Origin of the sequence: Mycobacterium colombiense (assembly GCF_001953985.1) — a bacterium.
GTDB lineage: Bacteria > Actinomycetota > Actinomycetes > Mycobacteriales > Mycobacteriaceae > Mycobacterium > Mycobacterium colombiense_B.
The window spans coordinates 171,249-216,850 of record NZ_MBEI01000049.1 but is presented as its reverse complement, the minus strand read 5'-3'; the positions used below and the strand labels follow the sequence as shown (position 1 = coordinate 216,850).

The following is a 45,602-nucleotide window of genomic DNA, read 5'->3' as shown; positions in this document are numbered from 1 at the left end:
GGGACCGACCGGCGAGCGCGCCGACTGGTGGTGGTATACACCCTTCCAACCCCAACCACCACCGACAAACAACTAGCGCCCCTACGGGCAACGCATCGCATCTCAAACACATTGGGGTACAAAGTAATTAGTTCACCCTACCCGCTAGCCCTGCGTCGCGGAAATCGGGGTCGACAGCCCAACCCGCACCGCCGCCACTGACCGTTGGAGGCCGTCCGCCCCCTCAGCCCGCAGGCCCCAGCATCTTCTTCCAGCCCTCGTCGCCGATATTGGCCGAATTCTCAACCGAATACACCACACCGTCGGGCCCCACGACCATGCCGCTGCGCACGTCGTAGAGCGCTGTGGGCGGCGCGCTGGGGGTGTACGTGCACGGGTTCGGCTGCTGCCCATTGCACAACACGGTGCCCGATCCCGGCCGCTGCAGCGGATCGCTGATCGGCGGTGGTGTGCCGGGCAGCTGGTTGGCGGGCAACGGATTGAGGCCGTTGTTGACCGACGGTGCCGGGATCACCAGGCCCGGCTTCACGGGCTGGTCACACCGCGCGCTCGGTGCGGGGCAGGTCAATATCTGATCGGGGTCGCCGTACCAGGGGTTGGTGCCGGCGGGCACGTAGGGTTCGGTGCTGCGGCACTCCCGCGGCGTCGCCGCCCGCTTGCCCGGTGCATCCACGCACGGGTAATTGCGGGCTCCGCGAACGACATTCGTCGCATCCATCGGGATCTTGCAGTAGGTGCCGGCCGGCAGCGGCGCGGTGCTGGTATCCGCCGGCGCGCGCCACTGCGACGCCGGCAGGAAACCGGTAAGGCACGGTGGTGGCTGGTTGAGCGATATGGCGCCGACACCGAGCCCGGCCTGGCCCGGCGATTGCGCGGTCACCGACTGGGCGATCGCCCCCGACTGCGGCAGGAACACCAGCGCCTGCTCGACGCCGTTGTGATAGCGCTTGAGCATGTCGATCACGACCTCGAGATTGGCCAGCGTCTGCGGCAACGATTCCCGCACCCCGCCGAAGGTGGCGTTCACCTGCGCGGCCGTCGGCGCCGCGTTGGCCAGAATGCTGCGCACCAAGCGATCTTGCTGCGCCGTCTGCGCGGCCAAGGTGTTCAGGTTGGCGGCCCAACGCCCAATCGTGTCAGCGGAATCCGCCTGACTGTCGATGATGGGCGCCGAACGTCCGATGATGTCGTCGACGTCGCCGATGCTGCCCCGGAAGTCGTGCGCGATCGCCTGGGTGGCATCCACCAGGCGCCGAAGCGACGGCCCCAGCCCGCCGACGGCCTGCGACGCCTCGTAGAGCAGCGACGCGACCTTGTCTTTGGGCAGCACCACCAATCCACGGTTGGCGGCATCCAGTGCGGGACCGATCTGGCTGGGCACCGTGCTCTTGCGGATCGTCTGGCCATCCCCCAGGTACGGACCGCCGTTGGCGGTCGATACCAGGTCGACGTACTGCTCGCCCACCGCGGATACCGAATGCACATTGGCCGCCGCGTCGGCCGGTATCTGATAGGCGTCCTCGATACTCATCGTCGCGCGGGCGCCGCGCTCGGTCGGTTCGACACCGGTGACCTTGCCGATCGTGATTCCCCGATAGGTGACATTGGCCGTTCGATACAGGCCCCCGGACTGCGGCAGCTCGGCATAGAGGGTGTAACGACCGACGCCGACCAGGCTCGGTATCCGCAGGTAGTACCAGCCAAGTACCACCACCGCGGCCACCGCGACGGCCGTCAGCAGCACCAGCTGGGTTTTGATCATGCGGGGCAACATCTTTCATTCACCCCTTTCCACCAGCGGCCCGCCGGGGGCGTCGTTCGGGTTCGGCGTGTAGCGGACATCCGGGATCATGGTGTTCGGATCCCGTCCCCACGACTGCTCGAGCGCGCGCAATGCGCCCGAAAGTCCGGTACCGGTGAGCATCGTGTTGTCGATCATGGACAGTGTCAGGTCGAGCGCGGCGGAGACGTTGACGTAGTCACCGCGGATCACCTGGTTGACGTCGTCGATGTTGAACGGCGCGGTGAAACCCAATTTCAGCGCGCCGGCCACGAACGGGGAGGCCGGGACGAGTTGGCCCAACGGTCGTTGCAGCGAGAGCAGGCTCCGGTAGAGGTTGAGCCGGGTATCGGCCAGCGCCCGGTTGGCGGCGCTGCTGAACCGGCCCAGGGATTCGGTGGCGTCGGCGAACAGTTCACGGGTATCGGCGAAATGCTGGATCAGCGGCGGGATTTCGGTCAGGACCCGGTCCAGCGTGTCCCTGCGGTTTGCGAAGATGGTCAGGAGTTCGTTGCTCGAATCGATCGCACCGGTGAGGTCATCGCGTTGGCGGCTCAATTCGGTGATGAAAGTGTCCAGCCGCCCGAGGAATTCGCGGATCTGCTCGGCGTGACCGTCGAGGATGTTGACGACCTCGGTCTGGATCGCGTCGAGGTTCGCGATGCCGCCGCCATTGAGGATCACCGCGACGCTGGCCAGCGTCCGCTCGACGGTGGGATAGGCCGAGGAATCCCTCAGGGGGATCGTGTCGCCACTCTTCAGGCGTTGCGCGGACGGGTTTTTCGGCGCGGCCAGCTCGATGTGCTGGGTGCCCAGCAGGCTGGTCTGGCCGATCTTCGCGGTCGCATTCACCGGGAGCTGCACGCCGGGATCGAGATCCAGCCGCAGCGTCGCGATCCAGTTCTTCAGGGTGATGGCGCGCACCGTGCCGACCCATACGTCGGCGACCCTGACGCGGCTGTTGGTGTTCAACGCCAGCGTGTCCGGCATCTGCACGTAGATCGTCATGTGATCGGCACCGGTGCCGTGGCCGACCGGCAGCGGCACGTCGGCGATGCCCCGCCAATTGCAGGACGTCAACATCGCCGCGGTCAGCAGGACCACCAATGCGCGGCGGGCGGCCCCGATCGTCCGGCGCGTCACTGGCCCGGTCCCGGCCGTGCGGGCTGCGAAAACCACGGCGGGGCCGCCGGATTCGACTCATCGTAGGCGTTCGGCGGTCCGGCAGAGGTGGTCCCCGGCGGGGGTGGTGCGGCGTCTTGGCCGCCCATCAGCTCGGTCAGCGATTCGGGCGTGAGCATGTCGGCGGTGAACGGCTGGACCTGCGTGCCCTGCATCCCGGGCGCGACCACCCACCCCGGCTCGTGGTTGCCATGCGAGAAGGGCGTGTCGCGCGAAAAGATCCCCGGGACGGTGGTGTCTTTGTATCCGGGCGGCGGTTGCAGCCGCGCTTCGGAATACGCCACTTCCTTGGGCAGGGTGGCGGCGGAGTTGAACAGGTTCAGGCTGGCCGGTGGGTAGTTGAACTTGATGGCGTCGAGCACCGGGGCCAGATACTGCGCGCACAGTTCGGCCGAATCCTGATAGCCCAGCCGGCTACCGGCCTGGATGGCGCTGCACAGGAAGTGGATGGGGTTGGCGAAGTTGGGAAACACGAACAAGCCCACCAGTGAGCTGTGTGCGGGCTGGTAGAGGTTGTTGAAGTTGCCGGCAAACGTGGGCAGCACGTGTAGGGCGGTTTCCAGGCCATTCCGCGGCTCGGGTTGCAGGATCGTGGTGGTCACGTCGCCGAGGTTGTCGACATCATGGGTCAGGGCGGACCCGTTGTCGTTGAGGAACTTTCGGGCCGCATCGAGTACGTCGTCGAGGTGGGTGATGGTGTCAGCCACCTGGTGATCGGATTTGGTGAACCAGTCGGTGAACTGGGCCAGGTTGTCGTTGAGCGCGACGAACTGTTGCTTGTGCTGATAGAGCGCGGTGACGAACTCGGCCAGGCTCTTGGTGATGGCGACGAAGTCCCCTCGGCCCTCGTTGAGCGCGGTCAGTGCCTGCGACAAGCTGTTCAGGGTGTCGTTGACCTGCTTGCCCTTGCCGGCCAGGTTGTCGGCGGCCGATTCGATGACGTCGCCGAACGGCCCCGCCGGCTGCCGGGGTGTCGGGCCGAGCTGCCGCAGGATCCCGTTGATGGAGTCGCGCAGCTGATCCCACTCGACGGGCACCTGGGTGCGCTCGATCGGGATGACGTCGCCGTCGTGCAGGACCGGGCCGCCGGTATACGGCGGTGACAACTGGATGGTGCGCGAGGCCACCAGGCTGGGGTTGAGGACCGACGCGGTGGCCTTTGCGGGCACCCGGTATTTGTTGTTGTAGTGCAACGTGACTCGCATCTTGTCCCCAGCCGGCTCGATCTTGTCGATCGAACCGACCCGCACTCCCATGATCTGAACCCTGTCGCCCGGGTAGAGCGCGAGGGTCTCGGAGAAGTACGCGACGACGGTGGTCGTGGTGAGTTTTCGGTAGATCTGAACTCCGGCGGCGGCCGCGATGAAGACGAAGACCGCCGCCAGCGCCGCGACCACCAACACGCGGGCCGACACCTTGGGCAAGCGCAGGTTGTGGATGTCGAAGATGGTGCTCATCGGTCGCTACCCCCTCGGTCCTGTCGGGCCGGCCGGCCGCAGGTTCTCGGTACGTGCGCCCGGTGGGGCGTGCGCCGGGAGCGGCACCGGGGTGCCGGGAACGTCAGGCGGGGCCTCACCCGGGCGACCCGCGCTCGGGACGCCGGGGGTCGGCGGCGGCCCGTCGGGGTTGGGCTGCGACGCCTCGACGTCGAGCGGGGCTGGGAAACCGCCGGACACCGGGCCGAAGGGGCCTTGATCGGAAAGCGCGCACGGCAATGGATTTCCGGGCCGCGGCGGGGCGTCGGCGGCCGAGGTGTACGAACACGGCGATCCCGGCGGGACGGCCGGCCCAGGGTGGTCCGGGGTGCCCTCCAGCACCGGCGGCGCGGGCGGTGGTGCGCCATTGGGCAGCCGGGTGCCGTTGGGGTCGGGCCAGCGGAACGCCGGCAGTCCGGCGCTGCGCCAGAAGTTCTCCGGGTCGATGCCCCGCTTCTTGAATGCCGCGTCGACCCACGGCTGAAGGACTTGGTAGGGAAGCAGATTCGCCACGATCGCCTTGAAGAACGGTCCGGACGCGACCGCTTCGGTCAGGGATGCGGTGTACCTGCTGACCAGCACCAGCACATCGGAAAGCTCCTTCTTGCGCTTGACCAGCTCGTCGCTGACCGTGCCCAATTCCTGTAGCACATGGTGCGCGTTGGGGTTCTCCTTGATGAATCCGGACACCTGCGTCGACACCGCCGACACGTTGCTCAGCAGAATGCTCAGCGCCTGGCTGCGCTGCCGGAACGCGGTCAGCAGGGTGTTGGCGTTGACCAGGAGGCCGTCGACCTGTGGGCTTCGGTCGCCGAGCACCCGGGTGATCTTGTCGGCGTTCGTCAGCAGTTGCTTGATCTGGTCGTCGCGATGACCGATGGTGCCGGAGAATTTCGCCACGCCGTCGAGGGCGGCCTTCAGGTGCGGCGCGGTCTGGTCGAACGTTTCCGACAACACGTTCAGCGACCGTTTGACCACGTCGATGTTCCAGTCCGTCGCCGCCTTCGTGACATCGACGAACGCGTCGTAGATCTGGTAGGGCGTGGTGGTCTGGGCCGACGGAATTATCCCGTTGGGCCGCAATCGATCCGAGCCGCGCGGCTGGATCGCCATGTTTTTGCGGCCGAGGAAGGTATCGGTGCGGATCGCGGCACGGCTCTGCGTCCCGATCGTCTTGCCGGGCATCGAGAAGCCGACCAGGACCCGGTCGCCGCGGATCACCAGCGAGCTCACCAATCCCACGTTCACCCCGGCGATTTCCACCTTGTCGCCGACGTTGATGCCCCCGGTGTCGCCGAATTGCGCGTAGTAGGTCGGCGTGGCGAACAGCATCGGCACGCTGGTGAAGCTCTGTCCCACACCGATAATGAGCAGCGTCACCAGCGTGCCCATCAGGCCGACGCGGGTGCGGTTGAACTCCGTCAGCGTTCTCATTGCGGCGTGCACCTCCCGGTCGGCTGTCCGAAAAGCTTGATCGTGCGCACCGGACCGCCGGGCTGTAATCCATTGACTTTGATCGAGATGTCACACAGGTAGAAGTTGTAGAAGTCGCCGTAGATGCCGCCGGCCCGGCCGATGACGCGGAACGCGCCCGGCAGCTTCTCCAGCACGTTGTCCAGGGTCGGCAGGTCGTTGATGAGTGACTGCTGGATGGCCTCGAGGTGTCCGAGGGTGCCGTGTAGTGCTGGCCGGTCCTCGCTCAGCAGACCCGCGAACGTTCCGGCCGCGTCGCTGATGTGCGCCGCCGCCGCGGCCAGCGGATCGGCCCGGTTCTTCAAGCCGGTGATCAGCAGCTCCAGCTTGTCGACCGTTCGGTCGAACTCCTTCTCGTGCTTGACGGTCGTGGCCAGCACGGTGTTCAGGTTGTTGATCACCTCGCCGATCGCCTTGTCGCGGTCGGCCAGCGCCGCGGTCAGGGACGCGGTCTGGTCGAGGATGTCGCTGATGGTGGCGCCCTGTCCCTGAAACACCGTGATGATCGACTGGGCGATGCTGTTCACCTTGTTGGGGTCCAATGCCTTGAACAGCGGCCGGAATCCGCCGATCAGCGCGTCGAGGTCCAGCGCCGGCTGGGTGCGCTCGACGGGGATCTCGCCACCCGCTGGCAGCAGTCGGCCGCTCGCGCCGTGCTTGAGCTCCAGGTAGCGGTCACCGATCAGGTTGAGGTAGCGGATCGACGCGGTCGTGGCCTGGTCCAGCGGCAGCGTCCGGTCCACGTTGAACTCCACCAACACCCGTGTGTCCCCGTCGGTCAACGTCACCTTGGAGACCTTGCCCACCTCGACGCCGGACGCGCGCACGAACTGCCCGGGCCGCAGCCCGCTCGCGTCGGTGAACACCGCGGAGTACCCGGTGGTGCGATCGAACCGCACCTGACCGAACACGACGATGATCATCACGGTGAACAACGCCAGCACGGCCCAGACGACGCCGAGTTTGACTGCGGTACTGGTGATCTTCATGGGTTGATCGTGTTCTCCCCGTACTGGCGACCCCAGACGAATTCGGTGGCCAGCGGCTGGCCGACTTCGAGGTGGTTGTAGGGCGCCAGGCTGGCGCCGGTGTCCATCACCAGATACGGCGCGGGCCACAGATCCCGGGTGATCTTCTGCCAGCAGCCCGGCCGTCCGCCGGGGCCGCCGTGCGCGTTCACCCGCGGCAGATTGTCCGGGTAGACATAGGGATTGGGCGCACCGATGATCGATCCGGCCGCCGCCAATGAATAGCCGTTGCCGCCGGCCGCTTTCGCGACCTCCGGGGCGGCGTCGTGGAAATTGCGGATCATGCAGAACAATTCGGGGCTGTAGGTGTCGAGCAGGTCGGCGGTGGGCACCAGGTCAGCGGCCCCCCGCGCCAGATACGGCCCGCCGTTGGCGAAGATGTCTTCGCCGTTATGGCCCACGCCCACCGCCGCCAGCAGCGCGGCGTCCAGGTCGCCCTGTTGGCGGGTCAGGGTCCGCGCGGTGGTCACCGCGTTGCTCAGGAACTCCCACAGGTCGGGCGAGGCCTTGGTGTATACCCGGGCCAGGTCCGTCAGGCGCCGCAGGTCGTATCGGATCTGCGGCATTCGCGGATTCAACTGCGCCAGAATCTCATTGCCGTTGATGATGGAGTCGCCGAATTTGCCGCCCAGCCCGTCCAGCGCCTGCGCCAGCGCGGACAACGTCGCGTTGAGCTCGATCGGACTTACTTTCTCGGCTATCGAGGTGACCGTCTCGAACAGCGTGTTGAATTCGGTGGTCACCGACCGCGCGTCGATCACATCCTGTGGCGAGATCCGCTGCCGCGACGCGTTTTCCGGCGCCATCAACGACACGTACTTGTTGCCGAACAGCGTGGCCGCCTCGATGTTGGCCGTCACGTTCGCCGGTATCAACCTGATGTAGCGCGGATCGACATCCAACATCAGCTCGGCCGCCGGGGCGCCGTCCCGTTCGATCTCCGAGATGGCGGCCACCCGGCCGATCTCGACCCCGTTGTAGGTAACCTTGGATCCCGGATCCATCACCAGGCCCGCCCGGGTGGCGACCATCGTCAGCTCGGTCTTGGGTGTGAAGTCCCCGCGAAACTGCAGGTACACCAGCGTCAAAACCAGTCCGCAGACCAACAGCAGGATGACGCCCTCGACGTACACCCACGCGCGTCGCCCCATCCGCGGCACCGGCGTCGTCATGGCCGTTACACCGTCAGGTTGAAGTTCGGGTCGACGCCGTAGAGCGCCAACTGCGCGAGCAGGACCACGACCACCACCGACACCAGTGAGAATCGCATCGATCGACCAACCGCCTGGCCGACGCCGACCGGGCCGCCGCTGGCGGTATAGCCGTAGTAGCAATGGGTGATCATCACCACCACCGCGATGATGACGACCTCCAGCACCGACCAGCCGACGTCCTCGGGGCGCAGAAAGGTGCGGAAGTAGTGCTCGTAGGTGCCGTTCGACTGGCCGTAGAACACCGTCGTGACGACCTGGCCCGACGTGAAAGCCATGTCGAGGGCCAGGGCGTACAGCGGCACGATCACCCCGAGGCCACCCAGGATCCGGGTGGAGACCAGAAACGAAATCGATTTGATGCCCATGACTTCCAGCGCGTCGATCTCCTCGCTGATCCGCATGGCACCCAGCTGGGCGGTTGCGCCGGCACCGACCGTCGCGGCCAGCGTGACCCCGGCGACGATCGGCGCGGCGATGCGTGTGTTGGCCAGCGCGGCGAAGAATCCGGTGAACGCCTCGACGCCGATGTTGCCCAGCGACGCGAAGCCCTGGATGGCGATCAGCGATCCGCCGGACAGCGTCACGAACCCGATGATCGCGACGGTGCCGCCGACGACGGCCATCGCGCCGGTGCCCATGCCGATCTCGGCGACGAGCCGCAACGTCTCCCGTCGGTAATGGCGCAGCGCCCACCCGATCTGCCCGACGCTGATCCGGGCGAATCTCGCGAAAATGCCGATCCGCCAGAGCCTTCGGGCGGTACCGCCGCCATAGCGGTTGAGGTTGACGGCCATTCGCGGGTGGCGGGCGCGCAGTACTGCTCCGGTCGCCATGTCAGCGGCCCGTCCCGAACCGCACGCCGATTGTGGTCAGCACCACGTTGACGGCGAACAGCGCGATCACGCACAGCACCAGCGTCTCGTTGACGGCGGTCCCGACGCCCTTGGGGCCGCCCTTCGTGGTCAGCCCGCGGTAGCAGCCGACCAGCCCGGCGATCGTTCCGAAGACGGCCGACTTGACCACCGAGATGACCACCTCGGGCAGGCCGGTGATCAAGGTGAGGGTGCCTACGTAGGCGCCCGCCGAAATGTGTTGGATGAAAACACCGAACACGAATCCGCCGACCAGGCCGATGGTGATCACCGCGCCGTTGAGCAGGGTGGCGACGATCGTCGCGGCGACGACGCGGGGCACCACCAGCCGGTGGATCGGGTCGATGCCGAGCACCTCCAGAGCATCGATCTCCTCGCGGATGGTGCGCGCGCCCAGGTCGGCGCAGATGGCCGTGGATCCGGCGCCGGCGATCACCAGCACGGTGGTCAGCGGGCCCAGCTGCGTCACCGCGCCCAAAGCCGCACCGGCGCCGGAAATGTCGGCGGCGCCGAACTCCGCCAGCAGGATGTTGAGCGTGAAGATGATCAGCACGGTGAGCGGAATCGCGACCGCGAGGGTGGGCAGCAGCGAGACGCTGGTGATGAACCAGCCCTGCTCGATTGTCTCGCGCCACTGAAAGGGCCGCCGGAACAGCGCCTTGCCGGTCAGCGCGCAGGTCCGGAAGAAGCCGCCGACCGCTTCGATCCCGGGCTGGAGCTGGCCGCGGAGATACGTGGCGATCACGGTGTGGGTGCTCATCGCCGCGTCTCCCGCCGTTCGAGCGCGGCGATCATCGTGGAGTTGGCGAGTTCGAGGACGTCCCGGGCTGATTTGCCCGCTTCGGCCGCATCTCCGGCGCAGATCGCCTCGGCCAGCTTCCGGTACGCGTCCGTGCGGTTGGCCTCTGCATTCATCCCGGCGGCCAGGGCGCTCAGCGCCCGCTCATACGCCGCGCGGAAAGGGTTGTACATCAACCGGAATACGATCGAGCCGGAGCTGTCGACCATGTGGTCCCAGAATGCGAGAGTGTCACGATGCCACTCGGCCGGGCTCTGCGACGCCTCCATTCGGCGCAGCGAATCTTGGAGCAGCGCAGCCAGTTCGGGGCCGTGTTGTTCGGCCGCCAATTCCGCGACCTTCGGGCCGATGCGCAGCCTGGTCTCGAGGATGCTGCGGAAAACGCTCGCGTCGAGTTCGCCCTGTCGAAACAACAACTGGGGCAGCAGATCAAGGCCGGCGTGCTGGCGGAAATCCCGCACGGTCGTGACGCCGCCCTGGCGCACCTCGACCAGGCTGGCCGCCGAAAGCCGCTTGAGCGCCTCGCGTACGGCGGGGCGGGACACCCCGAAGACCTCCGCCAGCCTGCGCTCGCTGGGCAGCGGCGAGCCGGGCTGCATCTCGCCGCTGAGCACGTCGGTCGCGATTTGATCGAAAACCGCTTCGGGCACCGATCGGCGAATTACCGGCTGCAGCGCCATGCGGCCAGTGTGGCTGGCCAACGGCCAGTCAGGTGGTCAGACCACCGGCGTGTCGCAAATCTTTCCGAGTCTTTGCGGGGCGGCTAATTCGCCGAGCGTTGCGCCGCCACAAACAGATTCCCGGGCACGTAGTCCCGGACCTCCTCGGGCGCCGCGCGCCCGTAGCCGGCCATCAGCTCGTCGGCCGGCGTCACCGTCACGTCCCAGCCGTGCCGACCGAACCATTCGCCGACATCCTCGCGTTCCTCGAAATACCAGAGCTCGTCGGTCCGGGGCAGCTCGCGGTCCGGATCCACGCCGGCCATCAGGCCGCGGATCCGGTCCATCCGCTCACGGCGCTTGGCGCGGAACTGCGGGTCGAGGAACGTCGGGCCCAGCGCCTCCACGGCGACCCGGCTGCCGGGAACGGTCAGCCCCTGAATGCGGTCGAACAGCAGGTCCTGTGCGGCGGCGGGCAGATAGGGCATCAGCCCCTCGGCCGACCAGACGCTGGGCGCGGAGGCGTCAAAACCCGCCTGCCGCAACGCGGCCGGCCAATCCTGGCGCAGGTCCACCGGCACCGCGACCCGGTTGCAGGCGGGTTGCGCCCCGTGCTCGGCCAACGTGGCGGCCTTGAAATCCAGCACCCGGGTCTGGTCGAGCTCGTAGACCGTGATGCCCGCCGGCCAGGGCAACCGCCAGGACCGCGCGTCCAGGCCGGCCGCCAAGATCACCGCCTGGCGGATGCCCGCACCGGCGGCGTCGAGGAAGAACTTGTCGAAAAACGCTGTGCGCGAAGCCATGTAGCCGACCATCGACTGCATCTGCAGCGGCAACGTCGGTTCGGCCTCGACGACCTCGTCCGGCAGCTGGCCCCCGGAGTGCCAATTCCACACGCCGTCGCCCGCGGCGTCGAGGAACACCTGAGCGAATGGGTCTGTGATCAACGGGTTTTCGTTGCGGGTCTCCGCCGCGCGGGCCGAAGCGACCCCCAGCGCGGTGGCCCCCACGCTTTCGGTGATCTCCCAGCTGTCGTTGTCGGTCCTCGCCATCCTCAGTCCCTTCCGTTGCGCTGCGCCGCCACGAACCGCGTCTGCGGCGTGGCGTGGTCGATGTCTTGTGGTGGTCTGCGGTCGTAGCCGGCCATCAGCTCCGGCGCCGGGGTGACCGTCACGTCCCAGCCGTGCCGGGCCAGCCAGTCCCCCACGTCTTCGCGTTCCTCGAAGTACCAGAGGTCTTGCACGTCGGGAATGTCGCGGTCGGGCTCCAGTTCGGCCATCAGGTCGCGCACCCGCTGCATGGTCTGGCGCTGCCGGTCGCGGGCGCCCTCGTCGAGGAAGTCGGGGCCGGGCGCCTCCACGGCGATGCGGCTGCCCGGCGCGCCGAGAGCCTGTACCCGCTCGAACAACAGCTCCTGGGCGGCCGCCGGCAGAAACGGCAACAGCCCCTCGGCCGACCACACGCTGGGCGCTTCGGCGTCAAATCCGGCCCGCTGCAAAGCGAACGGCCAGTCGTGGCGCAGGTCGACCGGAACGCTGACCAGCTCGCAGGTTGGCTGGGCGCCCTTGTCGCGCAGCGTCGAGGCTTTGAAGTCCAGCACCCGGGGCTGGTCCAACTCGTAGACCGTGGTGCCGTCCGGCCAGGGCAGCCGCCACGCCCGCGAGTCCAGCCCCGCCGCCAGGATCACCACCTGCCGCACGCCCGCGCCGGTGGCGTCGAGGAAGAACTGGTCGAAGAAGGCCGTCCGCGCGGCCATGTAGTCGACCATGCCCTGCATCCGCGGCTTGAGGTCCGGATCGATCTCAGCGATCTGTGCGGGCAGATTGGGGGCCGCGAACCAGTCCCACATGCCTTCCCCGGCGGCCTGCAGGAACACCCGCGCGAACGGGTCGCTGATCAGCGGGTTCTCGCTTTCGGTTTCCGCGGCCCGGGCCGCCGCCACGCCGAGCGCCGTCGCCCCCACGCTCTCGGTGATCTCCCAGCTGTCGTTGTCCGTCCTGGCCACGCCGGTGCCTCCCAAATTCGCTAGCACGCCTACGTACCCGACCCTACGCGCGGCGCATGAGTGGGAGCTGTCAACGGACCGCGTATTTGAGTTAACTTGTCGGCGGACCACTTAGCAGGCCGAAAGCACGGTGTCAGCGCCGAATCCGAAGGATCGTTAGTACATGCGAGTTGAAGGGCGCGACATCGTCGTTTCCGGCAACTTGCTGCACCCGCTGACCCGGCGGACCAACGACATCCTGCGGCTGATGCTGGCCTTGCTGTTCTTGGCGGTGGTGATCACGGGTTCGGTGATCACCCGCCCGCAATGGATTGCGCTGGAGAAATCCGTTTCGCAGATCGTCGGCGTCTTGTCACCGACGCAATCCGACGTGGTGTACCTCGTGTACGGATTTGCGATCGTGGCTTTGCCATTCGTGATCCTCATCGGCCTGATCGTCGCCGGGCAGTGGAAACTGCTGGGCGCCTACGCCGCCGCGGGGTTCAGTGCGATCCTCTTGTTGTCGATCAGCGCCAGCGGCATCGCGTCACCACGATGGCACTTCGACGTTCACGATCGGCTCAGCACGGTTCCGGCGCAATTCCTCGATGACCCTCGGTGGATCGGGATGCTGGCGGCGGTGCTGACGGTCTCGGGCCCGTGGCTGCCCGCGCGCTGGCGGCGCTGGTGGTGGGCGCTGCTGCTGGCCTTCGTCCCCATCCATCTGGTGGTCAGTGCCATCGTCCCGGCGCGCTCGTTGGTGGGCCTGGCGGTGGGGTGGGTCGTCGGCGCGCTGGTGGTGCTCGTAGTCGGCACCCCCGCGCTCGAGGTGCCGCTGGAGGCCACGGTGCGTGCGCTGGCCAAAGGCGGCTTCGCCGTCTCGCGGCTCACCGTGGTCCGGCCCGCCGGACGCGGCCCCCTGATCCTGTCGGCCGACGGCGAACATCTCGGGGAGACGGCGTTGATCGAGCTGTACAGCCCCCACCAACGCAGCGGCGGCGCGCTGCGCCAGCTGTGGGGAAAGCTGCGGCTGCGCGACGCCGAGACCGCACCCCTGGTGACCTCCATGCGCCGGGCCGTGGAGCACCGCGCGTTGATGGCGATCGCCATCGGTGAGGCGGGCCTGGCCAATACGGCGACGGTCGCCGTCGCCCCGCTGAACCGGGGCTGGATGCTCTACTCGCACCGGCCCCCTGCCGGGACGCCCATCGACGAATGCGCGACGACGACCCCCGTTGGGCGGCTGTGGGAATCGCTGCGAGTCCTCAACGACCGCCAGATCGCCCACGGTGACCTGCGCAGCCACCACATCACCGTGGAGGACGACACCGTGATGTTCGGTGGGTTCGGCAACGCCGAATACGGGGCGACCGACGCCCAGCTTCAAGCCGACATCGCCCAGCTGCTGGTGACCGCCTCCGCCCTCTACGAGCCGAAGTCCGCGGTGAGCGCGGCGATCGACGTGTTCGGCAAGGACACCATTCTGAGCGCATCCCGCCGGCTCACGAAAGTCGCTGTGCCGCGATCCATTCGGCGGTCGGTACCCGACGCCGGTGCCGTCATCTCCGGCGCTCGGGCCGAGGTCAAGCGCCAGACCGGCGCCGATCAGATCAAGCCGCAGACCATCACCAGGTTCACCCGCAGCCAGATCGTCCAGCTGGTGCTCTTCGGCGCACTGGTCTATGTGGCGTACCCCTTCATCAGCACGGCACCGACGTTCTTCTCCCAGCTGAAAACCGCGAACTGGTGGTGGGCGCTGCTGGGCCTGCTGGTGTCGGCGCTGACCTACGTCGGTGCGGCCGCCGCGTTGTGGGCGTGTGCCGACGGCATGGTGAACTTCTGGACGCTGTCAATCGCCCAGGTGGCCAACACTTTTGCCGCGACCACCACCCCCGCGGGCGTCGGCGGGCTGGCGCTGAGTACCCGGTTCTTGCAGAAGAGCGGCCTGTCGGCGATGCGGGCGACCGCGGCGGTGGCACTGCAGCAGTCGGTACAGGTGATCGCGCATCTGGCGTTGCTGGTGTTGTTCAGCGCCGCGGCCGGCGCCTCGATGAACCTGCGGCATTTCGTCCCGAGCGCGACGCTGCTGTACCTGATCGCGGGGGTCGCGCTGGGCATCGTCGGCGCGTTCCTGTTCGTGCCCACGCTGCGCAAGTGGCTGGCGACCGAGGTGCGCCCGAAGCTGAACGAGGTGGTGACCGATCTGGTCAAGCTGGCCCGCGAACCGCGACGCCTGGCCCTGATCCTGCTGGGGTGTGCGGGCACCACCCTCGGCGCGGCGCTGGCGTTGTGGGCCAGCATCGAGGCCTTCGGTGGTGGAACGACTTTCGTCGCCGTCACGGTGGTCACCATGGTCGGCGGCACGCTGGCGTCCGCGGCGCCCACGCCCGGCGGTGTCGGGGCGGTCGAGGCGGCGCTGATCGGTGGCCTGGCCGCGTTCGGCGTGCCGGCGGCCGTCGGCGTGCCGTCGGTCCTGCTGTACCGGATGCTGACCTGCTGGCTACCGGTGTTCGTCGGGTGGCCGGTGATGCGGTGGCTGACCACCAACGAGATGGTCTGAGGGCCTAGTTCTCGGATTCGTTCTGCGCGACCACGAAAACCGTTGAGGTGCGCACGCTTTGGCCGACCGCAGTGGTCAAAGACACCAGGTAATAGTCCTCGGGCACCGACTGCGCGACGGTGATCGGGACGGTGACGCTGGCCGATCCGTCGGCGGCGAGTCGACCCGACGCCGGCTTCACACCGATCCCGACGTCCGACGAGACGCCCGTGATGGCGTAGCCGTCGGGGCCGTCGGTCATGCGTTGCGCGTCGAGGGTGACGGTGCCCGTGTGCCCGGGCGCGATCGTGACGACGGGTTGATCGACATTGACGGCGACCGCCGAACTGCCCGCCCCGAACGACGGCGGCGCATCCGCTTCGGCGGTGCCCCAACGCTTGTCGGGATAGGCGGCCAGCGAGAAGGCCAGCGTGCCGCCGGTGCGGATGATCGACTGGGGCAGCGAGGTGCGGTCGGTGGCCTGGCCGTCGACCTTCAGGCCGCTGATGTATTTGAGGTGGTGCGGTCCGGAGGCGCCCGGGGCGGCGATACGGATGGATTTGTCTGCGGGCAAAGCGATTTCGATGCGGTCGAATAGCGGCGCGCCCACGGTCAGGATCGGCGTTCCGGGGGTGGCCGGGTACAGGCCCAGCGCGGCCCACACGTACCAGCTGGCCAGCGACCCCAGGTCGTCGTTGCCCGGCTCGCCGTCGGCGGTGGGAGCGAAGAGCCCGCGCACCCGGTCGACCGTGCGCTGCGCCTTCCACGGTTGACCGATGTAGTTGTACAGCCACGGCACACCGAAACTCGGCTCGTTGCCGGCCCACAGGTAGGGCTGGTTGGGCCCGACGTTGAGCTTCTCGGTGAAATGGTCGAGCCGATCGGCCACGGCCGCGCGTCCGCCGAGCGCGGTCACCAGCCCCGCGACATTGTGCGGCACCGACCAGACGTACTGTTCGGCGTTGCCCTCGTCGTACCCCACCTGACCGAAGTTGTCCGGGGCCACCACGAACCCGGGACCGCGCCGGAAGTAGCCGGTCCAGCTGCGCGGCAGGATGTATCGGGTGGTCGGGTTGAACAGGTTCTGCCAGTACTGCGCCCGGTTCGCGAAGTCGGCCGCGGTCGCTGCGTCGCCCAGCGAGTCGGCGAATCGGGAAATGGCGAAGTCGTCCACCGACCACTCGAGCGTGATGGACGCGTCGGCGATCCAGCCGTTGCGGCCGAACTCCAGCGTGAACGGCGCATAGCCCAGTCGTTGGTAGGTGGCGATGCCGCGGCGCTCCACATAACCGGCCAGGCCCACACCGCCTTGCCTCGCCCCGTCCACCATGTAGCGCAACGCCGTTTTGGTGTCGAAGTCGTTGGCGCCGAAGGTATTCAGGTTCACGATCAGCGGTACCACGCTGTCCCCGCTCATCTCGCCGGTCGCGGCGTTGGCGAACGCCCACCGGGGCAGCGCGCCGCTCTGCTCGGCGTCGTTCACCAGCGATTGGGCCATGTCGCCGGCCCGCTCCGGAAACAGCAACGCCTGCAGCGCCGCCAGGCATCGGTAGGTGTCCCAGTCGGAGAAGTTGGCGTATTGCGTATGGCCGGCGGCCACCGTGTGGATGGAGCCGTCGAACCCGACGTAGCGCCCGTCGGCGTCGTTGAACATGTTGGGGTGCAACAGCGATCGATACAGGGAGGTGTAGAAGGTGGTCAGATCGTCGGCGTTGCGGCCGGCGACCGACACGCGCGACAGCGCGGCGTTCCATTCCCTCGACGCCGCCCCGCGCACGTCGTCGAAGCCCGCCGCGCCCTCGGCCGCCAGGTTCGCCCGCGCACCCTCGATGCCGACGTAGGAGATCGCGGTGCGCACCTGCAGCGTCGAGCCGGGCGGGAACTCCACATACCCACCGCTGTACGGCGCGTTCGCGCTGCGGGCGCCGGCGTAAACCGCACTGCCGTCCCAGGATCCGTACGCGGTGAAGGGCTGGCTGAACTTCATCGCGAAGTACACGGTGTAGGCGTTCGGCTTGTCGCAGAATCCGCCGCTGGTGGCCCAGCCGGTGATGGTGGTGTTGTCCTCCCCGATCTGGATGGTCGCGCGGGAGTTGCCCGCCAGCGACGAGCCGGAGCGCACCTGGAACAGCGCGGGCCGTCCGTTGCCCGGGTAGCTGAAACGCCCGACGCCCGTGTGCGCGGTGGCGGTGAGTTCCGCCTTCACCCCGGTGCCGGGAAAGCGCACCGTGTAGTAGCCGGGCACGCCCTGCTCGGTGTCGTCGTGGGCGATCCGCTCGGTGGCGTTCCAGGGTTGCGGGCCTACTTCGCCCGTAACCGGCAGCATCGAGATGTCGCCAAAGGCAGCGCATCCCACCGAGGCGTGGGTCATGCTGAATCCGGTTGCGCCCGGGTTGTCGTAGTTGTAGCCGGCGTAGTTGCCGATGGTGTCCGGCGAGTACTGCACCATCCCGAAGGGCACGGTGGCACCCGGGAAGTTGTTGATCTCCCCGACCGTCTCGCCGCCCGTCCCGGTGCCGATGAGGGTCGCGACGTGGTCGACAGGATTGGCCACGAACACGGGCGGACCGTCGTATCCCCTCGGCGGGGCCGCCGCGACGAAGACCATGAAGACGGCCGACGCCGCGATGACCGCAATGAGGGCCCGTCGCGACCGCATACCTGTCTAATACTGGAAAACAACTGCATAACGGCGTATTCGTGTGGCGTTTTGGCCGACGAATTGGATAACGATTGGCGGACCACGGCGGAGCCGGCAAAAAGTCCAAAACATACTGGCAAAGTAGCGAGCTATTTCGGTTACTGTCATGCCCAGCACGGCTGGCGCTGGTACCGGCCCGATTTTCGGGAGATTGGATAGATGAAACATTTGACGCTAGCAACCATTTCCGTGGCGCTGAGTTTAGCGCTCGTCGGTTGCGGCCAAGGCCACAAATCCGGGGAAAAATCGTCGACGTCCACTTCGACGACGACGTCGACGGGCTCAGCAACGTCGTCGCAAACGAGCGCGCCGCCGGCGGCGAAAGCCAAATACACCATCGCCGACTACGTGAAGGACAACAACATCTCCGAAACGCCGGTGCACCACGGCGATCCGGGCCCCAACGTCGACCTGCCGGTGCCCGAGGGCTGGCAGCTCAGCCAGAGCTCGGGCACCTCCTACGGCGGCATCGTGCAGAGTCAGCCCGCCAACCCCTCGGATCCGCCCACCGTCTCGGCGCTGTTCTCCAGGCTGACCGGCAACGTCGACCCGGCCAAGCTCATCCAGTTCGCGCCGGGCGAGGTGCAGAACCTGCCCGGATACCAGGGCGGCGGTGACGGTTCCGCGTCCACGCTCGGTGGTTTCCAGGCCTGGCAGGTTGGCGGAACGTATCAGCGGGGCGGTCAGACCCGCGTCATCGCGCAGAAGACGGTGGTAATCCCCAGTCAGGGCGCGGTTTACGTGTTGCAGCTCAACGCCGACGGGCTGGAGGCCGATCAAGGCCCGTTGATGGACGCCACCAGCGTCATCGACGACAAGACCACCATCACGGGCTGAGTTTCTAGGCCTCCGACCCCGGTTGGCTCTACGGTGAACGCATGACAGAGCAGTCGTATGCGGTGGACGCCGGGCATCCACCGTCGGCGCTGATGCGTCTGGTCAATCCGGCAATGGGATTCCTGCTGCGCAGTCCGCTGGCCGGCCTCGCCCGCAATCAGTTCATGGTGTTGAGCTTCACCGGGCGCAAGACGGGACGGCCGTATTCAATTCCGTTGAGCGCCCACCTGATTGACGGCCAGCTTTACGCGCTGACCGGCAACCCGTGGAAGCAGAACTTCCGCGACGGCGGGCCGGTCCAGGTGGTGTACGACGGCAAGTCGACGCCGATGCGGGGTGAGCTGATCCGCGACCGGGGTGTCGTCTCGGATCTGTTGTTGCGCTGCGCCGAGTCCTACGGAGTTCAGCGCGCACAACGCATGATCGGGCTGAAGTTTCGCGACCGACGCATACCGACACGCGATGAGTTCGCCGAGGCGGTCGACCGGCTGCATCTGGGTGCGGTCCGGTTGAGTCCGGCGGAATAGAACCTCACCCGCTCAGCCGTTGTCGTCACCGGTGCCGGGCGGCCGCAGGTGCGCTTCACGCAGCCGCTGGTCGAAACGCGAGCGCGCGGTGATCACCTCTTTGCCCAGCGCCGCGAAGTCATCGGCGATCCGTTGGGCGAGCAGTCCGAGCTTCATGTTCCCCGACTGGGACAGCGTCTTGAGCATGTTGAACGCGGCGTCCTCGTCGATGCCGTAGATCAGCATCAGCATGCCTTTGGTGCGGTCGATCACGCCACGGCGCCCGGCGATTTCGGCGACCTTGGCGCTGATGGAGTCCTCCCTCGCGCGGGCGGGTGCCGGCGCGATTTCGATGTAGAAGCCGTGGGTGCCGACGACCTTCCCGCTGTCATCGCAGAACGGGTCGCCCACCACGAGGACGTGGTGAATCATTCCGCCGGTGTCCACGATGCGATGCCGCGTGGAGAACGCCTGACGACGCCTGATCATGTCGTTGATGCCGTCGGTCACCTGGGGACGATCAGCCGGATGCTTGTGCGACAGCACCAGCTCGGTGGTGGGTGTCACCGTGCCCGGTTCGTACCCGTGCATGCGCTGAACCTGGTCGGACCACACCCAGCGGTGGCCTTCGAAGTAGAAGCGGAACCAGCCCGCGGATTGCGGGGTGGCGCCGGCCAGCCCCCGCTCGATCGCTGCGGCTTGGCCTTCTAAATTCCAAGCCACGGTGAACGTTTCGCGTCGACGACAATGAAATTGGCGGCAGGCATCGGTAGCGATGGCACACCAATCGCTACTGCCCGGACGGGAAAACCCGTGCTGCACATGCAGGAGTGAGATACCCCCATGGGGGTTCACGTTACATTTTCTGACCAGTGGTCACGGCAGAATCAAATAAAATTGCCGAGTCGGTAAGTTCGGCCGATCAGAGCCGCCGGAGCAGTCTTTCGATCAGGGCGAGCAACTTGGCGTGGTGGGACCCGGCCCAATAGATCCGGCCGCAGTGGGTGCAGCGGCTGAAATCGTCGTAATACTCACGGGTCAGCGGCTCCAGCCGGTCGATCACCTCGTCTTTGGTCACCGGAGCCAGGGTTCCGTTGCAGCGCATGCACCGGGTGAGCGGCGCGAGCCGCCCCCGAAGGTCAAGCCGGCGGATGACCGCGATTGCCTGCTCCTCGGGGTCGTCGGGGCGAACGAACAGACCGTGGGTGATGGTGCGCCGCTTCAACAGGCCGCGGTCACGGGTCAGCAAGATGCGCCGCTGCTCGGCGCTGATGTCGGCCAGGGTCTTGTCATCGGCGTCGTTCGACCACCACACGTCGAACCCGAACAGCCGAAGCAGCCAGGCCAGCCGTCCGAGGTTGACGTCGACAACGAACCGCGGGTTGCGCAGCGGCACCGGCCGCAACCTGGCGGTTGGCCCGATGTCGAGCGCTTCGAACATCGGATAGGCGGCGATCCGGTCACCGAAGGCCGGGCGGTAATCGAACCCTCGGACCGACCCGTTCACCACGATGAGGTCGACCTCGGTGTGCGGAATCCCCATCGCCTCCAACACATCTTTGACGGTCTGGTGCGGCCGGAATGGGCGACGCACGGTGCGCCCACGCAACGGTGCCGCCAGGAAGTCATTGAGTTCGGCGTATGCCCGAACCTCGACGAAACCGGCGGGCTCGTTCATTCACACCGGCCCCGCGCCCGCGGCCGCGCGGGTCCGGCTGACGGTCGGCCGCTCGAAACCGGCGTCGATCGCGGCGCGCTGCACCGCCTCGCCGACCTTCTCGGTGCGGTCCAGCGGCACCAGGGCGATCACGCAGCCGCCGAACCCGCCGCCGGTCATCCGCGCCCCCAGCGCGCCCGCGCGCACCGCGGTGTCGGCGATCAGGTCGATGCGTCCGGTGGTGATCTCGAAATCGTCGCGCATGGAGGCGTGCGAGGCGGTGAAAATCCGCCCGGCTTCGGGGTAGTCCGAATTTTTCAGCGCCGCAACGCAGTCGATGACTCGGCGATTTTCGCTGAGCACGTGACGGGCGCGGCGGGCGTCGACGGGGTCCCGCACGGCCGACAGGTCGGCGGGCCCGCGATCGGCGGCCGCACGCAGCGACGACGCCGACATGTCGGCGGCGGCCCGCTCGCAGGACGCGCGCCGTGCCGCGTACTCGCCGCCCGCGTGGCTGTGGCGCTCCCGGGAGTCGATCAGCAGCAACGCGACGCCCGCGGACTCCGGGTCGAATACCACCGGCGTGACGGTCAGGTCGGCGAAGTCGATCAGCACCGCCGTTGTGTCCCGGCCGAAGAGCGCGGCGAACTGGTCGAGCAAACCCGTTGGCGCACCGACATACTCGTTCTCGGCCCGCTGGGCCAGTAGGGCCTGCTCCTTGACGTCGATGCGGACGCCGGCGGCCGAGGTGATCGCGCCCAGCGCCGCGCATTCCAGCGCCGCCGAGGACGACAGGCCCGATCCCATTTCCACGTCGCTGGTGATCGACATGGCGCCGCCGGGCACCGGGTGGCCGCCCTGGCGCAGCGCCCACACCACCCCGGCCACGTAGGCCGCCCAGCCGGTCACCTCACCGGGAGCGGTGCCGATCCGGACGCGCACCGGGGCATCCGCGCGGTCGCTGACCACGGTGATCGCATCGTCGTCGGCGAGCGTGAACGTCGCGACGGTGCGGCGCGGTAACGCGATGGGCAGCGCGAAACCCAGGTTGTAGTCGGTGTGTTCGCCGATCAGGTTGATCCGCCCCGGTGCGGCGTAGCGGATCGTCATCGCAGTTCCCGCAGTCGCTGGGCTACGCTTTCCGGCGTGACGTCGCCGATGAAGGCGTCCATCGCCGATTCGGACGCCGCCAGGTACTTGAGCTTGGTGGCGCTGCGCCGGATGGACATCAGTTCGACGTGGAAGTAGCCCTCGGCCTGGGCCGCGGTGTCGGCGTACTGGTGCAGCGCCGAAATGTAGGGCAGCGGCGTGGAATACATTCGGTCGAACCGCCCGAGCACGTCGAGGTAGACGCCCACGAACGCATCCATCTCGTCCTCGTCGAGTTCGGTCAGGTTGCGCACGAACCGGTTCGGGTAGATGTGCACCTCGACCGGCCAGCGCGCCGCGAACGGCACGAACGCGGTGAACAGCTCGTTGCGCGCGACGATGCGGCTGCCGTCGGCGACCTCGCGGGCCAGCAGATCGCCGAACAGGTTGCCGCCGTGCCGGTTTCGATGTCGACGAGCCTGCTCCAGCATGGTTGCGGTGCGCGGCGTCAGAAAAGGGTAGCCGTAGATCTGCCCGTGCGGATGAGTCAACGTCACCCCGATCTCCTCGCCGCGGTTCTCGAAACAGAACACCTGCTCGATGCCCGGCCTGTCCATCAGGTCGGCGGTGCGATGCCGCCACGCGTTGACGACCAGCCGAGCGTGCGCCGGCTCCAGCTGGGCGACGGACCCGGTGTGGTCGGCGGAGAAGCAGATCACCTCGCAGCGGCCGTGGGCGGGTGCGGTCACGAAGCCGTCCTGCGCGGGCACGGGCGCCGAGGCGGGCAACGACGGCAGCGCGCCGGACAGGCTGGGAAATCGGTTCTCGAACACCACGACGTCGTAGTCGGGGGCGGGCACCTCACTGGTCAGTCCGGTCGGGCCCGGGCACAGCGGGCACGCCTCCGGTGGCGGCTTGTAGGTGCGGTCCTGGCGCAGCGCCGCGACGATCACCCACTGCCCGGTGGACCGGTCGAACCGCAACTGCGACTGCGCGGCGGGATCCCGCGCCGGCAGCGGCCTGCGGTCCTGGACCGGCGCCGGACGATTCCCGGGCAGCGCGAAGAACAGCAGGTCACGACCGTCAGCCAGCTTCGCGAGCATCGGCGGAGTCACGATGTCGAAGACTAGCTTGTGCCGATATTCGGGTAACCATGTTGAGTAAGCGCAAGAGAGGCGGTCTCCGATAGCTGTTCTTTATGAACGCGCCCGCAACTGGGTGATCGGCTCCGATCCTGGCTTGCTTCGGCTGCGAATGGCCACCCGGACGACGGCCGCGCTCGGCCTTTCCCTGCTGGCGCTCTTCATCCTCACCAGGGCGACGGGACAACCGCTGACCGTCGCCCTGCTGGGCGTCGTCATCACCATGGTCGCGTCCCGCTCCGTCAACGAACCCGACCCGCACCAGCAACGGATCACGATGGCGCTGCTGCCCCTGCCCGCCGCGGTGTCCATCACCGCCGCCGCGGTGCTGGCGCCGCACACGGTGGCCAGCGACGCCGTCTTCGTGATCGTCGTATTCACCGCCGCATACATCCGGCGCTACGGGGCGCGGGGCAGGGCGCTGGGCATGGTCGCGTTCATGTCCTACTTCTTCACGCTGTATCTACACGCCCGCCTCGCGGAACTGCCCTGGATGATCGGGGCGGTCGCGGTGGGCACCGTGTGCACGTACGTGATGAGCGCCTACCTGATGCCCGATCGGCCCGAGCGGGTGCTGAATGCCACCATTCGGGCGTTGCGGGCCCGGATGGCGATCGTCCTCGACACCACCGCCGAGGCGGTGCGCACGGGCCGCCTCGACGAGCGGCGACGGCGCCGCATGCGGGCCCGCACCATCCGGCTCAACGAGACCGCCCTGATGGTGCAGAGCCAGATCGAAGATAAGGCCGACCCCGGCACCCTGTGGCCCGGCGTCACCGCCGAACAACTCGCACCCTGGCTGCTGGACGCGGAGCTGGCCATCGAATGGGTCGCCACCGCCGGCCGGCGCGCGGCCGAAATCGCTTGCGAGGACCCCGAATCCATGCCCGCCCCCACCCGGGCCGCGCTCGTCGACGCGCTCACCCAACTGTCGCGGGCCATCCGGCTTCCCGAACCCGACGGGCTGCGCCGGGCCGCCGGCCTCGCGCAGCGGCTGCTCGACGAGCGGCGCGAGCCCGCGCGCGACGACGAGGGCTGCGCGGCCGTGCGCCGCCTCGCGCTGGCGATCATCAACGCCGCGTCGGCGACTTCCGACGTGCGGGCGATCGTCGACCGGGTGGCCACCGGCCGGCCCCTCGACGACGGCGACGGCGAGCGTCCCCAGCAACCCGAGGACGCCGTCCCCGACGAGGCCGCCCAGGAAGAGGCGGCCACTGGGCTGCGGCCGACCACCCGGCAGGCCATCCAGGTATCGGTCGCCGCATCCCTGGCGATCGTCATCGGCGAGCTGGTATCGCCGGCGCGCTGGTACTGGGCGGTGATCGCGGCGTTCGTCATCTTCGCCGGCACCAACTCCTGGGGTGAAACCCTGACCAAGGGCTGGCAACGCCTGCTCGGGACGCTGCTCGGCGTGCCGTGCGGCGTGCTGGTGGCCACGCTGCTGACCGGCCACAAGACCGCCGCGCTGGCCGGCATTTTCGTGTGCCTGTTCTGCGCCTTCTACTTCATGACGGTGACGTACAGCCTGATGACCTTCTGGATCACCACGATGCTGGCGCTGCTGTACGGACTGCTCGGCCAGTTCTCGTTCGGCGTGCTGATGCTGCGCATCGAAGAGACCGCGATCGGTGCCGTCATCGGGGCGACCGTCGCGGTCGTGGTGCTGCCGACCAACACCAGAACGGCGATCCGCAGCGACACCCGCGCCTTCTTGACGAGCCTGTCCGCCCTGATCGAGATCTCCACCGCGACCATGTTCGGCGCCCAGGACAGCGCCGGCCCGTCGGAGCAGGCGCGTCAGCTCGACCGGGACCTGCAGCAGTTCCGGGTCACCGCCAAACCGTTGCTGGCCGGCGTCGCCGGACTTGCCGGCCGGCGCAGCATCCGGCGCGCGCTGCGGATCTTCACCGCCTGCGACCGCTACGGCCGAAGCCTGGCGCGCAGCGCCGAGCAGTATCGGGATCCCGTCGGGTCGCCCTCGCTGGCCTCGGAACTGGCTCATGCGTTTTCGGCGGCCGCGGCCCAGACGCAACGCAACATCGACGCCTTGCAGGAAGCGATCGAGGGCGGCCACGCGCCGACCGTGGTCTCGGCGACCGACGAACTCGACGCCGCCGAGACGGTGGCCCGGCAGCAGGACGGCAACGGCCGCGGCGCCACCAGCCCCGAAACCCGGCGCTTCCTCACCGCGGTGCACGCGCTGCGCCAGATCGAGCGCGCGGTCATCACCGCGGCCACCAATCTTGGTGGGCGCGAGAGCGTCAGGACGGCCAGCCCCGCCTCGCGCTGAAGATCTGCTAGGCGATCCAAAGGCCCGCGGCTACCATCTTGCTAACCGCCGCAGGAGTCGAGGAGAAATCCCATGCCGACACCGAACCTCCCGCCGGGCTTCGATTTCACCGACCCCGACATCTACGCGCATCGGCTCCCCGTGCAGGAATTCGCCGAACTGCGCGCCACGGAACCCATCTGGTGGAACGAGCAGCCCCTCGATCAGGGGGGCTTCGGCGACGGCGGCTACTGGGTGGTGAGCAAGCACCGCGACATCCGCGAGGTGTCGCTGCGCAGCGATGTCTTCTCGTCGGCCACCAAGTCGATCGTGCCGCGCTATCGAGAAGACTTGGCGCAGGGACAGATCGAGGCGGGGCGGGCGTCGATGATCATGATGGACGACCCCGAGCACAGTCGGCTGCGCAAGATCGTCTCGCGTGGTTTCACGCCTCGCGCGGTCGAGCGGTTGCGCGCCGAACTCACCGAACGTGCGCGATGCATCACCGCCGACGCCGCCGCGCACGGGTCGGGAGACTTCGTCCGCCAGGTGGCGTGCGAGCTGCCGCTGCAAGCCATTTCGGGCCTGCTCGGCGTACCGGCCGAGGACTACGACAAGCTGTTCGACTGGACCAACAACATGATCGGCAGCGACGACCCGGAGTTCGCCGACCATGACGCGCTGACGTCGGCCGGCGAATTGATGTGGTACGCCATGCAATTGGCGGCACGCAAGGCCGAGGACCCCGGCCCAAGAGATCGGGACATCGTCACCACGCTGATCGAGGCCGATTCCGAGGAGCAGCGACTCTCCGACGCGGAGTTCGGCATGTTCGTGGTCACGCTCGCCGTGGCCGGCAACGAGACGACCCGAAACTCGATCACGCAGGGGATGATGGCCTTCACCGACCACCCGGACCAGTGGGAGTTGTTCAAAGCACAGCGACCGAAAACCGCTGCCGACGAGATCATCCGCTGGGCCACCCCGATCACGGCGTTTCAGCGCACCGCGCTGGTGGACACCGAACTCGGCGGCGTGCACATCAAGAAGGGCCAGCGGGTGGTGCTGTTCTACCGGTCGGCGAACTTCGACGAAGAGGTCTTCGACGACCCGTTCACGTTCGACATCCTGCGCAGCCCCAACCCGCACGTCGGATTCGGCGGCACCGGAGCGCATTACTGCATCGGCGCCAACCTCGCCCGCATGACGATCGACTTGATGTTCAACGCGATCGCCGACCACATGCCCGACCTGCGCTCGGCCGGTGACCCGCAGCGGCTGCGGTCATCCTTCATCAACGGCATCAAGCACTGGCAGGTCGACTACCGGGGGGCGTGCCCGGCGGCACGCTAGCTGGGCCCGGACGGCTGCGGGCTCTGTGTATCGCGGCGTTCGCCCGTGGCGATGAAGTCCTCGATCAGCTCCACCACCTGCTCGGGCGCCTCAACCTGCGCGAAGTGACCGACATCGGGCAGCACCTCGAGCCTGGCGTCGGTGCGCGCCTCGTGCGCGGCGTAGGCGTGGTCGACAGGAATGATGCCGTCGCACTCGCCCCAGATCGCCATCACCGGTAGATCCTCGCGCAACCGGAGTCTGTTGAGCGCGCTGACCGCCTGCCCGCGGTAATCGACGACCGATCGCAGCGTCCGCAGGAACGACTGCCGTGTTTGACCATCCGACAACGACGAGTAGGCGCTCCACAGCTCGGCGCCGCGGGGCGAGCGGATGCCGGCGCCCTTCATCCAGGACCGCAGCGTGTTGCCGACGGACAACACGGGTGGCGGGGCGATGATCGGCAGCACGAACTCCGCGCCGGGCGCCGAGAGCAGCCGCAACACCCATCCCACGTCGGGCCCCAGGCCGCCGCTGCTGATCAGGATCAACCGTTGCGCGTAGTCGGGGTGCTGGTAGACGAATTGCATCGCGACGCCACCACCGAGCGAGTGACCAACGACGGTGGCACGGCTGACGCCGAGTTCGTCCAGGAAATCACGAAGCCACACCGCGAATGCGCCCAGCGAGTAGTCCGTGCGGGGTTTGGCCGACTCGCCGTGGCCGAGCAGGTCCGGGGCGATGACCCGGAACTTCTTCGACAGCGGCGGGATCACCGACCGCCAGGTCTCCGAACTGCCCGCCATGCCGTGGATGAGCAGCAGCACCTCGCCGTCACCCGCGTCGCGATAGGCGATGCGATCGCCGTGCAGTTGGAGAAACTTCACCTCATTCATGTGGGCTGTGTACCCGCTTTGGTCCTGCTCAGCAATGATCGAAGGCATGACCGAACCGGTTTCGACCCGAGTGGCCGTCTACCTCGACTTCGACAACATCGTGATCTCCCGGTACGACCAGATCCACGGGCGGAATTCGTTCCAGCGGGACAAGGCCAAGGGCCTCGAGCAGCACGCCGAGCGGCTGGACCGGGCGACGGTCGACGTCGCCGCGATTTTGGACTTCGCCTCGTCGTTCGGGACCCTGGTGCTCACCCGCGCCTACGCCGACTGGTCGGCGGATATCAACGCCGGGTATCGCGGGCAGCTGGTGGCCCGCGCGGTCGACCTGGTGCAGCTGTTCCCGGCGGCGGCCTACGGGAAGAACGGCGCGGATATCCGGTTGGCCGTGGACGCGGTCGAGGACATGTTCCGGCTGCCGGACCTGACGCATGTGGTGATCGTGGCCGGTGACTCCGACTACATCCCGTTGGCCCAGCGCTGCAAGAGGCTCGGCCGGTACGTGGTGGGCATCGGGGTGGCGGGCGCGTCGAGCCGCGCGCTCGCGGCCGCCTGCGACGAGTTCGTCATCTACGACGCGCTGCCCGGGGTGCCGGTGCCCGAACCGCCGCCGTCCGACGGGGAGGCGGACAAGCCGAAGAAACGGGCCACCCGGGCCAAGCCGGCCAAGCGGGACGAGCCCGACGAGCAGCCCGACCCGCAGGCCGCCGCCAGCGCGCTGCTGACGCGGGCGCTGCAAATCGGCCTGGAGAAAGACGACGTCGACTGGCTGCACAACTCCGCCGTGAAGGCGCAGATGAAGCGGATGGACCCGTCGTTCAGCGAAAGGTCTTTGGGATTCCGCTCATTCAGCGACTTCCTGCGTTCGCGCTCCGATGTCGTCGAGCTCGACGAGACGTCGACGACGCGGATGGTGCGGCTGCGCGCGCACGATTGAGCAGCGCCGCGCGAGTCGCCACGGCAATGCATTTTCTATTTGGTGTATGGCGTTTGCGGTCGAGGAGTGACCGATGTCGTTGACACTCTCCTGGGGCGGCCATACATTGTTTGAAAGTCGTCCGCAGCCTTGTGCGGAACCAAGGAGACCGTCATGACCGTCGGTGCCGCTCCCCCAAGCGTTTTCGAGGCAGACCTGCCGACGCTTTCGTACGACCCCGAGGAGACACCCGCGCAGGTCTATCCGCGGCTGCGGGAGGCGCAGCGGCGGGCTCCCGTCGCAATCGGACCGCACGGGCCCGAGGTGCTCTCCTACCGCCTGGTCCGTTCCGTTCTTCGGGATCCCCGGTTCCAGATCCCGCCCGGCATCAACCTGCTCGCCCAGGGCATCGACTCGGGCCCGCTGTGGGACAAGGTCGCCAACAGCCTGCTGTGCCTGGAGGGCGACGCGCACCATCGGCTGCGCAGCCTGTGCTCCAAGGCGTTCACCCCGCGGACGGTCGCACGCCTGCACGACACCATGGCCGGCGTGATGAACGAGTTGGTCGATCAGGTGGCCGATGTGGGCCGGTGCGACGTCGTCACCGCTATCGCACGCCCCTACCCGGTGCCGATCATTTGCGCGCTGCTCGGCGCACCCCGCGAGGATTGGCAACGGTTCTCGTTGTGGGCCGACGACGTGTTCAAGGCCTTCAGCTTCACCGTCGACCTCCGCGCGGTCGAGCCGGTCGTGATGCGCGCGTGGCGCGAGCTCGACGACTACGTCGACCAGATGGTCGAGCGCCGCCGGGACAGTTTGACTGACGACCTGCTTTCCGACCTGATTCGCGCAGAGGACGAGGGCGACCGGCTGGATGCCGCCGAGCTGCGCATGCTGGCCGGCGGCCTGCTGCTGGCGGGGACGGACACCACCCGCAACCAGGTGGCCGCCTCGGTGCAGGTGCTGTGCGAACACCCGGAGCAATGGGAGCTGCTGCGCCGGCGGCCCGAGCTGGCGATGCGTGCCGTCGAGGAGACGATGCGGCATTCGCCGATCGCGTGCGGAACCCTGCGCCTGGTGGTCGAGGATGCCGAGCTCGACGGCTACTCCTTCCCCGCCGGCACCGCGGTGTTGGTGAATACCTTTGCGGCCAACCGTGATCCGGCGGTGTACGACGACCCCGACCGTGTCGACATCACCCGCGACGCGGCACCACCCATCCTGACCTTTGGCGGCGGCGTGCATTACTGCCTGGGCGCCAACTTGGCCAGGCGGGAGATCGCCGAATCGCTGAACGTCCTCGCGAACCGGCTGCGAAACCCGCGCATGGCCGGACCGGCCCCGTGGAAGCCGATGGTGAGCCTGAGCGGGCCGAAGAGCCTGCCCATCGCGTTCGAACGATAGGTGTCGCCGGCGCCCGTTGTGACAAAGGCCGCCATGCGCCCGAGTCGCGGTCGCATCGGGGCGGCTTTACGCTCCTTGGTTACACGAACTTAACGGGGGTTTTCAATGCGTGCAGCCTGGGTGCATGCGACCCGGCACCGCCTGTTCAAGCGTGCCGCGGTCGCTGCGGTCGGCTGCCTGGCCGTCGCGTCCTGTTCGGAGACCGCGGCGCCGCCCCCGCTCACCCCCACCACCTCGACGTCGGCCCCGAAAACCAGTGTTCGCGCGGCTCCCCCGCCCGCCCCGATCACCGGTCCGCTGGAGAAGGACTGGAAAAGCTACGGCGGAACGGCGTATTTCGGTTGCCCGGAGAAGTTCTCGGCCGGCAAAACGGCGCTCGAGGACATCCGGCCGAAGATCTTCGACCCCAAGACCGGGCAGTACGTCGCGCCCGCGATCCCCGCGGTCCCGGCCGGGCAGAACCTCACCGGGGGCATCTGCGCGCTGACCGGCACGGCCGACGAGATGAAGGTCGTGTACGTCGTCACGACCGTCAAGCCGGCGCAGCCCCCGTCCCCCGAAGTCACCACCGCCTACGTGTTCGACTCCAAGTCGGGCCAGCAGGTGGCCACCAAGGAGCTGCTGCCGCCCGCCCCCGACCTGAAGCCGGCCGCGCCGAAGGAATGGGGGCTGGCCTCGACCGCCTCGGGGGTAGCGTGGCTCAACGCCTTCACCGACGGCCACGGCGCCGCATCGCCGCCGCGCACGGTGGTCCTGTCCGGCGGCGACCTGTCGACGGTGTGGAACGACCCGCAGCCCGGCCGGGTCTGGCAGGACGTTCTCGCGTTCCAACGCAACACCGAACCCGGAAAGACATCCGGCGCCGAGCTGCGCCGGCCCAGCGGGGAAGCGATCTACCAGGACAACGACGTGCAATCCGTCGACGCCGAACTGACCGACGGTCCAAACAAACTGGTGAAGATCACGCACTGGGATTCGTACAACCCCCCGGTGCTGTCGACGATGTTTTACGACCTCAACGCCAAGTCCATCATCAAGATCGGCGATTCCGACCGGATCTCCGGCGGCGGGCTGACCGCGGCGCTGTCCGATGGAAAACTGTTCGTCGACGGCCACGGCTCGGACACCTCCCAATTCGGCTTCGGCGTATGGAACCTGCGCAGCCAGCAGTGGGACTTCCAGAAGAGCAGAGTCGACGCCAAGAAGATGTCGATCGCCAAGCTGGCGTTTTTCGAAGACCACCTCTACATCACCGGCACCGGCGGGACATTCTCGGTAATTGCCTTGCCCGCAACCGATCCCGTCGCGCCGAACTGGTCGCTGCGCCCCTTCGAGCGCATCTCCGGATGGACCCTGGTGTGCCGCGGCGAGACGGCGCCGGGGTCCAATGGCGAGTGCAAGGAGATCGTCATGGTGCAAGACCAGGACGGCCGCTACCCCGGGCCCTGGTTCTGAGCTGGTTCGCGCTCAGGCCTGGGGTCGCTTTACCGCGGCCATTTTCCCGGAGAGCCCCATTGGCCAAAAAGGCATGATCATTCTCGAAAATGCGATAGGCCTTCTCGAATCGCGAGAGTACGTTACCGAAGTATGCAAACGGTGCGTAGCTTCTGCCGCGTCTGCACCTCGGTCTGCGGCATCCTCGTCGACGTCGACGGGGACGAGGTGATTCGTGTCCGCGGCGACCAGGACCATCCCTTCTCGCACGGCTACACCTGTCCGAAGGGTCGCGCGCTGCCGCAGCTACACCACCACCCGGACCGGCTCGAGCATCCGCGGATGCGCGTGGACGGCGGGCTGCAGGACGCCACCTGGGAGGCCTGCCTGGACGACCTGGGCACCCGGCTCAAGGGGATCATCGACCGGCACGGACCCCAGTCGGTCGCGTTCTACTTCTCCACCATGGAAAGCGCCGGCTTCCGGATGGCCGAGGCCCTGCACGCCGCGATCGGCACACCGGCCAAGTTCAGCCCGCTGACCATCGACGGCACCGCCAAACCTCTGGTCTCGGATCTGGTCGGCGGATTCATGGGCTTGTCCGGCCGAACCGACCTGGACAACGCCGACTTTCTGTTGCTCGTCGGTGTCAATCCCGTTGTGTCGCATGGCCATGCGATATCCATGCCCAACCCGACCGGCACGGTGCGCGAAATCGCCCGGCGCGGGCAGGTGTGGGTGATCGACCCGCGCCGCACCGAGACCGCGCGGCTGGCCACCGCCCACCTGGCGCCGCGACCCAGCACCGACCACGCCGTGCTGGCCTACCTGGTTCGCGAAATCCTGCGCGACGGAATGAAAACCGATGTACCGGTGCAGGGCGTCGACGCGCTGGCCGCCGCGGTGCGGCCGTTCACCCTCGAACACACCGCGCAGCTCGCCGACGTCGCCGAGGCCGACCTGGTCCGGCTGTGCGAGGCGGTGCGCGCCGCCAAGTGTGTGGCGGTCGAAACCGGCACCGGCGTCACCATGACGGCCGAGCGCGCCAACGTCACCCAGTGGCTCGCATGGGTGCTGATGATCCTCACCGGCGCGATGAACCGTCCCGGGGGCACCTGGTTCCATCCCGGATTCGCTTATCAGCTGGAAACTTTCGGCGAGTTCCTGCCCGTCACGCCGATCGAGGGGGCGTTCGGCCCCGGACCGCGCAGCCGTCCCGAGGCGCAGGCCTTCATCAACGAGTGGCCGTGCGCAGTGCTGCCCGACGAAATCGCCGCCGGCAACATCCGCGCCCTGATCAACGTGGGCGGCAGCCTGGTCACCTCGTTTCCCGAGACCGGCAAGCTGATTCCGGCCCTGCAGAACCTCGAGGTGTTCGCCACCACCGAGATCATCAACAACGAGACCACGGAGCTGGCCACGCATGTGCTGCCCACCAAGGATCCGTTGGAGCGCCCCGACATCACCATCCACGACATCCTGAGTTCTCATGTGTCGGTGCAGTACAGCCCGGCGGTCGTCGCCCCGGTCGGCGAGCGGCGCTCGATGTGGTGGGTGTTCGCCGAACTCGGTCGCCGGCTCGGTTACGACCTCGGCAACCTCGGCAATCCCGACACCAGCACCGACGACGACGTGCTGTCCGTCCTATTGGCCGGCGCGCGAACGGGTTTCGACGAGGTGGCTGCCGTGGGCTGGGCCGAGGCGCCGCACGAGCTACCGGCGGCCTGGGTCGACGACCATATCGGGCGGATGGGCGGCTGGCGGCTTGCGCCACCGCTGTTGGTCGACCAGCTCGCCGCCCTGCAACCGCCCGCGCCGCTGGTGATGGTGCCGCGCCGGCAACGCCGAAAGCTCAACGGGCAGCTCGACTTTCTCGGTGAGACCCCCGAGATCCTCATCCACCCCGACGACGGCGCCGCCGCGGGGGTCGCCAATGGCCAGAAGGTCACCGTCCGCAGCGCCAGCGGCGAACTGACCGGCATCGCGAAGGTCGACGACTCCATCCGGCGCGGCGCGGTGTCGATCCCGCATGGCCACCACGTGGCCAACGTCAACCGCCTGACCAACAAGGACGACATCGACGTGGTAACCGGCATGGTGCGCTACTCCGGCATCCCCGTCAGCCTGCACCCCGCCTAGCGAGATCCCTCAAGCATCCTCACTGGCAACGCTTTTCGCCCTGATGACGGCGAGTGCGGTGCAGACCACCAGCACCCCGGTGGCCGCGGCCTCGGCCAGCAGCGCGCTGGAGTTCACGAACTCCCGGTCCGCCAGCCCGGAGGCCCCCATCTCGTGCTTGGTGCCGTCGACCAGCAATGCCGGATACAGCCAGCACAGGACGGCGGTGACGAATGCGACCGCAGCACAGCCGCACGCGACGAGGCCGAGCCAGCGAGCTCGCGATGCGGCGAGCAACGTGGCGGCAGCCGCAATCGCGGCGATCAGCACGATCCAACCCGGCGTGCTGTCCACCATGCCACTGAGCAAGGGGCCATAGCGATCTGCATCCTCGCCGTCGTAGATGCCCAGACCATTCCACCGGATGGGAAAACCCAAGTGGCTCAAGTCGATCCAGGGCAGCAGTGTCAGCGCCGCTGACGCGATGGCCGCGACGACCGCCGCTATCGTGAATACCTTGCTACGCAGCATGTTTCCTTTCGATCGGCCGATCGGGACGAACTAGCGAGTTAACTCCGCCGAGGTCAAGGGTATCCCTCGGGGTATGGGGTGGGTGACGTCGCACGCGTTCGCGATCTTCTCAGCTTTGCTTTCCGCGCTGTGGGCCGCGGTGGGCATCGTGGTCCGCCAGCGCGCCACCCAGCGCGTTCCGGGTGATGAGGCCATGTCCGCGGCGATGGCCACGACGCTGGTCCGCCAGCCCCTGTGGTGGGCGGGGACGTTTGCCGCGGTCGCCGGCTACGTGTTTCAGGCCGTGGCGCTGGCGCACGGGTCGCTGATGCTCGTCCAGCCGCTACTGGTGTCGTCGCTCCTGTTCGCGCTGCCGTTGAGCGCGGCGCTGTGCCACCAGCGCATCAGCCCGGTGCAGTGGGGGTGGGCGATGCTGTTGACGGCCGCGCTGGCGGTCTTCCTGCTGGTGGGCGAGCCGCGCGAGGGCCACAGCCGTCCCCCGATTCCGGCGTGGACGCTGGCCCTGGCGATCACCGTGCCGTCGGTGCTCGCCTGCGTCATCGCGGCCCACCGCGCCGCCGGCCGGGTGCGGGCCTCGCTGCTGGGCGTCGCGGTGGCGATCCTGCTCGGCATGATCGCGGTCGTCACGAAGGTCTGCACCCATCGCTACTCGGTCGGCGGATGGCATGCGCTCTTGACCGTCCCCGCCCCGTACGTGCTGGTGGCGCTGGCGGTGACCGTGACCCTGGTGCAGAACTCGGCGTTTCATGCCGGTGCGCTGCAGGCGTCGGTGCCGATCATGCTGGTGGGTGAACCGATCGTCGCCGTCCTGCTCGGGGTTGTCGTGCTCGGTGAGCACCTGGCGGTGGGCGGCCTGACCGCGCTCCTGCTCGCCGTCGCGGTGGTGGCGATGGCGGCGGCGACGGTCGCCCTGGGCCGCAGCCAGGCGATCGACAACGCCGGTGCCCCGAATGAGGAACCCAGCGTGTGCCCGGGCCGGGACGAGGCCACGCTGGCGGCCGCCGGTGCGGGCGGCAGGCCGGCGGGCGGGCGCGATCGCCTCGAGTGAGGCCCGGAGCTATTTCTTGTCGCGCGGCAATCGGCAGCCGGTGTAGCCCGACACGACGAGGTTGCCGCGGTAGCCGACCTTGATGAAGATTCCGGTCGGGCCGTAGAAGCCCACGTCGTGGTTGCCGGGGTTGTCGTGCATGACCTGCACGTCGGTGGCGTCCAGCTTGGCGGCCGCCTGTTTGGCCGTCTCCTGGATGCTCGCCCACTGCTGCTCGGAGACCGCGACATTGGCGGCCACCTCATCCGGGAGGAAGTAGCCCCGCCCGTCGGTCTGATCGTAGGGCCGTTCGCAGCCCAGGCCGGAGCCCTCGTGCGGGGTCTCCCAGGTGATCGAGGGTATCAATTTGCTTGTGGCCGAGGTGATCTCGGTCATCGCGGCCTGCACCTGGGTTTGGGTGTCCTCGAACGACGGCAGCGATTTCAGCGTTGCCAGGGCCTTGGCGGCGTCGGTGGACGGGGTCGGTTCGTGGGGCTGATTCACGTGGCATCCTGTTGCGGCTAGTGCGGTGGCGGCCACGGCGGCCAAGATCAGTCCGTGGCGCCGCCGTCTCGGGGTGCTCGTTATTCGATTGTTCGTCACTTCTGCGGAACCGCCTGATCTCCCAGTCCGGCCAGCACGGCCGCAATGTTGTAGTTGGTCGTCCTGGTGCCGCCGCCGTCGGGGAAGCGGGGGTAGTCGCTGTGCCCGTGCGCGTCACCCAGGTTGAGGGTGCCACCGTGGCCGTCGGGCACCGTGGCCGCCCCGGTCGCGAGGTGAGTGAAGTTGGGGTTGGTGGCCGGATTCGGTCCGAAGTGGCCGGCGCCGCTGGCGTCGGCCGCGCCCAGGACGGTTTCGGCCAGGGTGCTCAACGGCGGCGGCAGGAAGGGCGCGACCGTGTGCGCGATGGCGGGGCCGTCGTAGGTCCACTGGATCGGGTCGTCGGGGGTTTCCATCGTGAAAACGTGGCCGGGCTGCAGGTGGAGCTGTTGCGGCGTGGACGCTTCGATGCCGGGTGATCCGTAGAACAGCGCCCGCGAGACGCCGTGATCGCCGGGCTCCTGCAGGGCCAGGCCGGTGGTCAGCGAACCGTAGGAGTGGCCGATCGCGGTGAGATCGGCCGGGCCGCCGTGGTGGGCGGCCTGGATCCCGTCGTAAAAGCCGGCCAGGTCGTGGGCACCGGCCCTGGCGATGTCGTCGTGGCTGACGCCCCAGCCGCCGGCCAGCGACTTGCCGAAGTCGTCGAAGCCGGGCACCTGCGGCGGGTCGTACCCGATCCAGGCGATCGCCGAGACGGTGTCGTGTTCGTGGCCGGGAGCCAGGCTCAGCTGTCGGAGCGCTTCGCTTCTGAGCCGGGTCGCCTCGTCCGACATGCTGCCGATGGCACCGTGCACCGTGGTGTTGAGGCCGGGCACGGTGACCGACACGTGGGTGGACGCGTCGGGATCGCCGACCGCGATCGCGGCGCGGGCCTGCTTGCCGGTTTTAGTGTCCAGCAGCATGAGTTTTCGATCCGGGCTCATCTTGACGGCCTTGTCGACGGCTTGGAGGTCGGGCAGGTATTTGGCCCCGTTGCGGGCGGCATCGTATTGGCGTTGCCACGCCTCGTATGCCAGGCGGTCGTCGAAGATCGCTCCGGGCTCGTTCGGCGGCGGAATGTTCTTGCCCTGCGCCCAATCCGGATGCTGGGCCTTGAGCGCGTCGGCCTGGGCGGCGGCAGCCTGGGCGCCGTTCAACTCGGTGGCCAGCGTGAGCCGGTTGTAATGATCCCGGTCCACCGCGGGCATCCCATTGTGGTTGCCGATGTACGGATTGTGTTGGTACTCCGCGTCTTTCTGCTCCGGTGTCAGCGAACTCCACACCTGCGCGAATTGCTTGGGGTCATCGGGCAACGGCGGCAACGGCGACAGCGGACCGTCGGCGGCCTGGATGGCTGCGGGGTCATAGCCGTCGCCGTGTAACGCTCCGAGGGCGTTCTGCAACGTGTTCGAGTAGCCGTCGCGCGTCGTCTGCAGCTGGCCCAGCGCTGCTTTGGTGTCGCGGATGGCGTCGTCCTCACACCTGGCGATGAGCGCTTCGAGCGCATCGATGTCGGCCGCCGTAAGGTTTTCGTCGTCTTCCATCTCGTCGGCTTCACCGATCAGATCGTCGAGCTCCTGCAGCTGGGCCTCCAGCGCGGCGATCTGTGCTGCCGCGGCCTTTTGCGCCTCGGCCAGCGCCGCGGCGATGCTTTCCAGGTCCGCCCCGATCTTGGGCAGCTGCAACGACTGCGCCCCAAGCGATTTCACCACCCGCTGTACCTCGTCGGAGTCATTGATCGGATGGCCGCCGTCCTGGTGGTTCCACGCCGCTTCGAATCGGATGCGGGCCTGCTCGAACGCGTTGTTGGTCTCCGCCGTGCATCGCCCCGCGCGCAGAAACGCCCCGGCCAGATTGGAGATCTGCAGCGGGCTGCCGGCTTGCAGGCTTCGGTTGATCGCCCACGGGTCGCCGCCGGCTGCGGCGATCAGCGCCGGGATGCTGAGGTAGCGAAGTTGCATGGGAGCCTCAGCCGCTCCCCCGACCGACACCCATCGGCCACCCCTTCCACGCCTGGGCAAAGATTACCGCCGCAGATTCGCCAATCAACTCAGCCGCGAGGAGGCCACCGGTGTGTTGCCGACGACGGGTCTTTCACGACCTGTCGTTTGAACTGGACCAGAAACGGCACCGGCCCGATGCTTTCGGTCTCAATATGAGACAAGATCGAGCGCGAAACCCCCCGCGGAAAGGACAACGATGCCGCCCAAGTCACCGACATCAACTCCGAAGCTGCCGCCCGCCCGGGTGGCTCGCGCGGTCGAGCGAGTCCGTCATCACGTGGGGCGTCTGTACCAGCGACTGGCACCTCCGCCGATCACGGTCATCGACATCATCTTCGGGGGCTTTCTGTCGCAGGCCATCTCCGCGTCCGCGCAGCTAGGCATCGCCGACGCGCTCGCCGCGGGTCCGCTGACCAACGAGGATTTGGCGCGTCGCATCGGAGCCGACCCGGACAGCGTGGCGCGGCTGATGCGGTTGCTGATCAGCCGCGGCGTGTTCCGCAGGCGCCGCGACGGTCGTTTCGCGCTCAACGCGCTGGCCGACACGTTGCGCACCGATTCGCCGATCTCCACGCGTGGAGTCGCCTTGCTTTACGGCTCCCCGCAACACCGGGCGAACTGGACGCGGCTCGCCGATGCGGTGCGCACCGGAGAGCCGAACCCCCCGAAAGTGTTCGGAAAAGACGTGTTCGACTATCTCCGCGACGACCCCGAGTTCGCGGAGATCTTCAACGCCGCCATGACGTCCACGTCGGCGGTGTTGGAGGCGGCGGTGGTCGCCGCATACGACTTCAGCAACTTCGGCGTCATCGCCGATATCGGAGGCGGCCACGGCCGGCTACTGTCATCGCTTCTCGCCGCCGCCCCCGACGCCCGCGGCGTGCTGTTCGACCTCCCCGAGGCGGTCGAGGGAGCGCCGCCGATATTGGCCGCGCACGGAGTCTCCGACCGAGTCACGGTTACGGGCGGATCGTTCTTCGACAGCGTGCCGTCCGCTGATGCCTATGTGATGAAGAACGTCATCCACGACTGGCCCGACGACAAAGCCATCGCGATCCTCAACACCATCAAGGCCGCGGCCCCTCCGGGTGCGAAACTGCTGCTGCTGGAGATGGTGATCCCGGATCATGACCGCGAGTTCCTCGGCCACTATGCCGATATGGAGATGCTGGTGATGGCGGGTGCACTGGAACGCAGCCTCAAGCAGTGGACCGACCTACTCGAGCGTGGCGGCTTCCGGCTGCAGCGCGTGGTGCAGACGGCAGGGCCGCTCTGCGTCATCGAAGCCGTGCCCAGCTGAACGCTGCGAGCTGACGGCCCGCCTGATTTTCGCTTGCTCGATGAGCGCCTAGCGCACCGTTGCCACACCAACCAGAGTCCGGCAACCGGCATTCAGCGGTGGCCCGTCCATCACGCCGCCGCTACACGCCAGCCAATTCCAAGTGGTTTGCCCCGCGCGCGTTTGCATGGCCGGCATGAGGGTATCGATGAAGTTATTAGACAAACGTCAAGTGGGAGGAGCGGGGCGGTGAGCATCGATACCTTGCCCGGCGTGCGGCTATCTCACGGTCGGCCCCGCTCGGTGCCCCGACTGACGCGCCGTTGGAAGCGGAGCATTCGTAGCCGTTGGTCCATCGTGGTGGGCGCTGTGTTGTTTGCTGCCGGTGCGATAGGAATGGCGGTTTGGCTGTGGGTTAAGCGGAGGCAGTTGACACGCGCGGCTAAAGCCGAAGCGGAAGCGGCATCTGCGGCAGGTACAGAACAGGCATCAGCGACAGCCGATGCGATACCGGAGCAGGCACCCTCGGCGAAATAAGACCCAAAACTCAGCGCAATCTAAGAAGGAAAGACATGTCGAAATTTCGTGACATCGTCGATGGACTGAAAAAACCGGTCAAAGCGGTGGGCGACGCCGTCAGCGGCAACCCTTTCGAGGCGTTGCAGAAGGAGGCCAGCCTCGGCCCCGTGCTGCACGCCGATGCGCTCGCCGCGCTGGAGCAGGTGCAGAGCAAGAACCCGGACCTGAAGCAGGAGCTGGATGAGTCGGCCGGCTTCGCGGTTGTGCCCTCGATCGGCCGGGCGTCGCTCGTCCTCGGCGGCGCGTATGGGATCGGCGAACTGTTCGAGGGCGAACACGTGACCGGATACGCCGCCATCGTCGAGCTGACGATCGGGGTTCAGGTCGGTGGGACGACCTTCCACGAGCTCGTCGTCTTCCACGACGAGGACACCCTCAAGAAGTTCAAAGCGGGAAAGTACGCCTTCGCGGCCGACGCGGCCGTGGAGTTGGTCAAGGCCGGAGGGCAGGCCTCGAAGGGCTTCGGTTCAGGCTCGTCCATCTACGTGTTCGACGACGGAGGCATGCTCCTCGACCTGGCGATCGGCGGGCAGAAGTTCATCTTCAGGACGGCGGCGCTCGGACGGGCGAGGACCACCGAGGGTGCGCTCGACGAAGGCACCGAGCAGGAGTCCGCCGAGACCGGGCAGCCCCAGGGCGAGCAGGAGCCTGCCGAGACAGCGCAGGCGCAGGGCGACGGAGAGAAGTCGCGCAGCAAGTGAAATGGAAGGCGCGACAGCGCATTTAGGACAGGAGTTGCAATGATCGGGTCGATAGTTATCGCCATCGTCGTGGGCGCGTTCATCGGTTTAGTGGCGCGTCTCGTCATGCCTGGTAAGCAAGACATCGGCATCATTATGACGGTTGCACTAGGGGCCTTGGGCGGGTTGATCGGCTCCTGGGTGGCCAGTCAGTTCGGATACCACAATGCCAATGGTGGAATCGCCTGGATTCCGTTATTGATCGGCGTGGGTGTTGCCGTCGTCCTCATCGCGATCTGGGAAGCCGTGCGGGTGCGCCGTTATCGCCGTAGCGGGTTACTTCGCCGGTAGCCGGCTTGGCGGATCGCTCACCGCCCGACGAGCGCCCGAAGCTGCTGCCGAACGTCACTTGGTTAAGATTTGTCTAAGATTTGACGTTTGTCCAACAGTGCTCGGGGGTACTAGCACTTGACGAAGTCTCGAGCAGGTGAGGACGATGTCAAACTCATCAATAGTGGCGCGCGAAGCGGCCCGACTAGCCCCCAGGTACATCACCGAGATGACTGGCCGCCACCCGGAACGGATCACTGCGGTAGAGCCCGACGACGAGGGTGGCTGGATCGTCGAAGCGGAAATTGTCGAAGAACGACGGATTCCGTCGTCGGCGGACATGCTCGCACTATATGAAATCGAGCTGGATCTCGACGGAACACTGTTGTGGTTCGGGCGAACTCGTCGCTATATGCGCGGCGAAGCCCTGTCACCTGAAGCGGAGACAGAGCAGACCCTAAACGGCGACGCGAATGGTGACGGGCCGAAGTGACGATCGCCAACGAGGTCAATCTCTGCGCCGCGTGCGGCTATCCCACGCTCGGTCCCGATGTCGTGTGTTACTACTGTCGCCCTCTAGTAGAGACGACACTCACCCGCTTCCCGCGCTCCCTGGCGGGGCCGGTGGACACAGCACCAGAAGCTTCGGCCATCGTTCCCACGACCGCCAGGCGGCCTCGCGGACCGCGCGCCGATGCTGACCGTAGCTTGTCCGACAGCGCGGGCAGTACCTTCGCGGCGGCCGGCTGAGTCGAAACGGCCTTGGGATTGTCCAAGGTTCGCGCCCGTTTCCCCGACGACCTGGACGCGGTGGCCGATGCTTTCGACGGGGCCGCCGCAGCTACTGTGTAGCCCCCTTGGTGGCAGGTACAGGATTCGAACCTGTGAAGCTTTCGCGACGGATTTACAGTCCGCTCCCATTGGCCGCTCGGGCAACCTGCCGCCAGACAGGTTACAACGAGCGAGTAGACAAAGCACAAACGCCTATCACCGAGTGAAGGGACGAAATGCATGGCGGACTCATCGTTCGACATCGTCAGCAAAGTGGATCGCCAGGAGGTCGACAACGCGCTCAACCAGGCCGCCAAGGAGTTGGCCACCCGTTTCGACTTCCGCGGCACCGACACCACAATCGCCTGGAAGGGCGACGAGGCTATCGAGCTGACGTCGTCCACCGAGGAACGCGTCAAGGCGGCCGTCGACGTCTTCAAGGAGAAGCTGATCCGGCGTGACATCTCGATGAAGGCCTTCGACGCCGGCGAACCGCACGCCTCCGGCAAGACCTACAAGATCAACGGCACCCTCAAGCAGGGCATCAGCAGCGAGAATGCCAAGAAGATCACCAAGCTGATCCGCGACGACGGCCCCAAGTCCGTCAAGACCCAGATCCAGGGCGAGGAAATCCGGGTCACCAGCAAAAAGCGTGACGATCTGCAGGCCGTCCAAGCCCTGCTCAAGCAGGCCGACCTGGACGTCGCGCTGCAGTTCGTCAACTACCGCTGACGGCGCAGTTGGCACGTCGTGACGCTGATTCGCGCGTTATTAGCCCGACCAACCGGTGGGTCTTTAGGCTAGTGACGAGTCCCACAACTTGAGCGAGGTTCACGATGACCGTGACTCCCCAGGAAGCCGCCGATAACGCCGAGGCCGGATACTCCGACGTGATCATCGTCGGTGCCGGCATCTCCGGCATCGACGCGGCCTACCGGATCACCGAGCGCAATCCGCACATGACGTACACCGTCCTGGAGCGGCGCGCGCAGATCGGCGGGACGTGGGACCTGTTCCGCTACCCCGGGGTGCGCTCCGACAGCAGCATCTTCACGCTGTCGTTCCCGTTCGAACCGTGGACCCGCCGAGAGGGCGTCGCCGACGGCGTGCACATCCGCGAGTACCTGGCCGCCACCGCGCGCAAGTACGGCATCGACCGGCACATCCGGTTCAACAGCTACGTGCGCTCGGCCGACTGGGACTCCGCCACCGACACCTGGACGGTCACCGTCGAGCAGGACGGCGCCCGCAAGCTGTACCGCGCGCGCTTCCTGTTCTTCGGCAGCGGCTACTACAACTACGACGAGGGCTACACCCCCGACTTCCCCGGCATCGAGCAATTCGAGGGCACCATGGTGCACCCGCAGCACTGGCCCGAGGGCCTCGACTACGCCGGCAAGAGGGTCGTGGTGATCGGCAGCGGGGCGACCGCGGTCACGCTGCTGCCGTCGTTGTCGGACCGCGCCGCGAAAGTCACCATGCTGCAACGCTCGCCGACCTATCTCATTTCGGCGTCCAAGTACGGCGCCGTCGCCGCGATCTCTCGAAAGCTGTTGCCCCGCAAGCCTGCTCATCTCGTCATCCGCATGTACAGCGCCCTGACCGAGGCGGTGTTCTTCGCCTTGTCCCGCAAGGCGCCCGGGCTGGTGCGATGGCTGCTGCGGCGCAAGGCGATCAGCAGCCTGCCCGCCGGCTACGACGTCGACACCCACTTCAAGCCGCGCTACAACCCATGGGACCAGCGGATGTGCCTGATCCCCGACGCGGACCTGTACAACGCCATCACCGCGGGCGGCGCCGAGGTGGTCACCGACCACATCGACCATTTCGACGCGACCGGCATCGCACTGAAATCCGGCGGGCACCTCGACGCCGACATCATCGTCACCGCCACCGGGCTGCAACTGCAGGCGCTGGGCGGTGCCGCGATCAGCCTGGACGGCACCGAGATCAAGACCAGCGACCGGTTCGTCTACAAAGCACACATGCTCGAAGACGTGCCGAACCTGTTCTGGTGTGTGGGCTACACCAACGCGTCGTGGACGCTGCGCGCCGACATCACCGCCCGCGCCACGGCAAAGCTGATGGAACACATGGCCTCTCACGGCTACACCCACGCCGCCCCGCATCGCGGCAACGAGCCGATGACCGAGAAGCCGTCGTGGGACATCAACGCCGGCTACGTGTTGCGCTCGGTGCACTTGCTGCCGAAGTCGGGCACCAAGCGGCCGTGGAACGTGCGGCAGAACTATCTGGCCGACGCCCTCGACTACCGGTTCGACCGGATCGAGGAGGCGATGGTGTTCGGCCGCGTCGACGACCGCGCACCGCTGGCCGGCTAGCCCGGTCTGAGTGTTTGTGAACTGCTACTAAATCGCAGGTGTCCGCAATACGCTGATCGCCATGGCATCTGAGAAGCGCGAACCCAAAGTCGTTGTCCTCGGTGGCGGTTCCTGGGGCACCACCGTGGCATCAATCTGCGCGCGTCGCGGCCCGACGCTGCAGTGGGTGCGCTCCGAGGCGACCGCCAGCGACATCAACGAGAACCATCGCAACAGCCGGTACCTCGGCAACGACGTCGTGCTGAGCGACACCCTGCGCGCCACCACCGACTTCGCCGAGGCGGCGAACTCCGCCGACGTCGTCGTGATGGGCGTTCCCTCGCACGGCTTTCGGGGTGTGCTGAGCGAGCTGGCCAAGGAGCTGCGGCCGTGGGTGCCGGTGGTGTCGCTGGTCAAGGGGCTCGAGCAGGGCACCAACATGCGGATGTCGCAGATCATCGAGGAGACGCTGCCCGGACACCCGGCGGGCATCCTGGCCGGACCGAACATTGCGCGCGAGGTCGGCGAGGGCTACGCCGCGGCGGCGGTGCTGGCGATGCCCGACCAGCATCTGGCGACCCGACTGTCGGGCCTGTTCCGCACCCGGCGCTTCCGCGTGTACACCACCGACGACGTCATCGGGGTGGAGATGGCCGGGGCGCTGAAGAACGTCTACGCCATCTCGGTCGGGATGGGCTACTCGCTGGGCATCGGCGAGAACACCCGCGCGCTGGTGATCGCCCGCGCGCTGCGCGAGATGACCAAGCTGGGCGTCGCCCTGGGCGGCCATCCGGACACCTTCCCGGGCCTGGCCGGGCTGGGCGACCTCATCGTCACCTGTACCAGCCAGCGCAGCCGCAACCGGCACGTCGGTGAACAACTGGGGGCGGGCAAGCCAATCGACGAGATCATCGCCTCGATGAACCAGGTCGCCGAGGGCGTCAAGGCCGCCAGCGTGATCATGGAGTTTGCCAACGAATTCGGCCTCACCATGCCGATCGCCCGTGAGGTCGACGCCGTGATCAACCACGGCTCGTCCGTCGAGCAGGCCTATCGGGGCCTGATCGCCGAGGTTCCAGGCCATGAGGTGCACGGCTCGGGCTTCTGAACTGGTTGGTTAACGCCAGGTAATTCAAATCTTTGCGTTCTCTATGGGCAGGGCCCGTCGGCTTGACCGGCCTTTGCCAGCAAATTACCGTCGTTGCAGGCGATCAGGAGTTTCCGGGCGCGACGTTGCAGGTCAGCCCGGTGTAATCGCCTGTACGCCAACACGTTACGAAGAGGTAACTAGGCCGAATATGGGGCGAATATCGCACATCCCCCGCTAACACCTAACGAGGGACGCGACCGATGCACAACGTTGAACAGGCGGATGGCCGAACCCGTTCAGAAAACGGGCCCCAACCGCGCATCGATCGGCTGCGCGGCGTCATCCGGCACGACCTGCCGTCATCACTGGTGGTCTTCCTGGTCGCACTCCCGCTGTCATTGGGGATCGCGATCGCGTCCAACGCCCCGGTGCTCGCCGGCCTGATCGCCGCGATCGTCGGCGGAATCATCGTCGGCGCGTTGGGTGGGTCCCCGCTTCAGGTCAGTGGTCCCGCGGCCGGGCTGACCGTGGTTGTCGCCGGCCTGGTCTCCGACTTCGGTTGGGGCGTCACGTGCTTGATCACCGTCGCCGCCGGAGTCGTACAGGTTCTGCTGGGGCTCAGCCGGGTTGCGCGCGCCGCCCTGGCGATTTCACCGGTCGTCGTGCACGCGATGCTGGCCGGCATCGGCATCACGATCGCCCTGCAGCAGGCGCACGTGCTGCTCGGCGGGAAATCCAAGAGCACGGCCTGGCACAACCTCATCGGACTGCCCGGCCAGATCATCGGCGCGCACCGCCCGGGCGTGATCCTCGGGGTGCTGGTGATCGTCATCCTGGTGGCGTGGCGCTGGGTTCCGGCCAAGGTGCGCCGCATTCCCGGTCCCCTGGTCGCCATCGTGGCGGTGACGGTGATCTCGGTGGTCTTCCCATTCCACGTGCGCCGGATCGACCTCGAGGGGTCACCGCTGGACGCGCTGCGATTGCCCGATCTTCCCCACGGCAACTGGGGCGCGTTCGCGATCGGGGTGATCACGGTGGCGCTCATCGCCAGCGTCGAGAGCCTGCTGTCGGCGGTGTCGGTCGACCGGATGCACAACGGGCCACGC

At 67.3% G+C, this 45,602-nt stretch carries 39 protein-coding genes and 1 tRNA gene (1 of these 40 only partly in view); 19 read left to right on the top strand and 21 right to left on the bottom strand.

Annotated features, from left to right (window positions below):
* The coding region (locus A5732_RS27605; protein ID WP_249266670.1) for a hypothetical protein at window positions 1-76 on the top strand (76 nt) is incomplete at its 5' end.
* A 147-nt stretch (window positions 77-223) separates the two neighbouring features.
* On the opposite strand, the gene A5732_RS12680 is transcribed toward A5732_RS27605, so the two are convergent.
* From A5732_RS12680 to A5732_RS12630, 11 genes are all read right to left on the bottom strand, one after another.
* Window positions 224-1,774: an MCE family protein gene (locus A5732_RS12680; protein ID WP_076102360.1), complete on the bottom strand. Its 1,551-nt coding sequence runs from the start codon at window positions 1,772-1,774 to the stop codon at window positions 224-226.
* Window positions 1,775-1,777: 3 nt separating this feature from the next.
* On the bottom strand, window positions 1,778-2,863 hold the full coding sequence (locus A5732_RS12675; protein ID WP_216351577.1) for a virulence factor Mce family protein: 1,086 nt from the start codon (window positions 2,861-2,863) through the stop codon (window positions 1,778-1,780).
* Window positions 2,864-2,919: 56 nt separating this feature from the next.
* Window positions 2,920-4,419, bottom strand: a complete 1,500-nt coding sequence (locus tag A5732_RS12670) for a virulence factor Mce family protein (protein WP_076102358.1) — start codon at window positions 4,417-4,419, stop codon at window positions 2,920-2,922.
* 6 nt (window positions 4,420-4,425) lie between these two features.
* Window positions 4,426-5,871 carry a virulence factor Mce family protein gene (locus tag A5732_RS12665; RefSeq protein ID WP_076050832.1) on the bottom strand — a complete coding sequence of 482 codons (1,446 nt, stop codon included), beginning with the start codon at window positions 5,869-5,871 and terminating at the stop codon, window positions 4,426-4,428.
* Window positions 5,868-6,899, bottom strand: coding sequence for an MCE family protein (locus A5732_RS12660; RefSeq protein ID WP_076050833.1), 1,032 nt, complete (start codon window positions 6,897-6,899; stop codon window positions 5,868-5,870). The genes A5732_RS12665 and A5732_RS12660 overlap by 4 nt, the downstream gene beginning before the upstream one ends.
* Window positions 6,896-8,110 (bottom strand): MCE family protein, encoded by a 1,215-nt coding sequence (locus A5732_RS12655; RefSeq protein ID WP_076102357.1) that lies wholly within the window; start codon window positions 8,108-8,110, stop codon window positions 6,896-6,898. Before A5732_RS12655 ends, A5732_RS12660 begins: the two co-directional genes overlap by 4 nt.
* A 5-nt stretch (window positions 8,111-8,115) precedes the next feature.
* On the bottom strand, window positions 8,116-8,985 hold the full coding sequence (locus tag A5732_RS12650; protein WP_076102356.1) for an ABC transporter permease: 870 nt from the start codon (window positions 8,983-8,985) through the stop codon (window positions 8,116-8,118).
* Window position 8,986: 1 nt separating this feature from the next.
* Window positions 8,987-9,784 carry an MlaE family ABC transporter permease gene (locus tag A5732_RS12645; protein WP_076102355.1) on the bottom strand — a complete coding sequence of 266 codons (798 nt, stop codon included), beginning with the start codon at window positions 9,782-9,784 and terminating at the stop codon, window positions 8,987-8,989.
* Window positions 9,781-10,503 (bottom strand): FadR/GntR family transcriptional regulator, encoded by a 723-nt coding sequence (locus A5732_RS12640; protein WP_076102354.1) that lies wholly within the window; start codon window positions 10,501-10,503, stop codon window positions 9,781-9,783. Before A5732_RS12640 ends, A5732_RS12645 begins: the two co-directional genes overlap by 4 nt.
* 83 nt (window positions 10,504-10,586) lie before the next feature.
* Entirely contained in the window at window positions 10,587-11,534 is a 948-nt protein-coding gene (locus A5732_RS12635; RefSeq protein WP_076102353.1) for a class I SAM-dependent methyltransferase, read from the bottom strand.
* 2 nt (window positions 11,535-11,536) lie between these two features.
* Window positions 11,537-12,487: a class I SAM-dependent methyltransferase gene (locus A5732_RS12630; RefSeq protein WP_076102352.1), complete on the bottom strand. Its 951-nt coding sequence runs from the start codon at window positions 12,485-12,487 to the stop codon at window positions 11,537-11,539.
* 163 nt (window positions 12,488-12,650) lie between these two features.
* Between A5732_RS12630 and A5732_RS12625 the strand changes: the two genes are divergently transcribed.
* On the top strand, window positions 12,651-15,026 hold the full coding sequence (locus A5732_RS12625) for a lysylphosphatidylglycerol synthase transmembrane domain-containing protein (protein WP_076050839.1): 2,376 nt from the start codon (window positions 12,651-12,653) through the stop codon (window positions 15,024-15,026).
* Between the two features lie 4 nt (window positions 15,027-15,030).
* Here the strand turns inward: A5732_RS12625 and A5732_RS12620 are convergent, their stop codons facing one another.
* Entirely contained in the window at window positions 15,031-17,664 is a 2,634-nt protein-coding gene (locus A5732_RS12620) for a GH92 family glycosyl hydrolase (RefSeq protein ID WP_076102351.1), read from the bottom strand.
* A 201-nt stretch (window positions 17,665-17,865) separates the two neighbouring features.
* Here A5732_RS12620 and A5732_RS12615 point away from each other — a divergent pair, with 201 nt between their 5' ends.
* Both A5732_RS12615 and A5732_RS12610 read left to right on the top strand, forming a co-directional pair.
* Window positions 17,866-18,543: an LpqN/LpqT family lipoprotein gene (locus A5732_RS12615; protein ID WP_076050840.1), complete on the top strand. Its 678-nt coding sequence runs from the start codon at window positions 17,866-17,868 to the stop codon at window positions 18,541-18,543.
* Window positions 18,544-18,584: 41 nt separating this feature from the next.
* Complete coding sequence (locus A5732_RS12610) at window positions 18,585-19,070, top strand: hypothetical protein (protein WP_076050841.1); 486 nt, start codon at window positions 18,585-18,587, stop codon at window positions 19,068-19,070.
* Window positions 19,071-19,082: 12 nt separating this feature from the next.
* Here the strand turns inward: A5732_RS12610 and A5732_RS12605 are convergent, their stop codons facing one another.
* The 4 genes from A5732_RS12605 to galT form a co-directional block, all read right to left on the bottom strand.
* Window positions 19,083-19,772: a PAS and ANTAR domain-containing protein gene (locus A5732_RS12605; protein WP_076050842.1), complete on the bottom strand. Its 690-nt coding sequence runs from the start codon at window positions 19,770-19,772 to the stop codon at window positions 19,083-19,085.
* A 199-nt stretch (window positions 19,773-19,971) separates the two neighbouring features.
* Window positions 19,972-20,727 carry a Mut7-C RNAse domain-containing protein gene (locus A5732_RS12600; protein WP_076050843.1) on the bottom strand — a complete coding sequence of 252 codons (756 nt, stop codon included), beginning with the start codon at window positions 20,725-20,727 and terminating at the stop codon, window positions 19,972-19,974.
* Entirely contained in the window at window positions 20,728-21,816 is a 1,089-nt protein-coding gene (locus A5732_RS12595) for a galactokinase (protein ID WP_076050844.1), read from the bottom strand.
* Window positions 21,813-22,898 (bottom strand): galactose-1-phosphate uridylyltransferase, encoded by a 1,086-nt coding sequence (gene galT / locus A5732_RS12590; RefSeq protein ID WP_076102350.1) that lies wholly within the window; start codon window positions 22,896-22,898, stop codon window positions 21,813-21,815. The genes A5732_RS12595 and galT overlap by 4 nt, the downstream gene beginning before the upstream one ends.
* A gap of 115 nt (window positions 22,899-23,013) precedes the next feature.
* On the opposite strand from galT, the gene A5732_RS12585 reads away from it, so the two are divergent.
* Window positions 23,014-25,227 (top strand): FUSC family protein, encoded by a 2,214-nt coding sequence (locus A5732_RS12585; protein WP_076102349.1) that lies wholly within the window; start codon window positions 23,014-23,016, stop codon window positions 25,225-25,227.
* Window positions 25,228-25,299: 72 nt separating this feature from the next.
* Window positions 25,300-26,559, top strand: coding sequence for a cytochrome P450 (locus tag A5732_RS12580; protein WP_076050847.1), 1,260 nt, complete (start codon window positions 25,300-25,302; stop codon window positions 26,557-26,559).
* Here A5732_RS12580 and A5732_RS12575 read toward each other — a convergent pair.
* Window positions 26,556-27,434 (bottom strand): alpha/beta fold hydrolase, encoded by an 879-nt coding sequence (locus tag A5732_RS12575; protein WP_076050848.1) that lies wholly within the window; start codon window positions 27,432-27,434, stop codon window positions 26,556-26,558. The two genes, A5732_RS12580 and A5732_RS12575, sit on opposite strands and share 4 nt — an antisense overlap.
* Before the next feature lie 34 nt (window positions 27,435-27,468).
* Between A5732_RS12575 and A5732_RS12570 the strand changes: the two genes are divergently transcribed.
* The 4 genes from A5732_RS12570 (at window position 27,469) to A5732_RS12555 (ending at window position 33,327) form a co-directional block, all read left to right on the top strand.
* On the top strand, window positions 27,469-28,371 hold the full coding sequence (locus A5732_RS12570) for an NYN domain-containing protein (RefSeq protein WP_076102348.1): 903 nt from the start codon (window positions 27,469-27,471) through the stop codon (window positions 28,369-28,371).
* A 153-nt stretch (window positions 28,372-28,524) separates the two neighbouring features.
* The gene (locus A5732_RS12565; protein ID WP_076050886.1) at window positions 28,525-29,754 is read left to right on the top strand and encodes a cytochrome P450; all 1,230 of its coding nucleotides are present in this window, start codon (window positions 28,525-28,527) and stop codon (window positions 29,752-29,754) included.
* Window positions 29,755-29,859: 105 nt separating this feature from the next.
* Window positions 29,860-31,209: a hypothetical protein gene (locus A5732_RS12560; RefSeq protein WP_076102347.1), complete on the top strand. Its 1,350-nt coding sequence runs from the start codon at window positions 29,860-29,862 to the stop codon at window positions 31,207-31,209.
* A gap of 132 nt (window positions 31,210-31,341) precedes the next feature.
* The gene (locus A5732_RS12555; protein WP_076102346.1) at window positions 31,342-33,327 is read left to right on the top strand and encodes a molybdopterin-containing oxidoreductase family protein; all 1,986 of its coding nucleotides are present in this window, start codon (window positions 31,342-31,344) and stop codon (window positions 33,325-33,327) included.
* Between the two features lie 9 nt (window positions 33,328-33,336).
* Here the strand turns inward: A5732_RS12555 and A5732_RS12550 are convergent, their stop codons facing one another.
* Window positions 33,337-33,837: a hypothetical protein gene (locus A5732_RS12550; RefSeq protein ID WP_076102345.1), complete on the bottom strand. Its 501-nt coding sequence runs from the start codon at window positions 33,835-33,837 to the stop codon at window positions 33,337-33,339.
* Between the two features lie 73 nt (window positions 33,838-33,910).
* Between A5732_RS12550 and A5732_RS12545 the strand changes: the two genes are divergently transcribed.
* On the top strand, window positions 33,911-34,885 hold the full coding sequence (locus A5732_RS12545; RefSeq protein WP_076102344.1) for a DMT family transporter: 975 nt from the start codon (window positions 33,911-33,913) through the stop codon (window positions 34,883-34,885).
* 9 nt (window positions 34,886-34,894) lie between these two features.
* Here A5732_RS12545 and A5732_RS12540 read toward each other — a convergent pair whose 3' ends face one another.
* Entirely contained in the window at window positions 34,895-35,368 is a 474-nt protein-coding gene (locus A5732_RS12540) for an LppA family lipoprotein (protein ID WP_065054937.1), read from the bottom strand.
* A 95-nt stretch (window positions 35,369-35,463) separates the two neighbouring features.
* Window positions 35,464-37,404 carry an alpha/beta hydrolase gene (locus A5732_RS12535; protein ID WP_076050854.1) on the bottom strand — a complete coding sequence of 647 codons (1,941 nt, stop codon included), beginning with the start codon at window positions 37,402-37,404 and terminating at the stop codon, window positions 35,464-35,466.
* Between the two features lie 238 nt (window positions 37,405-37,642).
* On the opposite strand from A5732_RS12535, the gene A5732_RS12530 reads away from it, so the two are divergent.
* The 4 genes from A5732_RS12530 (at window position 37,643) to gvpO (ending at window position 40,807) form a co-directional block, all read left to right on the top strand.
* Window positions 37,643-38,746, top strand: coding sequence for a methyltransferase (locus A5732_RS12530; protein WP_432760621.1), 1,104 nt, complete (start codon window positions 37,643-37,645; stop codon window positions 38,744-38,746).
* A gap of 551 nt (window positions 38,747-39,297) precedes the next feature.
* Window positions 39,298-40,005 (top strand): hypothetical protein, encoded by a 708-nt coding sequence (locus tag A5732_RS12520; RefSeq protein WP_076050856.1) that lies wholly within the window; start codon window positions 39,298-39,300, stop codon window positions 40,003-40,005.
* Between the two features lie 39 nt (window positions 40,006-40,044).
* Window positions 40,045-40,335 carry a GlsB/YeaQ/YmgE family stress response membrane protein gene (locus A5732_RS12515; RefSeq protein ID WP_064950693.1) on the top strand — a complete coding sequence of 97 codons (291 nt, stop codon included), beginning with the start codon at window positions 40,045-40,047 and terminating at the stop codon, window positions 40,333-40,335.
* 145 nt (window positions 40,336-40,480) lie between these two features.
* Window positions 40,481-40,807, top strand: coding sequence for a gas vesicle protein GvpO (gene gvpO / locus A5732_RS12510; protein WP_076050888.1), 327 nt, complete (start codon window positions 40,481-40,483; stop codon window positions 40,805-40,807).
* Window positions 40,808-41,172: 365 nt separating this feature from the next.
* On the opposite strand, the gene A5732_RS12505 is transcribed toward gvpO, so the two are convergent.
* Window positions 41,173-41,256 (bottom strand) — tRNA-Tyr (locus tag A5732_RS12505).
* A gap of 69 nt (window positions 41,257-41,325) precedes the next feature.
* Here A5732_RS12505 and A5732_RS12500 point away from each other — a divergent pair.
* The 4 genes from A5732_RS12500 to A5732_RS12485 all read left to right on the top strand — a co-directional run.
* Window positions 41,326-41,817 (top strand): YajQ family cyclic di-GMP-binding protein, encoded by a 492-nt coding sequence (locus tag A5732_RS12500; RefSeq protein WP_076102343.1) that lies wholly within the window; start codon window positions 41,326-41,328, stop codon window positions 41,815-41,817.
* A gap of 104 nt (window positions 41,818-41,921) precedes the next feature.
* Window positions 41,922-43,427 carry a flavin-containing monooxygenase gene (locus A5732_RS12495; RefSeq protein ID WP_076102342.1) on the top strand — a complete coding sequence of 502 codons (1,506 nt, stop codon included), beginning with the start codon at window positions 41,922-41,924 and terminating at the stop codon, window positions 43,425-43,427.
* Window positions 43,428-43,488: 61 nt separating this feature from the next.
* Window positions 43,489-44,514: an NAD(P)H-dependent glycerol-3-phosphate dehydrogenase gene (locus A5732_RS12490; RefSeq protein WP_076050858.1), complete on the top strand. Its 1,026-nt coding sequence runs from the start codon at window positions 43,489-43,491 to the stop codon at window positions 44,512-44,514.
* Between the two features lie 242 nt (window positions 44,515-44,756).
* Window positions 44,757-45,602, top strand: the 5' portion of a protein-coding gene (locus tag A5732_RS12485) for a SulP family inorganic anion transporter (protein WP_076050859.1). Its footprint extends 705 nt past the window's final position; the window shows 846 of its 1,551 coding nt (coding positions 1-846); its start codon is at window positions 44,757-44,759; its stop codon lies beyond the right edge, outside the window.

Bases quoted from the DNA above. Each gene is read 5' to 3' on its own strand.
- A5732_RS12680 (WP_076102360.1), bottom strand. From the start codon at position 1,774: ATGTTGCCCCGCATGATCAAAACCCAGCTGGTGCTGCTGACGGCCGTC.
- A5732_RS12675 (WP_216351577.1), bottom strand. From the start codon at position 2,863: ATGTTGACGTCCTGCAATTGGCGGGGCATCGCCGACGTGCCGCTGCCG.
- A5732_RS12670 (WP_076102358.1), bottom strand. From the start codon at position 4,419: ATGAGCACCATCTTCGACATCCACAACCTGCGCTTGCCCAAGGTGTCG.
- A5732_RS12665 (WP_076050832.1), bottom strand. From the start codon at position 5,871: ATGAGAACGCTGACGGAGTTCAACCGCACCCGCGTCGGCCTGATGGGC.
- A5732_RS12660 (WP_076050833.1), bottom strand. From the start codon at position 6,899: ATGAAGATCACCAGTACCGCAGTCAAACTCGGCGTCGTCTGGGCCGTG.
- A5732_RS12655 (WP_076102357.1), bottom strand. From the start codon at position 8,110: ATGACGACGCCGGTGCCGCGGATGGGGCGACGCGCGTGGGTGTACGTC.
- A5732_RS12650 (WP_076102356.1), bottom strand. From the start codon at position 8,985: ATGGCGACCGGAGCAGTACTGCGCGCCCGCCACCCGCGAATGGCCGTC.
- A5732_RS12645 (WP_076102355.1), bottom strand. From the start codon at position 9,784: ATGAGCACCCACACCGTGATCGCCACGTATCTCCGCGGCCAGCTCCAG.
- A5732_RS12640 (WP_076102354.1), bottom strand. From the start codon at position 10,503: ATGGCGCTGCAGCCGGTAATTCGCCGATCGGTGCCCGAAGCGGTTTTC.
- A5732_RS12635 (WP_076102353.1), bottom strand. From the start codon at position 11,534: ATGGCGAGGACCGACAACGACAGCTGGGAGATCACCGAAAGCGTGGGG.
- A5732_RS12625 (WP_076050839.1), top strand. From the start codon at position 12,651: ATGCGAGTTGAAGGGCGCGACATCGTCGTTTCCGGCAACTTGCTGCAC.
- A5732_RS12620 (WP_076102351.1), bottom strand. From the start codon at position 17,664: ATGCGGTCGCGACGGGCCCTCATTGCGGTCATCGCGGCGTCGGCCGTC.
- A5732_RS12615 (WP_076050840.1), top strand. From the start codon at position 17,866: ATGAAACATTTGACGCTAGCAACCATTTCCGTGGCGCTGAGTTTAGCG.
- A5732_RS12610 (WP_076050841.1), top strand. From the start codon at position 18,585: ATGACAGAGCAGTCGTATGCGGTGGACGCCGGGCATCCACCGTCGGCG.
- A5732_RS12600 (WP_076050843.1), bottom strand. From the start codon at position 20,727: ATGAACGAGCCCGCCGGTTTCGTCGAGGTTCGGGCATACGCCGAACTC.
- A5732_RS12595 (WP_076050844.1), bottom strand. From the start codon at position 21,816: ATGACGATCCGCTACGCCGCACCGGGGCGGATCAACCTGATCGGCGAA.
- galT (WP_076102350.1), bottom strand. From the start codon at position 22,898: ATGCTCGCGAAGCTGGCTGACGGTCGTGACCTGCTGTTCTTCGCGCTG.
- A5732_RS12580 (WP_076050847.1), top strand. From the start codon at position 25,300: ATGCCGACACCGAACCTCCCGCCGGGCTTCGATTTCACCGACCCCGAC.
- A5732_RS12575 (WP_076050848.1), bottom strand. From the start codon at position 27,434: ATGAATGAGGTGAAGTTTCTCCAACTGCACGGCGATCGCATCGCCTAT.
- A5732_RS12570 (WP_076102348.1), top strand. From the start codon at position 27,469: ATGATCGAAGGCATGACCGAACCGGTTTCGACCCGAGTGGCCGTCTAC.
- A5732_RS12565 (WP_076050886.1), top strand. From the start codon at position 28,525: ATGACCGTCGGTGCCGCTCCCCCAAGCGTTTTCGAGGCAGACCTGCCG.
- A5732_RS12560 (WP_076102347.1), top strand. From the start codon at position 29,860: ATGCGTGCAGCCTGGGTGCATGCGACCCGGCACCGCCTGTTCAAGCGT.
- A5732_RS12555 (WP_076102346.1), top strand. From the start codon at position 31,342: ATGCAAACGGTGCGTAGCTTCTGCCGCGTCTGCACCTCGGTCTGCGGC.
- A5732_RS12550 (WP_076102345.1), bottom strand. From the start codon at position 33,837: ATGCTGCGTAGCAAGGTATTCACGATAGCGGCGGTCGTCGCGGCCATC.
- A5732_RS12545 (WP_076102344.1), top strand. From the start codon at position 33,911: ATGGGGTGGGTGACGTCGCACGCGTTCGCGATCTTCTCAGCTTTGCTT.
- A5732_RS12535 (WP_076050854.1), bottom strand. From the start codon at position 37,404: ATGCAACTTCGCTACCTCAGCATCCCGGCGCTGATCGCCGCAGCCGGC.
- A5732_RS12530 (WP_432760621.1), top strand. From the start codon at position 37,643: ATGCCGCCCAAGTCACCGACATCAACTCCGAAGCTGCCGCCCGCCCGG.
- A5732_RS12520 (WP_076050856.1), top strand. From the start codon at position 39,298: ATGTCGAAATTTCGTGACATCGTCGATGGACTGAAAAAACCGGTCAAA.
- A5732_RS12515 (WP_064950693.1), top strand. From the start codon at position 40,045: ATGATCGGGTCGATAGTTATCGCCATCGTCGTGGGCGCGTTCATCGGT.
- gvpO (WP_076050888.1), top strand. From the start codon at position 40,481: ATGTCAAACTCATCAATAGTGGCGCGCGAAGCGGCCCGACTAGCCCCC.
- A5732_RS12500 (WP_076102343.1), top strand. From the start codon at position 41,326: ATGGCGGACTCATCGTTCGACATCGTCAGCAAAGTGGATCGCCAGGAG.
- A5732_RS12495 (WP_076102342.1), top strand. From the start codon at position 41,922: ATGACCGTGACTCCCCAGGAAGCCGCCGATAACGCCGAGGCCGGATAC.
- A5732_RS12490 (WP_076050858.1), top strand. From the start codon at position 43,489: ATGGCATCTGAGAAGCGCGAACCCAAAGTCGTTGTCCTCGGTGGCGGT.